Annotated in this window: 43 protein-coding genes and 1 pseudogene (1 of these 44 running past the window's edge); 43 read left to right on the plus strand and 1 reads right to left on the minus strand. The window is 45.5% G+C overall.

From position 1 onward, the window contains the following. Positions 1 to 405: 405 nt before the first annotated feature. From ASG93_RS10140 to ASG93_RS10190, 10 genes are all read left to right on the plus strand, one after another. Entirely contained in the window at positions 406 to 1,758 is a 1,353-nt protein-coding gene (locus tag ASG93_RS10140; protein ID WP_056831484.1) for an ABC transporter substrate-binding protein, read from the plus strand. A gap of 109 nt (positions 1,759 to 1,867) precedes the next feature. After that, positions 1,868 to 2,821: a carbohydrate ABC transporter permease gene (locus ASG93_RS10145; protein ID WP_235550808.1), complete on the plus strand. Its 954-nt coding sequence runs from the start codon at positions 1,868 to 1,870 to the stop codon at positions 2,819 to 2,821. Further along, positions 2,818 to 3,699: a carbohydrate ABC transporter permease gene (locus ASG93_RS10150; RefSeq protein ID WP_056831486.1), complete on the plus strand. Its 882-nt coding sequence runs from the start codon at positions 2,818 to 2,820 to the stop codon at positions 3,697 to 3,699. The genes ASG93_RS10145 and ASG93_RS10150 overlap by 4 nt, the downstream gene beginning before the upstream one ends. Before the next feature lie 12 nt (positions 3,700 to 3,711). Continuing rightward, positions 3,712 to 6,423, plus strand: coding sequence for an alpha-mannosidase (locus tag ASG93_RS10155; RefSeq protein WP_056831488.1), 2,712 nt, complete (start codon positions 3,712 to 3,714; stop codon positions 6,421 to 6,423). 28 nt (positions 6,424 to 6,451) lie between these two features. Beyond that, the gene (locus ASG93_RS10160) at positions 6,452 to 7,369 is read left to right on the plus strand and encodes a class II fructose-bisphosphate aldolase (RefSeq protein ID WP_056831490.1); all 918 of its coding nucleotides are present in this window, start codon (positions 6,452 to 6,454) and stop codon (positions 7,367 to 7,369) included. 39 nt (positions 7,370 to 7,408) lie between these two features. Continuing rightward, a complete protein-coding gene (locus ASG93_RS10165) occupies positions 7,409 to 10,900 on the plus strand; it encodes a glycosyl hydrolase-related protein (protein ID WP_056831491.1) in 3,492 nt (1,163 codons plus the stop codon). Positions 10,901 to 11,138: 238 nt separating this feature from the next. Further along, a complete protein-coding gene (locus tag ASG93_RS10170) occupies positions 11,139 to 11,444 on the plus strand; it encodes a hypothetical protein (protein WP_056831494.1) in 306 nt (101 codons plus the stop codon). Between the two features lie 786 nt (positions 11,445 to 12,230). Then, entirely contained in the window at positions 12,231 to 14,666 is a 2,436-nt protein-coding gene (locus ASG93_RS10180; RefSeq protein ID WP_056831498.1) for an alpha-mannosidase, read from the plus strand. 12 nt (positions 14,667 to 14,678) lie between these two features. Beyond that, positions 14,679 to 17,270 carry a glycoside hydrolase family 2 protein gene (locus ASG93_RS10185; protein ID WP_056831501.1) on the plus strand — a complete coding sequence of 864 codons (2,592 nt, stop codon included), beginning with the start codon at positions 14,679 to 14,681 and terminating at the stop codon, positions 17,268 to 17,270. Positions 17,271 to 17,455: 185 nt separating this feature from the next. Then, positions 17,456 to 18,262 carry a DeoR/GlpR family DNA-binding transcription regulator gene (locus ASG93_RS10190; RefSeq protein ID WP_056831502.1) on the plus strand — a complete coding sequence of 269 codons (807 nt, stop codon included), beginning with the start codon at positions 17,456 to 17,458 and terminating at the stop codon, positions 18,260 to 18,262. A 142-nt stretch (positions 18,263 to 18,404) separates the two neighbouring features. Here the strand turns inward: ASG93_RS10190 and ASG93_RS10195 are convergent, their stop codons facing one another. After that, positions 18,405 to 18,836, minus strand: a complete 432-nt coding sequence (locus ASG93_RS10195; protein WP_056831504.1) for an Lrp/AsnC family transcriptional regulator — start codon at positions 18,834 to 18,836, stop codon at positions 18,405 to 18,407. 125 nt (positions 18,837 to 18,961) lie between these two features. Between ASG93_RS10195 and ASG93_RS10200 the strand changes: the two genes are divergently transcribed. The 33 genes and pseudogenes from ASG93_RS10200 to ASG93_RS10360 form a co-directional block, all read left to right on the plus strand. After that, complete coding sequence (locus ASG93_RS10200; RefSeq protein ID WP_056831506.1) at positions 18,962 to 19,708, plus strand: MBL fold metallo-hydrolase; 747 nt, start codon at positions 18,962 to 18,964, stop codon at positions 19,706 to 19,708. A 75-nt stretch (positions 19,709 to 19,783) separates the two neighbouring features. Continuing rightward, positions 19,784 to 20,151 (plus strand): annotated as a pseudogene (locus ASG93_RS10205) (4-hydroxythreonine-4-phosphate dehydrogenase PdxA); the annotation flags it as partial. A 673-nt stretch (positions 20,152 to 20,824) separates the two neighbouring features. After that, on the plus strand, positions 20,825 to 21,823 hold the full coding sequence (locus ASG93_RS10210; RefSeq protein WP_056831508.1) for a LacI family DNA-binding transcriptional regulator: 999 nt from the start codon (positions 20,825 to 20,827) through the stop codon (positions 21,821 to 21,823). Positions 21,824 to 21,839: 16 nt separating this feature from the next. Further along, positions 21,840 to 22,712, plus strand: coding sequence for a carbohydrate ABC transporter permease (locus ASG93_RS10215; protein WP_056831511.1), 873 nt, complete (start codon positions 21,840 to 21,842; stop codon positions 22,710 to 22,712). Positions 22,713 to 22,725: 13 nt separating this feature from the next. After that, on the plus strand, positions 22,726 to 23,568 hold the full coding sequence (locus tag ASG93_RS10220) for a carbohydrate ABC transporter permease (protein ID WP_063891840.1): 843 nt from the start codon (positions 22,726 to 22,728) through the stop codon (positions 23,566 to 23,568). Between the two features lie 103 nt (positions 23,569 to 23,671). After that, positions 23,672 to 24,976 (plus strand): ABC transporter substrate-binding protein, encoded by a 1,305-nt coding sequence (locus tag ASG93_RS10225; protein ID WP_056831513.1) that lies wholly within the window; start codon positions 23,672 to 23,674, stop codon positions 24,974 to 24,976. A 68-nt stretch (positions 24,977 to 25,044) separates the two neighbouring features. After that, positions 25,045 to 26,310, plus strand: a complete 1,266-nt coding sequence (locus tag ASG93_RS10230) for an amidohydrolase family protein (RefSeq protein WP_056831514.1) — start codon at positions 25,045 to 25,047, stop codon at positions 26,308 to 26,310. A gap of 2 nt (positions 26,311 to 26,312) precedes the next feature. Then, positions 26,313 to 28,352 carry a hypothetical protein gene (locus ASG93_RS10235; RefSeq protein ID WP_056831516.1) on the plus strand — a complete coding sequence of 680 codons (2,040 nt, stop codon included), beginning with the start codon at positions 26,313 to 26,315 and terminating at the stop codon, positions 28,350 to 28,352. 109 nt (positions 28,353 to 28,461) lie between these two features. Then, complete coding sequence (locus tag ASG93_RS10240; protein WP_056831519.1) at positions 28,462 to 29,124, plus strand: aspartate/glutamate racemase family protein; 663 nt, start codon at positions 28,462 to 28,464, stop codon at positions 29,122 to 29,124. A 46-nt stretch (positions 29,125 to 29,170) separates the two neighbouring features. Continuing rightward, on the plus strand, positions 29,171 to 30,091 hold the full coding sequence (locus tag ASG93_RS10245) for a class II fructose-bisphosphate aldolase (RefSeq protein WP_056831521.1): 921 nt from the start codon (positions 29,171 to 29,173) through the stop codon (positions 30,089 to 30,091). 17 nt (positions 30,092 to 30,108) lie between these two features. After that, entirely contained in the window at positions 30,109 to 32,541 is a 2,433-nt protein-coding gene (locus tag ASG93_RS10250; protein WP_056831523.1) for an alpha-mannosidase, read from the plus strand. Beyond that, positions 32,542 to 33,204, plus strand: a complete 663-nt coding sequence (locus ASG93_RS10255; protein WP_056831525.1) for a class II aldolase/adducin family protein — start codon at positions 32,542 to 32,544, stop codon at positions 33,202 to 33,204. It abuts the gene before it with no gap. Further along, positions 33,201 to 34,493, plus strand: a complete 1,293-nt coding sequence (locus ASG93_RS10260; RefSeq protein ID WP_056831527.1) for a four-carbon acid sugar kinase family protein — start codon at positions 33,201 to 33,203, stop codon at positions 34,491 to 34,493. The genes ASG93_RS10255 and ASG93_RS10260 overlap by 4 nt, the downstream gene beginning before the upstream one ends. Positions 34,494 to 34,516: 23 nt before the next feature. Beyond that, positions 34,517 to 35,149, plus strand: coding sequence for an SIS domain-containing protein (locus ASG93_RS10265; protein ID WP_056831529.1), 633 nt, complete (start codon positions 34,517 to 34,519; stop codon positions 35,147 to 35,149). After that, positions 35,146 to 36,126: an ROK family protein gene (locus ASG93_RS10270; protein ID WP_056831531.1), complete on the plus strand. Its 981-nt coding sequence runs from the start codon at positions 35,146 to 35,148 to the stop codon at positions 36,124 to 36,126. The genes ASG93_RS10265 and ASG93_RS10270 overlap by 4 nt, the downstream gene beginning before the upstream one ends. A 13-nt stretch (positions 36,127 to 36,139) precedes the next feature. Then, entirely contained in the window at positions 36,140 to 38,287 is a 2,148-nt protein-coding gene (locus ASG93_RS10275) for a Sip1-related alpha-galactosidase (RefSeq protein WP_056831533.1), read from the plus strand. Positions 38,288 to 38,312: 25 nt separating this feature from the next. Next, positions 38,313 to 40,193 (plus strand): FAD-dependent oxidoreductase, encoded by a 1,881-nt coding sequence (locus tag ASG93_RS10280; protein ID WP_056831535.1) that lies wholly within the window; start codon positions 38,313 to 38,315, stop codon positions 40,191 to 40,193. A gap of 39 nt (positions 40,194 to 40,232) precedes the next feature. Next, on the plus strand, positions 40,233 to 41,408 hold the full coding sequence (locus ASG93_RS10285) for an FAD-dependent oxidoreductase (protein WP_268796005.1): 1,176 nt from the start codon (positions 40,233 to 40,235) through the stop codon (positions 41,406 to 41,408). Further along, complete coding sequence (locus tag ASG93_RS36785) at positions 41,405 to 41,536, plus strand: hypothetical protein (protein WP_268796004.1); 132 nt, start codon at positions 41,405 to 41,407, stop codon at positions 41,534 to 41,536. The genes ASG93_RS10285 and ASG93_RS36785 overlap by 4 nt, the downstream gene beginning before the upstream one ends. A 10-nt stretch (positions 41,537 to 41,546) precedes the next feature. Continuing rightward, the gene (locus ASG93_RS10290) at positions 41,547 to 43,049 is read left to right on the plus strand and encodes an FGGY-family carbohydrate kinase (RefSeq protein WP_056831539.1); all 1,503 of its coding nucleotides are present in this window, start codon (positions 41,547 to 41,549) and stop codon (positions 43,047 to 43,049) included. An 80-nt stretch (positions 43,050 to 43,129) separates the two neighbouring features. Then, complete coding sequence (locus tag ASG93_RS10295; RefSeq protein WP_056831541.1) at positions 43,130 to 44,926, plus strand: MBL fold metallo-hydrolase; 1,797 nt, start codon at positions 43,130 to 43,132, stop codon at positions 44,924 to 44,926. A gap of 127 nt (positions 44,927 to 45,053) precedes the next feature. Continuing rightward, entirely contained in the window at positions 45,054 to 45,656 is a 603-nt protein-coding gene (locus ASG93_RS10300) for a hypothetical protein (RefSeq protein ID WP_056831543.1), read from the plus strand. Positions 45,657 to 45,844: 188 nt separating this feature from the next. After that, entirely contained in the window at positions 45,845 to 47,356 is a 1,512-nt protein-coding gene (locus ASG93_RS10305; RefSeq protein WP_056831689.1) for a spore germination protein, read from the plus strand. 24 nt (positions 47,357 to 47,380) lie between these two features. Next, the gene (locus ASG93_RS10310; RefSeq protein WP_056831545.1) at positions 47,381 to 48,466 is read left to right on the plus strand and encodes a Ger(x)C family spore germination protein; all 1,086 of its coding nucleotides are present in this window, start codon (positions 47,381 to 47,383) and stop codon (positions 48,464 to 48,466) included. Position 48,467: 1 nt separating this feature from the next. Next, positions 48,468 to 49,589, plus strand: coding sequence for a GerAB/ArcD/ProY family transporter (locus tag ASG93_RS10315; RefSeq protein WP_056831547.1), 1,122 nt, complete (start codon positions 48,468 to 48,470; stop codon positions 49,587 to 49,589). A 182-nt stretch (positions 49,590 to 49,771) separates the two neighbouring features. Then, positions 49,772 to 50,218, plus strand: a complete 447-nt coding sequence (locus ASG93_RS10320) for a GNAT family N-acetyltransferase (protein WP_056831549.1) — start codon at positions 49,772 to 49,774, stop codon at positions 50,216 to 50,218. A gap of 789 nt (positions 50,219 to 51,007) precedes the next feature. Beyond that, entirely contained in the window at positions 51,008 to 51,700 is a 693-nt protein-coding gene (locus tag ASG93_RS10330) for a hypothetical protein (protein WP_056831554.1), read from the plus strand. Positions 51,701 to 51,895: 195 nt separating this feature from the next. Next, the gene (locus ASG93_RS10335; protein WP_056831556.1) at positions 51,896 to 52,678 is read left to right on the plus strand and encodes an amino acid ABC transporter substrate-binding protein; all 783 of its coding nucleotides are present in this window, start codon (positions 51,896 to 51,898) and stop codon (positions 52,676 to 52,678) included. A gap of 12 nt (positions 52,679 to 52,690) precedes the next feature. Continuing rightward, complete coding sequence (locus ASG93_RS10340; protein WP_056831558.1) at positions 52,691 to 53,371, plus strand: amino acid ABC transporter permease; 681 nt, start codon at positions 52,691 to 52,693, stop codon at positions 53,369 to 53,371. 12 nt (positions 53,372 to 53,383) lie between these two features. After that, entirely contained in the window at positions 53,384 to 54,136 is a 753-nt protein-coding gene (locus ASG93_RS10345) for an amino acid ABC transporter ATP-binding protein (protein ID WP_056831560.1), read from the plus strand. A 197-nt stretch (positions 54,137 to 54,333) separates the two neighbouring features. Then, positions 54,334 to 55,974, plus strand: a complete 1,641-nt coding sequence (locus tag ASG93_RS10350; RefSeq protein ID WP_056831562.1) for a GGDEF domain-containing phosphodiesterase — start codon at positions 54,334 to 54,336, stop codon at positions 55,972 to 55,974. Between the two features lie 107 nt (positions 55,975 to 56,081). Then, complete coding sequence (locus ASG93_RS10355) at positions 56,082 to 57,050, plus strand: quinone oxidoreductase family protein (protein WP_056831565.1); 969 nt, start codon at positions 56,082 to 56,084, stop codon at positions 57,048 to 57,050. A gap of 323 nt (positions 57,051 to 57,373) precedes the next feature. After that, positions 57,374 to 57,671: the start of a Gfo/Idh/MocA family protein gene (locus ASG93_RS10360; protein ID WP_056831566.1), read on the plus strand. Its footprint extends 767 nt past the window's final position; only the first 298 of its 1,065 coding nucleotides appear in the window; the start codon lies at positions 57,374 to 57,376; the stop codon falls past the right edge of the window.

The raw sequence follows: 57,671 nt of genomic DNA on the forward strand, positions 1-57,671 counted from the left end.
CCTGTCTAACTGAATATGTCATCTTTTGATCAAGAGGTTGAAATCTTACGAATGAGCGAGTATATGAGAGAAAAACGTTGGCCCCAGAGGGAGTCTCCAGAGACTCTTATTTGGTGCCGAAGACATCCCGCGGATCAAACTTTGCTCTGCGAGTGAACTTGATAAACAAAAAATAGCAATCATAGGAGTAAGTGGGCATTAATGTGGGTTCTCGAGGGTTTAGATTAACTATATACACAAACACTCTTGAAAGCGCTTAAAAAATGGTTGACATTGCAGCTTTTGTTGGTATTATAAATGTATAGGCTTCAAAAAGCCACATTGCAAGCGCTTTAAATTGTGGAATTGTCGATATGCAATGTGGCATTGGTTGTCTAACCATTTAACTAGGGGGAATGAAACCGTATGAAGAGAGCAAATAAATCCATGTTGGTTCTACTCAGCACAGCGCTCAGCACCGGATTAGTGTTGACTGCATGCAGCACGGATAAAACAGCAAGTCCAAGTGCAACTGCTGGAACTGGTGCAAGCCCAGCTGCAAGTGCGGCAGTAGAGAAGCCAAAGGGGAAAGTTACACTGGATTTTTGGACCCATTGGGGTTCTACAACACGCCGTCCGATTATTGAGAAAATTATTAGTGATTTTAATGCTTCTCAGGACCGCATTACCGTGAAACATACGTTCTTGCCTTATGGAGATGGTTGGACGAAGGAACTGGCAGCTATTGCTGCAGGCAATCCGCCCGATGTCATCATTCACGATATTAGCCAAGTTGCTCAACGTGCCAGCAAGAAGCAAGTAACGAATCTTACGCCTTACTTAGCGAAGGATAACATCAAAGATCGTTTCTTCCCGAACTTATACAATGCGATGCAATATAAAAACGAAGTTTATGCTTTACCATTTGTAACAGACACTCGCGTATTGTTCTATAACAAAGCCATTTTTAAAGAAGCAGGACTCGATCCAGAGAAACCGCCAAAAACATGGGCTGAGTTGGAAGAGTATTCCAAGAAAATCGATAAAATCAACAACGGTAAAATTGAGCGCTTAGGCTTTCATCCTCGCTTAGCAGGAGGGCAAGATGTGTTCTTGAACAACGCGGATGGCGGAAGACCTTGGCTGGACGACAAAGGTATTTACATCAATTCACCTAACCGGATTGCTGCACTCGAATGGTATAACAGCTGGGATGCTCGTCTAGGCAAAAAGGAAGTTGACGCATTCAAAGCTAGTTTTGGCAGTAAAACGAACGATCCGTTAATTGCTGGGAAATTAGCTATGAAAATTGATGCGGGTACATTCTGGACTCAAATCCGTGACTTTGCCGCTAAGAAAGAAGACTTTGGTATTGCTGCAATACCTGAATACAAAGCAGGAAGCGGAAACTGGAGCGTCGGTGGAGGCTTTACCATTGAAATTCCGTTTGGTGCTAAGCATCCAGATGAAAGCTGGGAGTTCTTGAAATATATGACGGATGTTGATGCACAGAAATATTGGGCGCAATTCAACTTCGATAACGTATCCAATATTAAAGCATCCAATGATCCAGATTTGATCAAGGATCCAATTTACAAGTTTACTGTTGAAAACTTGAAAAATACTGTGCTTGCGCCAGTACCAGTAACAGCACCTGATTTTGCTAACTTGATGAATCCGCAAATTGATGAGGCGATTCTAGGGAAGCAAAGCCCGAAAGATGCCTTGGATAAAGCTCAGAAAGCGGTTGAGGACTTAGTTAAGCAAAATACAAAGTAAGCTTTAGATCATAAGGGTGGAGTCGTAGTGTATTACTGCTCCACCCTTTTCCCATAAGCGGAAGCTTTTAATGGCCAGTCTTCGAAAGAAATGTTAAGGAGGAACACATGTGAATCCCCAAGTGAATAAGGTTATCCATCTGAAAAAGAGAAGAAAGTGGTCTTTGGACAAGAAAGAAGCGCTAGAAGGCTATGGTTTCGTTGCTCCGTGGTTTATTGGTTTTCTGATTTTTACAGCCGGTCCTCTTTTGTTCTCTTTATACGCTAGCTTTACGAACTATGACATCACTTCACGCATGGACTTTATTGGTTTCGACAACTATAAACGCATGTTTACGGAAGATCCTTTGTTCTGGAAATCACTCCGAAATACTCTTTACTATGTTGCACTTGCCGTTCCGTTAACCACGATGGGCTCTGTGATTCTTGCCGTTTTATTGAATGTGAAAATTCCCGGCATGCGATGGTTTCGGACGATTTATTACCTGCCAACCGTCTTGTCCGGTGTAGCTGTTTATATGCTTTGGATGATGCTTCTTAACCCAGATTCAGGTCTCATTAATACGGTGCTCGGCTGGATTGGCATTGAAGGACCTGCATGGCTGACGGATCCGGCTTGGACGAAAAATGCGATTGTCATGATGAAAATGTGGGCAGTCGGCGGAGGGATGCTGCTTTTTCTAGCAGCGCTGCAAGGAGTATCCGATCATTTGTATGAAGCAGCGGAGATTGATGGCGCATCCAGCATTCGCAAGCTTTGGCACATCACTGTACCGATGATTACGCCTGTTATTTTCTTTGATGTCGTCACAAGCTTAATTGGTGGCTTCCAAATTTTCCAGGAGGGCTATGTCATGGCCGATGACCCTGGTGCTCCGGGATCTCCAGCGAACTCCCTCTTATTTTTCAATCTTCATATGTTCCTGAAAGCTTTCAAAATATTCGATATGGGATACGCCATGGCAATGGCTTGGTTCCTATTCATCATCGCAATTATCGTTACCATCATTAATATGGTGATGTCGAAATACTGGGTTCACTATGAAGGAGGAGATTCGCGATGACCGTCGCTGCAGCTGTAAATAAGAAATCATACTATCAAAGCCGCAAGACCAAGCAAAGTATCTCCAAATGGGTCGTAACCTTGATTCTCATTGTCGGCAGTTTGTCTTTTCTCATGCCGTTCTGGTGGATGATTCAAACATCCTTGAAATCGTTGACAGAAGTGGTGACCTATCCGCCGACTTGGTTTCCTAAAAAAATCGTTTTCTCCAACTATAAAGAGGCATGGGAAGCGGGTAATTTTGCGAGATATTCGGCCAATTCGTTGTTAATCGCTATAACTGCGGTGCTTGCACATGTGATCTCAAACTCTTTCATTGCTTATGGATTTGCGAAGATTCGCTTTCCCGGAAAAGGGCTGCTGTTTTCCATTATTCTTGGAACGATGATTATTCCGGGATTTGTCACATTGATTCCTCAGTATATTTTATTCTCTAAATTACATTGGGTTGGTACTTACTTGCCCTTGGTCATTCCAGGTTTTTTCGGAAGTGCCTTCCATATTTTTCTCATACGTCAATTCTATTTGGGTATCCCCAATGATTTAGTTGAAGCAGCGAAAATTGACGGCGCAAGCCACTTGTACATTTGGCGTTCGATTATGCTTCCGCTTGCAAAACCGGCACTCGCTACGGTGGCAATCGGTACATTTACAGGAGCTTGGAACGATTTCCTCGGACCGTTGTTATATGTGAATGATGAATCTAAGTATACGTTGCAGCTTGGTTTGCAAGCCTTCAAGGTTAGCTCAGGCGTTAGCCAGTGGCACTTACTTATGGCGGGTTCAGTAATGGTAATGATTCCGGTCATCGCAATTTTCTTCATTTTCCAAAGATACTTTATCGAGGGTATGAACATCAGTGCTGGTACAAAAGGGTAGGAGGATAACAATTTGGATCGCAAATATCGTTTGTTTATTTACCATCATACCCATTGGGATCGGGAGTGGTGGGCGACGATGCAGGATTTCCGCATCCGCTTGGTAGAGCTTATCGACGAACTGCTTGATACGATGGATAACGATCCGGAGTTCCGTTGCTTTTTGCTCGATGGTCAAACAATTGTCTTGAAGGACTATCTGGAGATCCGGCCGGAAAATCAAGAACGTCTTCTGCGATATATCCATGAAAACCGTATTCAATGCGGTCCATGGTACATCTTACCGGATGAGTTTCTCGTCAGCGGTGAAGCGCATGTACGTAATTTAATGCTAGGTGCACGCATGGCTGAGAAGCTTGGCTATACGAACTTGGATGTCGGTTATATCCCGGATACATTTGGTCATATCTCGCAGATGCCGCAGATTCTCCAAGGCTTCGGGATTGATAATGCGATGGTCTGGCGAGGACTCGGCGGAGCTTCACCCGACTTTAAACAAGAGTTTCTATGGGAAGCTCCTGATGGCACGCAAGTGTTCACGTACTGGTTCCCAGATGGCTATTATATGGTGGATTTTCTCCACTTTGACAATCCGCTCAAGACTTATGACGAAACCTACGGTAGAGTTCGTAAATCCTTGGAATGTTGGGCACCACGGGCAACGACGGATTGCTTGTTAATGCCCTATGGCGGTGATCACAGGCTTATTGATGCGCGATTGCCCCGATTAGTGAAACAGGTGGGCGAAGATTTGAATGAAATCGCGGAGCTGCATTGGGGGACGACGAAGGATTTCATTGAAGCCGTTCGCAGTCAGAATCCTTCATTAGAAGTTATACAAGGAGAGCTTCGTCATTTTGGCGCAGATTTGCCCCATGTATTGGCCGGTGTATTGTCTGCACGTCTATATTTGAAACGGCATAATTTCATCGGACAGCTGGCATTGGAACGCTATGCAGAACCTTTCTCAGCGCTTGCCTGGCTAAGCGGCCGTAAGTACGAATCAACCCTGCTGTGGACCGCATGGGAACTGCTTGTCCAGAATCACCCGCACGACAGTATTTGCGGATGCAGTATTGACGAAGTGCATCGTGAGATGCTGCCAAGGTTTGCGCAATCCAAGCAAATAGCTGACATTTTGACGGAGAAAAGCATCCAACACATCAACAATCAAATTGATACAAGCGATTTGGAAGATGGTGGTTTGGCGATTGTTGTTCATAATTCACTGAGCTGGACGCGTGACGACACGGCTGCTGTCTGGGCGGATCGAAAGTTAATGGTTCATCCAAGAACCTATAGGCTGGAGGATTCGGAAGGAAATGAGGTTCCGTTTCAGGTGAAGGAAGTCAGCGGCATGAAGCCGATGACGGATAAACATTTTTATACAGAATTAAGTTTTCCGGCTGTAGAACTTCCCGGCTTTGGCTATAAGACCTATTCTTTGCGTAAAAGGGAAGCCGTTTGCGATCCCAAACAGGTGTTTTTCAACGCACTGCTGCCATCCGCTAAATTGAAGGGCAGTGAAGCCGTAACGGATTTGCACATCGGACCCAATATCTTGGAGAATGCTTTACTACGCGTTGAAGTTAATCAGCAAAACGGCACGCTGCGCATTACCGACAAACAAAGCGGCCTTATCTATGAAGGTTTGGGCGCCCTTGAAAGCGGAGGGGATGCTGGAGATACCTATAATTATGCAGCCCCATTAGTTGATCAAGTGCTCCGCACGACGGAAACTCCAGTTGGCGTACACGTTTCCGCAGCCGAGGTTGGTTATGCGAAAGGAACGCTTCAAGTGGATATCGATTGGTCCTTGCCGAAGAGACTTAGCGGGGACCGATTAAGCAGAGAGGCTGCCTACACCGAATATCGAATTACGAATTATGTGACGCTTGCTGCAGGATCCGCAAGAGTGGATGTGCGCACGGTGTGGAACAATCAAGCGGAAGACCATCGATTACGAGTGTTGCTTCCACTTGGTGAGAAGTTCAAGGTCTCACATGCCGAGGGGCATTTCGATGTTGTGGAAAGAGAAGCATCTATGAAGGAGCACGGTAATGGATGGCCAGAAACGTATGTACAGCAGCAGCCTCAGCAAGGCTTTGTGAGTGTGAATGGTAGTGATAAAGGAATGACAGTAGCCAATAAAGGGCTGACTGAGTTTGACATGCTGGGTGATGAGCAGGGGACACTAGCAATCACTTTGTTAAGGGCTGTAGGTTGGTTATCTCGGGAAGATACGTTGATTCGGGTCGGCGGCGCTGGTCCTGAAACACCTGTACCCGATGCGCAGAGTCTTGGGTTCAATGAAGCGGAGTATGCGATCTTTGTCCACCAAGGAGATTGGCTAGAATCTAATATGTTTACAAGGGTTCATGAGTATTTAACAGCCAGCTATGGATCAATAACTGGGAAACATACAGGTGTTTTGGCAAAGAAAGATGGTTGGCTGGAAATAGAGGGAAATCATACCCTCATGCTCAGCGCCTGCAAAAAAGCGGAGAAGTCAGATAGCCTTATATTACGTTTCTGGAATACAGCTAAAAAAGCGACCTCAGCAAAAGTAAGAATGAAAATAAAGCCCGATCAGGTACGCTACGTGAAATTGAATGAGCAGAGGGTGGATACGAAAGACCTCGTCATGGATGCCGATGGAGCATTCACGGTTCACGCAAAAGGTGCCGAAATCATTACGCTCGAATTCAGCTTTCCATCTGTATAAACCAAATAGATAAAAAGGAGAGATTATCATGAATACTGAATTAAGACCCAAAAACGTCATTACACTCAAACAAGCCTTAGAGGTAGCTGAAAAATACGGGTTCGCTATAGGCTCGTTTTCCCCTCGATATACACCGATGATTACGCCCGTTTTGAGGGCAGCCGAGAAGATGAAATCTCCGGCCATTGTTCAGATATCTCATAAAGAACTAATCCGATATGGGATTACACCAAAGGAATTCGCCGATGAATTTTATGAAAAAGTGGTGTCGGAAGGAATAACCGTGCCCCTAGTCCTGCATCTTGACCATACCAAGGAATTGGAAACCATCGCTCTTGCGATTGACGCCGGCTTCACCTCGGTCATGATTGATGCTTCGGAGAAAAATTTAGATGACAATATTAGCCAATCCAAAGAGGTCGCAGATTATGCTCATGCGAAGGGCGTTTCCGTTGAAGCGGAGCTTGGCATGATCGGAACGACGGATTTCGTGGAAACGGATAAAGACGAGGAGCTATACACCGATCCTCAGGAAGCAAAACGATTCGTTAATGAAACGAATATAGATGCATTGGCGGTTTCCTGCGGGACAGCCCATGGCGTTTATATGGTTAGACAGCCTAAAATCGATGTTGCTCGATTGCAAGAAATCCGTTCCCTTACGCCCGTACATCTTGTGCTGCATGGCGGTTCCGGCGTACCTGCGGAAATGATGGAAGGAGCCATTCGCCTTCCAAGCGGCGGTGTGAGTAAAGTGAACATCGCAACAGACTTGGAGCTTTCTTTCTTAGGTGCATTAGGACGCGAAGAGAGACTGACGAATGAAGAATGCAAAGCATTGGAACCTTCTCTTTTGGAAAAGGGGAGAGCCGCTGTTGAAAACACGGTCATCGATAAAATGATTCATTTCTTAGGAAGCAAAGCGCAGGCAGTTCATTTTGCTTAAATGGATAAAGCCATAAATGACTGAGGAATGGGAGCTTATATGGATAAAAAGGTGATTTGGAGCATCGGGTCGACTGAAAGTGGTGCAGAAGATCTTCTTGATAATTATAAAGATCCTAATCGACTCGGGGATATTGTATGGGATGCAGATGCCAAATGCAGTTCAACACTTGGAACGAAATGGCCCATGTTTCATCCTAGTGAAGCAGACCCTGATGGGGGTTATAGGCTGCATCCCTACACGATTCATTTTAGTTTGGAGGAGCAGCTTGTCCAGGACTATATTCTAGCCATTGACTATTTAGTGATTGCCCCAAGAGTATCCTATCTGGAAATAAAGGTGAATGGCGTTTCCGGCTTTGCATACGTCCGTCCGACCCCTTCTCAATCAGGAGAAATTGCTTTACAGTCCGGTCTTCATACGACGATTTATGCGGACGGCCGAGCAGAGGTTATCGTACCTGGTCATTTGCTGCAACGAGGGAAGAACACCATCGAGCTAACTTGTCATGATGGTGGGGAGACGTTGGTTATCGATCGGATCGAAGCGATTAAACGCTTAGACCGCATGGCGAATGGAGCAGGGTTGCTCTATCAAAAGCTTTCTTTTTCTCCAGATAACAGACGGAAAGATGCCGTGTTGAATCACGTAGAGGTTCAATCCACGGTGCTTTATAGGCAGTCAGCCTCAGAGGAACTAGTGAATGTTTGCCATTTATATCTGGAGCTTGCCACCAGCGTAACAAACGGTGATCTTACTTTACAAATTAGTGGATCGAACGGTAAGAGAGAGTATGGATTCGGGATGTCCGCAGTCGCTTTGGGCCACGTTCATTTCACGTTTGAATGTTTGGATGGGGAAGGTCCGGTTACTTACCTATTACAAGGCGAAATGGATGAGAAGCCCGTAAAATGGGAAGGCAGTTTTACTCGCAGAAGAAAGTGGAAAGTGTACATTGCACCTCATGCGCACACGGACATTGGCTACACTCACCGTCAATGGGAGGTCGCTGAACGGCTGTGCCGTAATGTGGACACCGCTTTGGATCTCATTGAGAAGGAAGCTGAATCCGCAGAACCAGCTTTTACCTATCATTTGGATGCCGGCTGGGTGCTGGAAACGTACTTAGCCACTCGGGATGACCGAAGAAACAAACAGTTAATTCAGGCCTTACAAGCAGGGAAAATTAGCCTAGCAGGCAATTATGTCGACTTGTTGACGCAATTTGCAGGGCTTGAGGATTTAATTCGCAATCATGAATTTGTCAATGATTTGCTTCAGCCGACAGGGATGAGGCCGAAAGTTAACGCTGTTGTGGATGTTGCTTCTTTAACGAGCTCCCTCCCGGCAATCATGGAAGGCAGCGGGATCAAGTATTTGATTCATGCGAATAATCAGGATCGCGGGCCGTTTCGATTGAATGGCGGGCTGCACAAGCTGTCCCCCTTTTATTGGGAAGGACCGCAAGGAGGCCGGGTTCTTTGCTGGCTGGCCAAAATGTACTGTGAGCTGCGCAAAGTATGCGGAAGTCCGCCAATGGTGACATCCGCTGAACGCGGTCTTGATATGTGGCTGCAAGAATATGAAAGAGAAGATTACGCGCCTGACGCTGTTTTATTATACGGGCAGGAAGCGGACAATACAGATCTGGATCCACAGCCGGTTGACTTTGTTAAGGAGTGGAATCGAGATTACGCTTTTCCGAAATTAGTTGCATCTGATGTCAGTGAATTTTTCGAATATGTGGAAAATGGATACTCGTCAAAGCTGCATACCGTCAAAGGCGACGGTGGCGCTTATTGGGAGGATGGTGCTGGATCATCGATTACGCCCACTATCCAAACAAGGAAAGCACAAGCGATGCTGCCCGCTGCTGAAAAACTGGAAACTCTCGCGGTTATTCACAATAAGGGATGGTCTTATCCGCTTAAGCAATATGATGAGGCATGGCGGGAGCTGCTGCTATATGTCGAGCATACCTGGGGCGCATTCTTAAGCGCAACGGAGCCGGAAGCACTGCTGCAGCAGGATCAATGGGCCGTTAAACAGCACATGGCCGATAGCGCTTATCAATGGGCTAATCGTTTACTGCATACTTCGGCGACAAGACACAGTTTGAATTGGAACAACGACGGAAGAGAGGTTGTCGTGTATAACCCGCACAGCTGGTCCTTCAGTGGGAAGGTGCAGGTAGAAATCGCTCCTCAGGAAATCATCTTGCATCCGGAGACGCTGGAACAGATTCCGATGCGTTACATCAAGGTTCTTCCCTCACAAGCCGTTGTCGAGTTGTGGGTCGATGATCTTCCGGGGCTCAGTTATCAGCGGTTTCTTTTGCAGGCTGAGGGACCTGGCAGCGTTATTGATAAGTCCGCAGACCCTGAAACCGTTGTGGCATCCACGCTCTGCGTGTATACGATGGAAAATGATGCTTATCGGATAACAATCGATTTGAATCGCGGGTGTGTATCGAGCTGGATCGACAAGGCCCTTGATCAGGAGCTTGCAGATGCGACCAGCCCGTGGGGCTTCGGACAACTGCTGTATGCGGAGGGCGGGGAGGGCACACGGCTGATGAGTAACCAAGCCGACTTGCCGGATGGCAATCCTCAGGTGTTGACTGATTTCACTTTAATCGAAATGACATCGGACGTTTTTTCGTATGGGCAATCCGTCAAGCTGCGAGGCAAAGTGCCTTACGGTGAACTAGAGCTGGAATGGACGCTGCTTGACCGCGCTAAGCAAGTGGAAGTGAGCTACAGCTATTCGAAAGAAGAGAGGCTGGAGAAGGAAGCTGTTTATATCGCATTTCCTTGCCGCTTGCCAGATGCGCAAGTCCTTTCGGATTCTCAGCTGGGTTGGATGGATTGGGACAAGGACCAGCTTCCAGGAGGCTGCAAAGAATGGCTTCCTTTGCAAACCGGTATTATTGTGCAGAAGGAACATGCCGCCGTTCACATCGCTTCTCCAGATATTCCTTTGTTCTGCGTAGGGAATATTGTGCAAGGGAAATGGCCTAAGGAGATGAGACTGAGCGGAGGAACTGTATTCTCTTATGTTTTGAATAATTATTGGCATACCAATTATAAAGGCTCGCAGGGTGGAACGATCCGCTTCCGCTATGCCTTATCCAGCGGTAAGACGCAGCCTTTGGATCAGGCCTACCGCAGGGGATGGCAAACGAGACAAAGCATGTATGCGCAGCGGATGAGCTTTCAAGATTTCCGTGATGTGGCGGAACCCTATTCAAGAGAGTCTGGAGGCACATTGGCGGAGCTGAATACCGATCAATCGGTTATTACCGCTTGGAAAAAGGCTAGGCGCGCTAATGGTTTTATTGTAAGGCTGCAGGAAATTGCAGGCTGTGTGCAGTCGCCGAACTTGCTCATTCCGGGGAAACGGATTGCAGCAGCTTGGCTCTCGGACCTGCTCGAGAATGAACATAGTGAGTTGCCGATAGAGTCCGACGGTTCGATCCGTATTCCTATTCAACCTTGGGGATTATCTACTGTGCGGATTGAAATGGTGTAATACTTCCACCAGTCGGACTGGGCGGAATGTGATTTGTATAGCTCCGAAATTCGATATTGAGTAGCTTCGCGTGGGTAGATTGGGCTATCGTGATTACCAGTGTTGTAGTTTCTACAACAATTTACACGCCAAAAGGCTATTTTGCATGTAGATGTTGCATTTTGTACAACAATTTGAACGCATTTCATGCGAAATGGCCTGTATAGGGCACAATTGTTGTACTTGTGCAACAATGAGGGTGAGAAGTGAGATCTATGCAGCAATTGTTGCAATTTCTACAACATCATTCGATCGAGAATGTGGTGTTTTATTCATCCGGGAAGCTCAAGTGTGCTATAAGATGATGGATACCTTCCTCCGCGAAGCTCAAGTGTGCTATAAGATGATGGATACCTTCCTCCGGCATGCTCAAGTGAGCCTATCTGACGAAGTATTCCAATTTAAGCCACCTCCATTGCCAGATTTATATGATTTGGGTTCTGTTAAAGTGAAGTTTAGCCCCATTGGGATTGTCGAACTAGAACGGTGGGAGCGCCTCATTTAGGTGAAGTCCATGGGCTCGGACAAGAGCAAAGGGAACGACGGAGGGCTCGGACATGAGCAAAGGGAACGACGATGCGTTATTTTGTAAAATAACTGCTTTTTCGAGTGTTTAGGGAACATGGATGCGTTAATTCGCCATTTTGGGCTGGATGACGGCTTTCAAAGCGGAAATAAGTGATCTACGTTCCGTTTCGCTAGTCGAATAGCGACTTTCTAGGTAATTAGCGCATCGACGTTCCCTTTCGCGATGGTTTTGGGTGGCATGATCCCTTTTCTTGAGGGTTTTGACGGAATGTTTCCTTTTCTCAAGGGTTTTGGATGGTATGTTCCTTTCTTGAGGTTTCTGGATGGTAAGTCCCTTTTCTCGAGGGTTTTGCATCGTAAGTTCCCTTTCATGAGGATGTACCGCTAAAGAAGTTGAACAACACGATACCTATGGCCAAGACTCGGTTGCTAAAGTCGGATCTGATATTGATGCTTGGTGCCATTCATTGGATAAACTGTTGACCTATGATTTTGACTTGATGACCTTCGGTCATTTGCCTCCGACGTTGGTCTACGATGCCAAAACGAAAGTAGTTGAGGCACGGAAACAGCTAGGAGTTTATTTTAGTAGATAGCAGAAAGTATAAGTATTATACTTTTGCTTCGCATCTACCTTGACAAACGCGCTCGTCCCTGAAGGATGACGGAGTCGTTTATCCTTGAACCATGATTCAAGCCCATGTATGAGACTTTCCAGTATTAAATTCACTTAGCTATTTATCAAATAAAGGTAGGGGAAATTATGAAACAGAAGAAACTTTACATGATCGGGAATGCTCATCTGGATCCAGTTTGGCTTTGGCAATGGCAGGAAGGCTTTCAAGAAACGAAAGCAACCTTCCGGTCAGCTCTCGACCGCATGAAGGAATATGATGATTTTATTTTCACTTCGAGCTCAGCTGCAAACTACGAATGGGTTGAAAATAACGACAAAAAAATGTTTGAAGAAATTAAGGAACGCGTACGTGAAGGCCGCTGGCAAATCGTTGGCGGGTGGTGGATACAACCGGATTGCAACATTCCAAGCGGGGAATCGTTTGTCCGTCAAGGCTTATATGGCCAACGTTATTTCAAGGAGAAATTAGGCGTCACTGCGAAAGTGGGTTATAACGTCGATAGCTTTGGACATCACGGCATGCTGCCGCAAATATTGCTCAAAAGCGGTATGCCTTATTATATTTTTATGCGTCCTATGCCGAATGAGAAAGGCTTGCCGGGACGTCTATTTCACTGGGAATCGGATGATGGCAGCCGCGTACTGACCTACCGGATTCCATTTGAATACTGCACATGGGGCAAGGATCTCGAGAAGCATGTTCGCCGATGTATGGAAGAGCTGAAGGATCCCTTTGGCAACTTGATGGTTTTCTACGGGGTTGGTAACCATGGGGGAGGCCCAACGAAAGAAAATATCGACAGCATCAAGCGGATGAATGGGCTGCCTGAATTTCCGAAGATGGAGATGGCTGCACCGAATGAATTTTTCGCCGATATGGAAGCCATGCAGCTGCCAATTCCAGTCGTCCATGACGATCTTCAGCACCATGCGAGTGGTTGTTATGCGGTCCATTCGGGGATCAAGCATTGGAATCGTCAAGCTGAGAATAAACTCATTGCTGCTGAAAAATGGTCATCATGGGCTGAATTAAGGACAGGGCAAGACTATCCAACAGATTTTCATCGTGCATGGAAAAACGTGTTGTTCAACCAATTCCATGATATCCTTGCCGGAACTAGTCTTGAATCGGCTTATGAGGATGCGCGCAATATGCACGGTGAAGCGATGACAATTGCAGAGCGAGGCCTGAACTATGCGATACAATCCATTTCTTGGCATATCGGCATTGAACAGGAAGATGGCATGAAGCCAATCGTTGTATTTAATCCTCATTCTTGGGAAAGCACCGTTAACATCGAGTTGGAGATTGGCGGCATCAAAGATACGACGATACTGGTAGATGAGAACGGTAAGCAGGTTCCCTTCCAATTGGTGCAATCTCAGGCAACGGCTGGCGGCAGATACCGTCTTAGCTTTATTGCACAGCTGCCGTCCATGGGGTACCGGGTGTATAAGGTGCTAACAGCTTCACAGGAACCCAAATTGGCATCACAACCGATTAAAGCGAATGAGTATGCGTTGGAAAATGATAGATTCCGCCTGGAATTTGATCCGAAGACAGGCTTCATCTCCAGCTTATTTGATAAAAAAGTAAATGTTGACGTATTCCGCGGACCCGCGGCGAGACCCGTCGTTATTGAAGATAAGTCAGATACTTGGAGTCATAATGTTTTTCATTTCAACAATAAGGTTGGCGAATTTATAGCGACAAGCGTTCAGCGCGTCGAGCATGGCCCGGTTAAATCAGTCATCAGAGTCACAAGTGAATATGGCAGCTCCAAGATCGTGCAGGATTTTACCTTGTATAAACAATTGGACTATATCGATGTCAAAGTGACAGTGGACTGGCGTGAACAGTTTAAAATGTTGAAATTGGTATTCCCAATTAATTTGGTATTTACGAAACAGACGTATGAGATCCCATACGGCTTCAAAGAGCGGGAGCATAATGGGGAAGAAGAGCCAGGTCAAAGCTGGGTAGATTATGGCGGCATTTTACGTGACATTGGAGAGCACGGAGGTACTTCCTATGGTGTTTCCCTGATGAATGATGCGAAATACAGCTACAGCATTATGAATAAAGAGCTGGCCATGACGGTGATACGCAGCCCGATTTATGCCCATCATGATCCTGTAGTTCCCGAGCCTCAGGGGTACTATTCCTTCATCGATCAAGGCATTCAGACATTTAATTATAGACTGCTGCCGCATCAAGGCAGCTGGGAGCAGGCTGGAACGGTTAAGCATGCACTGGAGTTAAATCAGCGTTCGATCACGATTATCGAATCCTACCATGAGGGAGAGCTTCCACAGAAGGATTCCTTTTTGACGGTAGATAAGGACAACATCATCGTCAGTGTAGTGAAAAAAGCCGAAGAAGGCAGCGATCTGATTATTCGCGCTTATGAGACAACGCGAGAAACGACCGAAGCGACCATTCGATTGCCGCACTTGAATCGTGAAATTACAGTGAAATTCGGTCCTTGTGAAATTAAAACCTTCCGTGTTCCTGCCGATCCAAGCCTTTCGGTTTCAGAGACGGATTTAATCGAGTGGTAAGGGGTGTCTAAGATGGCAGTAAAGCAGATTAGTTTGAACGGAAGCGATTGGCTCTTCAAAGACTTCTTGGGCGAGGATTGGATATGGCGAAATGCTGAAAAACCCGACTCCAAAGATAGTCGCTGGTGGAGGAAAGGGGCGGTTCCTGGAACCGTTCTCTATGACCTTTGGCAAAATGGCGAGGTTTCGGACCCCTATTTTGAGCGTAATAGTCTTTTGGCGGAATGGGTACCTGAACGAACGTGGATTTATAAAAAGTCGTTCGACATCGATGCTTCCATGTTGGGTCAACGCGTCCAGCTTCATTTTAAGGGTGTTGATTTTGAGGCGCAGTTTTTTCTGAATGGTGTCAAAATTGGTCATCACAAAGGCATGTTTACGGCGGCCGTATTTGATATCACAGATACCCTTCATTATGGCGGGTCTAACCTATTGTCAGTTGTGATTGAAAAAGCACCGGACGAACAGCCGCAGGTTAGCAAAACAAGCTACGTTCGCGAACATAAAAGCCGGATGACGTATTGGTGGGATTTCTGCCCGCGGATGATTCATCAAGGGATATGGGACGATGTGTATTTGGATGTTACGGGTCCGATTCGTATCGAGGATATTTATGTGAGATCAACGATTTCCAATGATTTTGGGCTAGCTAATCTTACGATAGATTCGACGATTTCCTCTGGGAAACAAGCGGAAGTACGTGTGGAGACCTGCATTTTTTCAGGTGATGAGCAAGTAAGTTCTGTCGAATCTGATCACCTTGTTAATGAAGGGGAAACTAAGCTCAGCTCTATTGTAGAGATTAAGCATCCTCGTCTATGGGAGCCGAACGGTTCGGGCGAAGCCCATTTATATCAAGTCCGGATTAACGTGTTTGAAAAGATAAATGAGCCAGAGCGGCGTGCCGACAGCCAGCTTAGTTCAGTTAAAGAAACAACGTTCGGCATTCGATCAGTGGCTTGGCATCGGAATGAAACACCTGATCAAACGGCGAGGCCTTATGTGCTAGTGGTCAATGGGCATAAAATGTACATCAAAGGCTGGAACTGGGTACCTATGGATGTCATGTATGGTAGAGAGCAGCCGGCTAAGCTAGAAAGACTGTTAACGTTAGCCAAACATGCAGGAGTTAATATGCTGCGAGTATGGGGTGGCGGGCTGATTGAGAAGGATGCCTTCTATGAGCTGTGCAATCGTTACGGCATTATGGTTTGGCAGGAATTCATTCAATCCAGTTCTGGGATTGCGAACAAACCGAGTGAAGATGAGGCTTTTATCACGATGATGGTGCGGGAAGCTGAGCAAATCATTCCGAGAAAGAGAAATCATCCTTCTCTCGTTCTATGGTGTGGAGGTAACGAGCTGCAGGATAGCGATGATCGGCCGCTTGACGATACGGAGCCCGTATTGGGAGCCCTTAGACAAGTGGTTGAAGCATTACATCCAGATGCACTTTGGCTGCCGACGTCGCCTACCGGTCGATGCTTCTCAAATACGCTGGACAACATCGAGCAGGATCCTACTGGACAGCATGACGTGCATGGCCCTTGGGAGTTCCAGGGTTTGTCGCAACAGTATGAGCTCTATAACAAAGGGACCTCGCTGCTTCATAGCGAGTTCGGCGTAGAGGGGATGACGCATTTAAAGACGCTGAACCATACGATTTCTGAGTCCAACCAGTGGCCAGCGACCCGGGATAATCCTATTTATTTTCACCGAGGCTCTTGGTGGATTAATGAACCCATGATTCAGTCCTCCTTCGGAAATGAGCTTCATCATCCTGAGGCGCTGATACGCGCAAGTCAGTTTCTACAAGCAGAGGGACTCAGGTATGCGGTAGAATCTAATCTTCGACGGATGTGGCAAAATAGCGGAACACTCCCATGGCAGTTTAATGAGCCATTCCCGAATGCTTATTGTACTTCCGCGCTTGATTACTTTACGAACCCTAAGCCGGTTTACTATGCGATGGTTAAAGCCTATCAAACGATACAAGTTTCAGCCAGCTTTGCTACGATTGCATGGGAAGGTCAGGAAACTTTTAAAGCGGATGTATGGGGAGTTCAGACAGATAGGATCGAATTGGGAGATTTAACCTCGCAATGGTGTTTAGTTGGAGCAAGCGGACACCTATATGCCGAAGCCGAGTGGCAAGGTAAAGTGGTGCCCAATGCGGCAACTCGACTTGGAACGTTTGAACTGCCTCTCCAGCAGGTGCAAGAGGATGTATTCTTCTTCCGCATCAATCTAGTAAACGCCGCGAAGGAAGTCATTAGCAGTAATTGCTATCCTTTTAGCGTTACAGCTAATTTGGTGCCGATGTTAGTACTACCCCAAACCAGCCTACAAGTGGAGAATACTCTTACGGAAAAAGGGGGAGTCTGGCAGCTTCAAGTTACGAATGTTGGCACACAGGCTGCTTTGCTTGTTCATCTGGAGGAAGCTCGTATGGTAACAGCAGAAGGCTATGTTTATTATTCGGATAATGATTTCTTCTTATTCCCAAGCGAAAGTAAATTAATTAACGTCAAGTGGAGCTCCATTCCTGAAGCTGACAGGAAACTGAACATATCTGCTTGGAACAGCCCGGTTCAGCACATTTGATGACCGTTAGGACTTAATAGCCTCTTTACAGGGGGATTTTACGGGGAACTCTCTTGACAACCGTACTAAGAAAAGAGATATTAGAATTTGCATATCTTCATTGAGAAATCCCCAATCAGAAATCCCTTTCTGATTCGGAAACTAATAGTGTAAAGGTATTCGAGGATTAAAGGGGGATAAAAATTATGATTGCCATACATCGCAGAACCAAAATAAAAGAAATTCTCTTCCAAGAACGCAGTGTTAAAGTAGCTGATTTGGTGAAGGAATTCAATGTCTCCGAAGAAACTATCCGTCGCGATCTGAACCAATTAGAGCAGGAAGGCATCATTCAAAAAAATTACGGCGGCGCCATTTTGGTAGAAGAATTGCAAAATAATTCACAAATCATTCCTCCAGTCGAGCAACGGAGATTCCAATTTTATGAGGAGAAAGATGCCATCGGCAAAATGGCCGCTTCGCTTGTGGAAGGCAATCAAATCGTCATATTAGACGCTGGTTCAACAACCTGGTGTGTGGCTCGTCACCTACGAAATGTGCCAGAGCTAATGGTGGTTACCAACGGAACAGATGTAGCGGAGGAAAGCAGTCAAAATGAAGATGCTTCAGTCTTTGTCATTGGCGGCAAGCTAATTAAGAAATCGATGAGCCTTGTTGGTCCCCAAGCGGAACTAGAGCTGCAAAAATATAATGCCGATTTCTCCTTTTTAGGAGCTTCTGGTATAACTATGCGTAAAGGATTCACAAGCTCTGATCTCTATGAAGCGGAAGTAAAGCGGGCCATGATATCAGCAGGACAAAAGATTGTCATTGTTGCGGATCACAGTAAATTCGAGCGGCAGGGTCTGATCTCTTTTTCCAGCTTTCAAGATGTTGATATTTTGGTTACAAGCGACTTAGTAGAACCGAGTATTCTTGATGAAATCCGCCAGTGCGGTGTGCAGGTGATTGTTTGTCCTGTGAAGGAATTGATTCTAAATGAAGACGAATGAGAGTTAAAAGAATAGTGGGTGGTCCGAAAAAAGCCTTAATGGCATCTAGGACCCCTGCTTTTTTAATTGAATTTTACCTTTTGGATAAGGAAATTTAGTTTGGGGTTCCAGCTGTCTAGCGGAATAATATCTCATTTGTTTCTTATTTGACTTGGCCAATCGATAGGCTTACTTTGTAGTTGCCATACTTCAAGAGTTCATCGAGAAAATCATTCAGTTCTATTGGCGTGCCGACGCGCACCCGCATCCAGTAGCACCCTTCGCCACTTACGCGATGCGTTTCAGCGACCTTATCATTTTGTTGAACAAACGTTTGAAATAAATGATGGGCGGTGTTCGATTTCATGAAAACGGTAACAAAGGCGTGCACGACTTGCCCTATTTTGTCCGGATTCCAGCGTAGCGTATACCCCTCAATGACACCAAGATCCTGCAGCTTTCGCACGCGAGCTCCAACCGCTTGCCCAGTCAAGTGAACAAGCTGACCAACTGCCTTGTGGGACTGGGTAGCGTCCTTTAGCAAGTAATTCAATATGCGAAGATCTACTTCATCGATCGTATGGTTGCTTAACATTAGGAAATTCCTTTCAATGTGAAAATGAAAGCCGATTTTTCGTTTCACCATGTCGTATTCGCTTTTTCCGGCTTATCCTATAATTGTATCAGAACCATAAACAAAAAGATAAGAGGTATATGACAATGAAACTTCAATTGATTCGCCACGCAACGCTATGGCTGCAATATGCAGGCGTGAATTTCTTAATTGACCCGATGTTCTCTGACGCAAAGGTGAACCCGCCGATCCCCAATTCAACAGACGATAGACGGAATCCGCTTGTTCCGCTGCCTTTTGCAATTCATGATGGATTTCACCCGGACGCTGTACTCGTGACCCATTTGCACCGGGATCACTGGGACGATGCGGCTGCAGCAGCGCTGTCGAAAACAACGCCGATCCTATGCCAGCCTGACGATGATGCAACGATCGCTTCCTTTGGTTTTACTTCGGTGACTACAATTAATGAGATCTTAACGTTCAAAGACGTGACGATCATTCGAACACGCGGGCAGCACGGTACAGGTGATATCGGGAAAAAAATGGGGCATGTATCAGGCTTTGTTCTCAAAGCGGACGGCCAGCCGACGCTGTATATCGCGGGGGACACGGTTTGGTGTGACGATGTGAAGCAGGCACTAGATGCTAATCGGCCTAATATGATTGTCGTTAATGCTGGCGGCGCGAGATTCGCGGCGGGCGACCCCATTACGATGGATGCGGACGATGTGGTAAGCTTATGCCGGTACGCACCGTATACAAAGGTAGTTGCCGTACACATGGATACGATAAATCATTGTCTCGTCACGAGAGTGGATTTGCACAGTCGGCTGACGGCCGAAGGACTGCTTGACCAAGTCGCGATCCCAGGGGACGGTGATTGGGTATAACTTAAACAAGGTACTTAAAAAGAGGGGAAGGTTCAACTGCTTACATGAGCAGTGGGCTTTCCTTTTTTTTGTAATAATCCACTCGCGGGAGAGAACAGTCTCTTCGGCTAGGGGAAGAAGATGAAAAAGTTGTACCTAGTGTCAAGAAAGCACAGGATGAAGGCATTCAAGTAGTCGGGCCTCTACCGGCGGATACGTTATTCTTCCGAGCTACGCGCGGAGACTTTGACTTCGTAGTTGCCATGTATCATGATCAAGGACACGACCCGATCAAAGTACTGGGGTTGGAAGTCGGTGTTAATATTACCGTCGGACTTCCGATTATTAGAACCAGCGCAGACCATGATACGGCTTTTGATATCGCCGGCAAAGGCATTGCCGATGAGCAAAGCTTAAAGGAAGCTTTGAAGCAATCAATTGAATTAGCTCCTAAGCGTGAATAATAATCCACAAAAAACTCCTTTCCGGTGACCGGATTGGAGTTTTTTGTGTGCTTATGGCTTCAATTTAAAAGCAATAGAGGGCGCTCCCCCTGATGATGTAAATAGTGCAGCTATTTCTAGCCAATCTCAGCCATTTTGAGAGTAATGCTGCAAAAAGTGCATCAAATTCAAGGCATTCTCTTCTTTTTGGGCTGAAATGCTGATATTTGATGTAGCAAATACAGCTTCTCATCTGAAAATAGGCAGTAATGCCACAAATTGATGCACTTTTTGCATGTAGTTGTCTTTGACGCAGAACCATTTTTTGTCAGTTCTCTCGCCTGTGTGCTAGGGTTGTTCACTTGTTAAATTAAGAGTTGACAATCTCATGTGCAAGCGATAACATGTAAACATACGAATTGCCATAATTGAAAGTGGGAACGATCCCAAACATGCGTTGAAGACTTAATAAGCAAGTCCCTTTTTTTTTGAAAACAAAATGGGAACGTTCTCAAAAAGTGAGACTAACCATCGAAGTAAGTAAAAACAATCCTTTATCCTGAAAATGGGAACGTTCTCAAAAGTGAGATCAACCATCGAAGTAAGCAAAAAACAATCCTTTATCCTGAAAATGGGAACGTTCCCGAAAATGAAAATTCAAGTGCTATTATTCGAATATAGAGGGGGGCAGCCGATGAATCCAACAATTCATGACGTCGCAAGAGTAGCGAACACATCAAAAAGTACAGTATCACGTTATTTAAATGGTCAAAAGGTAAAGAAAGCAACAGAAGAGGCCCTTGAGAGGGCGATTATAACTCTTAATTACCATCGGAATGAAAATGCACGAAGATTAGTCATGAGTCGGACGAATACGATCGGTATCGTGGTCGACAACATTTCGAACATATTCTACTCGGGCATTATTAGAGGAATTGAAGCCGTGGCCAATAAGAAAGGCTATAACTGTATATTCTATAGTGGAACGTCAAATGCCAAACAAGAGGCGTCCTTCCTCCATCTACTGTTTGAAGGACAGGTTGACGGTATTATCCTTCTTAGCTTCCAGAAACGCGATCCACTTGAACTGGAGCGAATGATGGATGTTCCTTATCCGCTTGCATTAATTGGCGATCATGGGGAAATGGACGGCTTATTCTCAGTTGATATCGACAACGCATCTGGTGTTGCTGATCTGGTTACCTACCTGCATGAATTAGGGCATCGTCGAGTAGCCTATATTTCGGGTCCTAGTCATATGGGACCTATCAAGTACCGACTGAAAGGCTTGCAGCAGAAGATGCACGAATTGCAAATGGAATTCCGGCCTGAGTGGGTCGTGGCGTCGGATTGGACAAATCAAGGCGGATATGAGGCTATGAAAGAACTGCTTAAAGAAGAAGGCTATACGGCAGTCATTGCCTCTAGTGATGAAACGGCGATCGGTGCGCTTCGGGCCTTACAAGAGCAAGGGATTCAAGTACCTAACCAAATATCGATCGTCGGATTTGACGATATCACTTTGTCGAGTTGGGTGTCCCCGCCATTGACAACAGTTCGCCAGCCTCTACAGGATGTAGGGATGAAGGCAGCGGAAGGCTTGTTTGCCCAAATAGAGGGAGAAGAAGTAGAGAGAACGTCTCATTTATTTAAACCGACACTTGTGATTCGTCAATCTTGTACCAAACTTTAGAAAAGAGTTGAGACCGATGATTTCAAAAATCAATAAGTCGAATTACGGATATCTATTTGTAGCTCCATTTTTTATAGGATTTGGCATTTTTGGTTTGATTCCGATTTTATACACGTTTTATTTAAGCTTTACCAAATGGGATGGATTTACGGATCCTGTTTATGTCGGCTTGGCCAATTATTCACGTCTTTTGCACGATACGTACTTCTATCAAACGATAGGGAACACCTTAATTATTTGGGTCATGTCCATTGTTCCACAGCTGATAATAGCCCTCGTTCTTGCAATTATTTTGAATGAGAGATTCATCCGCGGCAAGCATTTTTTCAGGGCTGTTTACTACTTTCCTCATATCATTACACCGATTACACTTGGCGTCATGTTCAGCTTAATGTTCGACTGGCAAACGGGTTCGGTCAATAAAGTGCTGATGGATTTAGGGATCGTTAGCGAGCCAGTGAACTGGTTCAGCAGTCCTTGGTGGTCGCGCACGATTGTATCGGGTGTCATTTGCTGGCAATATTTCGGGTTTAATCTGATCGTGTTTATCGCGGGACTGCAATCCATTTCTGATGAAGTGTATGAAGCGGCCAAGATGGATGGGGCGAATAAATGGAAAAGCACCCTATATATTACGCTCCCGATGCTGCGTCCTGTCTTTCTGTTCACCTTCATTACCTCAGTAATTGGCGGTCTGCAATTGTTTGATGCGCCACTGATGCTCGGAGATGGTCCTAATAATACGACCCGAACAATGGTCATGTACCTTTATCAAACGGCATTCAAAAATTTCGATTACAGCTACGGAGCAACAGTCGCGTATGGTATTTTCGTTGTTGTCATGATTTTGACGGCCATCACAGCGAAAGCTTCAAAGCTCAATGAGTAGGAGGTGACGACCCTTGGTTAAGAAAGCGTTTCAATTCGATTGGTTTATTTTGAAAATCATCATCTATGTGGCGTTAATTGCGATAGCTTTGACTTGCTTGCTGCCTTTTTACAGCATGATCATTACTTCCACGCACACGAACTCAGACATTGCCCGGAAGCTGCTCATCGTGCCTGGGGATCAGTTCTTCGTGAACTATCATAGGCTCATTGAAACCGTTAACATCTGGCGTGGTTTAGGAAATACGCTATTCATCACTATAACGGCGACGCTCATTAATGTGTATTTTGCTGCGTTAGCTGGGTATGGATTCTCGAAATACAACTTTCGTTATAAAGGTGTATTATTCATGATCACCTTAGGGACAATGATGATTCCTGGGCAATTGGGGATTATTGGATTTTACAAATTAATGGATGTTTTCCATATGTTGAACACTTATTATCCGCTCTTGCTTACGTCAGTCTATAACGCATTTGGTATTTTTCTGGTCAAACAGTTCGCGGACACATCGGTACCAACCGAAATTATCGAATCCGGAAGAATCGACGGGTATGGTGAAATGCAGCTTTTCCATCGCATCATTTTACCGTTAATGAGTCCTGCACTTGCTACGCTAGCGATCTTTGCTTTCATTGGGAAATGGAATGACTTTTTAGTTCCGATGATTATTTTGTTTGATGCCGACATGCAAACCTTGCCAGTCATGATTGCGAGTGTCAAATCGCAGTTTTCATCCGACTTTGGCGCTCAATACGTAGGAATTGTGATATCGGTCGTTCCGATTCTGGTGTTCTTTTCTTTTATGTCCAAGCGAATTATTAACGGAGTTGCGGCCGGAGCCGTGAAGGGCTGATGCGTAGACATTGAGAGGAGTGATGCGTGCCAATATTTTATCGTCATTTTAACCAGTAAATCATCACTTATACTTGTAAATTAACTCTAAGGGGCGAAATATCTTGAAAGCACAAAAATGGGCTTCTATTTTAATGACAACGGTACTTGCGACAGGTGTTCTAACGGCTTGCGGTTCTAAACCAAATAACAATAATATAGCAACGAATAGTCCTGCGGCATCGGTCGCACCGGTAGATCCGGCTAAGCTGTCCGGAACTCTCTCGCTATGGACTTTCTTTGATGGAACAAAAGGCATTGCGACCGCATTTGAGAAGAAATATCCGAATGTCAAAGTTGACGTTAAGGTGTTCCCTGGCGATCAATACCAAATTAAATTATTGTCAGCACTGCAATCCGGCAAAGATGTGCCTGACGTACTTGACCTTGAAAGAAGTTATGTTGGTAAATTCATTGAATCTCCGTTCTTGATGGATTTAGCACCAATTGGCGCTGCTGATTTAGTCAAAAATTACATTCCATATGTCTCTGAGCTTGGTAAATCGTCGGACGGCAAAATCAAAGCGATTTCTGACCAATCCTCTCCAGGCGGCTTCTGGTATTTGAAAGAAAATGCGAAAAAGTTCCTCGGTACGGATGATTCGGCCCAAATCAGCGAAATGGTCAACAGCTACGATAAAATCGTTGAGCTTGGTAAAAAAGTTGCAAAGCAAAGCGATGGCAAGGTTCATTTAATTGCTAATACAGGGGACTTGAATGACATTGCCAGCTATAATACACAGCCTTTCTATGTGAATGGCAAATTAAATGTCGATCCGAAATGGGAAAAAGTATATAACAGTCAAAAAGAAATTCGTTCGAATAACGTAGATGCGAAATTACCATTCATGTCAGCGGGCTGGGGTAATGCACTTAACGACGGAAGTGTTGTATTGGTAGCGATGCCTGCTTGGGCAACATTCATGATCGGTAACAAAGATAACAAAGCTGTTGGTAAGTTTGGCGTTGCCAAAACACCAGAAGGTTTCTACAACGGTGGAACATTCCGTGCGATTTATAATAAAACGGCTAATAAAGACATCGCAGCTGAGTTTATCAAATTCTCTGCAAGCGCTGAATGGCAGAACGCAGATCTGATTGCAAGAGGGAACATGCCAGCACTTCAAAGTGTTTATGATGCAAATGTAGATAAGTATACAGCTCCTTTAACTGGCGATCAAAAAGTACTGCAGCCTTACTACGCAATGATGAAGTCAATGCCAGTGATTAAGTCAGATAAATACAGTGATTCGATTCTAGGTCTCTGGAGAAAAGTAGCAAGTCAAGGACTTACAGACAATAAAAGCTATGCGGATGTTGTAGCAGCCTTCCAAAAAGAAGTGAAAGCAGCGTTCCCCGAGCTTCAATAATTGCAAAAAAGAAAAGCGGCTGTTTCGTAAAGAAACAGCCGCATATTTAGAAGGAGAGAGACCAGCTAATGAGCATCCTTCATGATTATGTTAACCGAATCCGCATCATTGACGGTCATGAACACCTCGCAACACCGCAAATTCGAAAAAAAGAAAATCATGATTTGTTTTCCCTGCTGCATTACTTGGACTCTGATTTTTATAGCGCTGGCATGAAAATGGGTGCGTTAGGAAGACAAAGCTCACTAGATGTGGAACAAAAGGCTTCCTTGTTTATGGATTATTGGCATCAAACGAAAAATACAACGTATGCTCGGATGTTTCGTACAGCAATGGAAGATTTATATGAGCTCAACGAGTGGAACGTAAATGGCCTACTAGAGGCAAATGAAAAAGTGTCCCAAGCAACGCACAATCCTAATTGGTATGAGCATGTGATGGTCCAAAAGTCCGGAATTGATCTTGCCTTTACACTAATCCAAACAACGAAATTGGAATATGAGCGGTTTCGACCCATCATGTTTATGGATTTTACTTTCAAACTACGAACATTAAAGGATATCACTACTGTCGAGAGAATGTCTGGCGTTACGGTCTATCAGCTGCGCCAATATTTGGAGGCAGTAGATACCTTATTGCATAAATATGTTCAGGAAGGCATGGTCGCAACAAAGTTAGGGCATGCCTACTGGCGCTCTCTATCCTGCGGTAAACCGACCTTCCATGAAGCGGAGCTGGCATTCAATCGTCTGCTCGGCTGTACACTGGAGGAGTCGCTCTCCCAAGCAGAAACACAAGCGCTGCAGGATTATTTGATCCATTTTATCATCCAGCGTTCGATTGCCTATGATCTACCGATTCAAATTCATACAGGTCATCATGAAGTAAGTGTTTCTTCCAACGGTAACACATTAACGAATTCGAATGTGGAATTGCTGATTCCTCTGCTGCTGGAATACACAGAAGCAAGGTTTGTTCTGCTCCACAGCGGCTACCCGTATTATTTGCCTTATTTAAGTATTATAAAAAATTTCCCGAACGTCTACGCAGATTTTACATGGGTGTATATCATTTCTCCGACGGCGGCTAAACAAATTATGCATCAGGTAATTGAAATGGTGCCAATGACGAAAATTCAAGGATTTGGCGGCGACTATAACTTTATCGAGGGGACATATGCCCACCAGAAGCTGGCCCGCAAAGTGGTGGCAGATGTATTGACGGAAAAGGTGGCCGATGGCGCACTTGACGAATCAGAAGCTATGACCTTTGCTGATCGGATTTTCCGAACAAATTTAATCGAATTATATAAGCTAAAGGGTTTGGAGGAATAGCAATGCAGTGGAAGTTATCGGATAACGGCTTAGAGCATGCAGTGAAGGCATTTGAGATTACTACGACTAAATCCAAGCAGCAAGCAAGTCTTCGGTTTTCCAATTTGTTATCGGCAAGCGGCAGGAACGGGGAGCAGGAAATCGTACCCGTCGATGAGATAACGTCAACATCTGAGGGGCTGCAGGCTTCTGGGGAATCAGAAAGCTTTGAAGTACGATCAAGCTGGAAACAGATGACCGATATTTGCGATTATTTCGAAGTATCCATGGATGTGGAGTACAAGGGCAAACAAGCTTCTGCTTACAATTTGCAGTTTGGCTGCAGTCTTGAAGGAACGGGCAAACCGGATTGGATGATTCCCGGCGCTTTTTACAAAGAGAATCGATTCGAGAAAAATCTGCGCCCTTACCCTCGCTATGACTTTAAAGGCGGCGACCCTCAACAAATGGTATCCGATTATTGGTCATTTCGTGCTGATCGTGCAGCTCTTCCCGCGGTATTCGCTTGGAATGACGGGATGTGCGGAGCTCTTTGTACGGATGAAATGTCTCCGCTTGGACTTAGTGGTCTAGGCTTTCGAGGCAATGAAGCAGGGACGGAAATTTGGCTTAACTTTCCCTACAAGGAGGAGCCCGTTACGTTCATTGGGAACGCTGTGCCAGCACCAGCGGATTTGCATATGCATACGTTCCTACCGGGAGAGAAAGTAGTGCTTCACTTCTATGTTTACGCAGGTACTTCTGACGCGCACAGTTACAATCCTTTCGTTCGTCAAATGTATGCTATACATCGTCAAGCACATGGGCTGAATCCTTGGATGGGCTTGGAGCAAGCAGCAGAACTAACGGCTCATGGCTTGTACGAATGGCACTATGATAAAGAGAACGACATTCTTAGAGAAACGGCTGCTTTCGACCGTGAGTTTAACAACAATGTCAAAGGAATGGGCGATCGTCCGCACATGCACGTCAGTTGGGTAAGCGGTGTGCCTTATGCCTATGCTTTGTTGACTTATGGCAGGAAAAAAGAGGCTTCATCCTATATGGAAGCAGGCATCCGAGTCTTAGATAAAATCGCAACAGGGCTTGCGCCGTGCGGAACGTTCTGGGCTTCATGGGAACTCGGGAGAGGCTGGACGGCGGGCTGGAATCCGAAAAAGACGTGGCTGCAGGCCCGAACGGTATCTGAAGCAACGTTGTTCCTAGTCAGGGCGCTTGCTTTTGAGAGAGAAGCAGGTGTCATGCATCCTGAATGGGAGCATGCTGTTCTTTCCAATCTTCGTTTCGCTGCGGAACATCAACGCTCTGATGGGAACTTCGGCTCCTACTATGATTGCGAGACTGGCGAAGTACAGGAGTGGGATGGCGCAGGCGGTATGCTGTGGATTGCAGCTCTTTTGGAGGGAGCCTCGTACTTTGAAGACGAAGGTTTCGCAGCTTCTGCAGTTCGGGGAGGAAGCTATTACGAACGATTCATTCGTGACGAATATATGTATGGCGCTCCCGAGGACGTCCACTTAACACCAACTTCGGAAGATGCTTACAACGCTGTCGTGTCTTACGTTCTGTTGTATGAGTTCAATAATCAGCCGCTTTGGTTGGAGCTTGCTTCTAGTGCCGCGGATTGGATGATGACTTTCCGTTGGACGTACAACTTGCAATTTCCTAAACATTCTCTTCTGGCCCAGTATGACTACTGTTCGCGCGGAGCGGATCAGGCCTCAACATCCAATCAACATTTACACAATTATGGACTTTTTGCAGTACCGGAAATGCTCCGGCTATGGACTTATACAGGAGACCGATATTATCTAGATCGTACGCGAGATCATATTTCTTGTTTTCTGCAGTTTATCGCACGCGAAGATGGCGACTTCAATGCTTACAAAGGAATGGTAACGGAACGTTTCTACAATACGAATTGCTTCCAGCCGAAGGGAATGATGCTGACGCTATCGCATTCATGGTGCATTGGACTTATTTTATACGCGGCTCAGGCTTCCTTACCTTATGAAAATGAATTAGATTTATACGAACGATAATTGAAGTGAACTAAGGTCAAATAGGCTGCTGCTACGCAGCCTATGGAACTTTTGGGAACGTGCCCAAAATACCAAAAAATGTGCTGCAACATGCAAAGGAGCGATTTTGATGACAAAAAAACTAGCCATTATCCATACAACTCCTGTAACGGTGGAAAGTTTAAAAGCATTAGCCGCAGAGCTTCTGCCTGGGGTTGAAGTGATGAATTGGGTGGATGATTCCATTTTGCCTCAGCTCGCAGCGAATGGCGGGCAAGTCAATGAGATTGAAGAGCGGTTCCTTCAGTACGCTCAGATTGCCGAGAAAGCAGGTGCTTCTTGCATTTTGAGCGCTTGCTCGTCTATTGGTGAACTGGTTGCCTGCGTACAGCCTAAGCTCCGTATTCCCATCATTCGTATCGACGACCCGATGGCAGAGTTGGCGGTGAATTCAGCACGCAAGATTGGTGTTGCGGCAACGCTCGAAACGACATTGGAGCCGACCAAACGAATGCTTATCAGCAAAGCAGAGCAAGCTGGCAAAGCGGTGCAAATTGATACAGTCGTCGCAAAATCTGCTTATCAGAAGCTCCTCGCTGGAGATAAAGATGGGCATGATGAAGAACTCGCATCTGCACTCCGCAATCTTGCAGCCAACACAGATGTCGTTGTGCTTGCGCAGGCTTCTATGGCCCGCGTGATTTCACAATTTGCTCCAGAGGAACAAACCCGTTTTCTGAGCAGCCCGCGTTTAGGTATGCTGCGGGTTAAACAAGTCATGGATCAACTATAACGTTATCTTATTATTTAGAAGCTTTATATAAAAGGAGACATACTCGATGACAAACACAACACCAACTGCACCGGTAATCACATTAAAACAAGCACTTGAGATTTCTGAAGCGAACCATTTTGCGATTGGCTCTTTCTCGCCGCGTTATACCCCAATGATTGCTGCCGTTCTGAAGGCGGGACAAATCGCAAACTCACCGTTAATTGTTCAAATTTCACATAAAGAATTGATTCGTTATGGGATTACAGCGGCTGAATTTGGAGAAGAATTTTACCGTCAAGTAAAAGAGCAGCAAATCACAGTGCCTGTCGTACTGCATTTGGATCACACAAAGGAATTAGAAACCATTAAGGAAGCAATTGCAGCAGGCTTTACGTCGGTCATGATTGATGCATCGGAGAAACCATTTGCCGAAAATGCGGAGATTAGCAAGGAAGTTGTGGAGTATGCCCACACGAAAGGCGTTTCCGTAGAAGCTGAGCTTGGAATGATTGGTACAACAGACTTCGTTGAAACGGATAAAGACGAAGAATTATATACGAATCCACAGGAAGCGGCTGAGTTTGTCGCAATTACCGGTGTTGATGCGCTAGCTGTGTCTTGCGGTACCGCGCATGGCGTGTATGTCGTGAAGCAGCCGAAAATCGACTATGACCGCCTGATGGAAATTCGCAGATTGACTCCGGTTCATCTTGTCCTGCATGGCGGTTCGGGTGTACCTCCTGAAATGATGCGCAGAGCCTACCAATTGCCAGGCGGCGGTGTTAGTAAAGTGAATATCGCAACAGATTTGGAGCTTTCGCTGCTCCAAGCACTTGGACGTGAAGAGCGGATGACTAATGAAGAATGCAAGAACTTAGCGCCAGATAGGCTGCAAGTTGGTCGTGATGCCGTCACTCAAACCGTGATGGAAAAAATGAAGCATTTTTTGAACAGCGCTGGTAAAGCGGACGTTTTTAATAAATAGATCGGGGGATTCTCTCAATGAAAGATAACAAAATGTATATGATTGGTAACGCACATCTGGATCCGGTTTGGTTATGGCAATGGCAGGAAGGATTCCAAGAGGCAAAAGCTACATTCCGTTCTGCTCTAGACCGAATGACAGAGTCCGAAGATTTTATTTTCACTTCCAGCTCTGCTGCGATGTACGAGTGGATTGAAAATAACGAGCCTAAGATGTTCGCGGAAATCAAAAAGCGCGTGCAGGAAGGACGCTGGAATATTGTCGGCGGTTGGTGGATTCAACCTGACTGCAACATTCCGAATGGGGAATCCTTCGTCCGTCAAGGGCTGTACGGTCAGCATTATTTCAAAGAGAAGTTCGGGGTAACAGCTAAAGTTGGCTATAACGTAGACAGCTTCGGGCATAACGGTATGCTGCCGCAAATTCTGAAGAAGAGCGGGATGGATTATTATGTGATGATGCGTCCGATGCCGAATGAAAAAGGGCTGCCAAGCCGTCTGTTCATGTGGGAATCGGATGATGGCTCACAAGTGATGACATTCCGCATCATGTATGAATATTTGTCTTGGGGCAAGGATTTGGAAAACCATGTACGCCGCTGCCTGGGCGAATTCAAAGAGCCGCTCAATGAGTTGATGCTGTTCTATGGCGTTGGCAATCATGGGGGCGGTCCAACGAAAGAAAATATCGAGAGCATTCGCCGCATGAACGAGGATCCATCGCTGCCTAAGCTGGAATTTGCAACGCCGGATGCATATTTCAAAGAGATGGAGAGCAAGAACTTAAAGCTGCCGGTCGTTCATGATGATTTGCAGCACCATGCTAGCGGCTGCTACGCGGCGCATTCAGGCATCAAGCATTGGAATCGCAAAGCAGAGAATCGATTAATGGCCGCAGAGAAGTACTCTGCGCTTGCTTCATGGATCACGGGTCAACCTTATCCTGCGGAGTTCAAGCAAGCTTGGAAAAATGTGCTCTTTAATCAGTTCCATGACATATTAGCAGGAACCAGCTTGGAGTCTGCATATGAAGACGCGATGTATTTGTATGGGGAAGCCATGGCTATCGCGGATCGTTCCCTTAATTATGCGGTTCAATCTTTATCATGGAACATCAACATTGAGCAGGATGTAACCATGAAGCCGATTGTTGTTTTTAATCCTCATGCATGGGAAAGCCGTGTAAACGTTGAGCTGGAAGTAGGGGGCATTAAACCCACTACTGTTTTGCTTGATGACAAGGGGAATCCGGTGCCATTCCAGACGGTGCAATCGCAAGCTTCTGCAAATGGCCGTTTCCGTCTTAGCTTTATGGCTGAGCTGCCTTCCATGGGATATCGGGTGTACAAATTGGTGGCTGAGTCAACCTCGCTTAAACCGGTTGGTGAACCGATCCAAGCTAGCGATTTAGTCATGGAGAATAAGCGTTTCCGCTTGGAATTCGATAAAGAAACAGGCTACATCAAAAGTTTGCACGATAAAGCGGTCGATCATGAAGTGTTTAAAGGAGATGGAGCCAAGCCCATCGTCTTGGAAGACAAATCGGATACTTGGAGCCATGATGTGCTGCATTTTAACCAAAAGGCTGGCACATTCAAGGCGAAAAAGGTGTTCCGTGTCGAGCATGGCCCCGTTAAATCGGTTATCCGTGTTGTCAGTGAGTATGGCAGCTCAAAGCTAGTTCAAGATTTCGCCATGTATCCGGACCGCGATCAAATCGATGTACAGGTGATGGTGGATTGGCGCGAATCCTTCAAAATGTTGAAGCTGGTTTTCCCAGTGAATGTCATCTTTAGCAAGCAAACCTACGAAATCCCTTACGGTACGATTGAACGTGAACATAACGGCGAAGAAGAACCAGGATTAACTTGGATTGATTACTCCGGTGTGACTCGTAAAGGCAACATCATGTATGGCCTCAGCCTGATGAATGATGCCAAATACAGCTACAGCATTCATAACCAAGATATGGCATTGACTGTATTGAGAAGTCCAATTTATGCACACCATGTGCCTTATGAGCCAGATCCGAACGGCGAGTACTCCTTTATTGATCAGGGCATTCAGCGTTTCTCTTACTCCTTGCTGCCGCATGAAGGCACATGGGAGCAGGCCGGTACAGTGAAGCGTGCTGCGGAACTTAACTGTAAGGCAATCGCGGTTATCGAATCGTTCCATGAAGGTGAACTCGCTCAAACTGATTCCTATGTGAAAGTAAACCGCGACAATATCGTTGTTAGTGCGATCAAGAAAGCCGAAGACAATGAGGACCTCATTATTCGTGTTTATGAGACGAATAAATCCGCTACCTCAGCCGAGATTGAGCTGCCTAGATGGAAGCGTGTTATTAAGGCGGATTTTAACCCATGCGAGATCAAAACCTTCCGCGTGCCGAAGAATCCGGAATTACCGATTAAAGAAACCAATATGCTGGAATGGGATGTGGAGTAGATGGAGGCATCGGTTTGGCAGCAGCTGCAGGAAGCCGGGCGTTATATGCTGAATAACGGCTTGGCTTGGGGAAACGCAGGCAATATCAGTGCGCGGACCAAAGCTGACCACTATTTAATTACAGCAAGCGGTACAGACCTAGGGGAGCTCAGCGAAGGCGACTTCGTTGAGTGCTCTTTCTCTGAGGGAGGTTCATCGTCCTCAGCAGCAGGGAAGAAGCCATCCAAAGAAGTGCCCATGCACCAAGCGATTTATGAATCTCGTCCTGATGTAGGGGCCGTGCTTCATGCTTCACCCTTTTACAGCACGATGCTAGCCTGCTCGACAGAACATTTGCCATCCGAATGGTTTGTTGAAACGATGTATTATCTGGAACGCATAGAACGCGTTCCTTATTTTCATCCAGGCTCACGTGAGCTTGGTGATGCTGTGCGGGAAAAGGCATGTAAAGCGAATGTGCTTTTCCTCGAAAATCACGGTGTGCTTGTTTATGACAAGAATGTGAAGGAAGCACGCATGGCCATGCAGACACTTGAAATGGCTTGCCAGATGTATGTGATGGCGAAGAGTTCGGGGATTTCCCTGCGTAAGCTGCCAGAAGACGTGGTTCAAAGCTTCTTGAACGAGTCGGGCTATAGGCCAAGAAGGAGGTTCTCCGATTGATTGGTATTATAGCAGACGATATTACAGGGGCTAATGACATCGGCATCATGTACGCTAAAGCAAACATCAGCACGCATGTCTACCCGATGGAAGCGTGGACTGGGAGAGAACAGAGCAGTGGTGCCTATCCGGAAGTGCTTGTTCTCGACACGCACTCCCGATTAGATACGCCGGATGATGCTTACACGAAGGTGTACCAGATGACGAAGCGGCTGCAGGAAGCTGGGTGCGCACGTTTTATTAATAAAACGTGCTCCGTTTTCCGCGGCAATATCGGGACAGAATTCGATGCTATGCTTGATGCACTAGACGCATCCTTTGGCATAGTAGTGCTTGGTTTTCCGAAAAACGGACGTACTACGTTAAATGGCATTCATTATGTATATGGTAAAAAACTGGAAGAATCCGAGTTTAGAAATGATCCTGTGCATCCGATGCGCAGCTCCAATTTGGTCGATATTTTACAATCACAAACGGACCGCCGTGTAGGACTTATTCCCATTCATATTGTAGAACAAGGTGTTTCAGTGTTAGAGGAGCAAATTGCAGTGATGAAGCAATCAGGCTTAACCTATGTCATCCTCGATGTGCGTGATCAGCAGTCTCTGAAGACCATTGCGCAAGCCGTTAAGGAGGAACCGATTATTTGCGGAAGCTCAGCATTGGCCGAGGAATTGGCGTTGTTAGAAAAGCCGAATGCCCTGCAAAAGGGTGTTCTGAATAAGCTGCCGGCGCTTGGACGCTCAGCTGTTTTGTGCGCCGCAGGCAGCTTAATGCCGCAAACGGCTGTGCAAATTGCCTATGCAAAAAAGCAGGGCCTGACAGCGTTGGAGCTCGATTCCTTGCTCTTGTTTGACCCAATTGAGAAGCACACACTCTGCAAGCAATTGGTCGAACAGGCGTCGAGACTTCTAAAGGACGGTCAGGACGTACTCATTCACGCCTCGAATAGTCCGCTTAAGGTGGCGGCGACGAAACTAAAAGGTATTGAACTCGGCTACGGCAATACGGAAGTGTCCGTTATCGTTTCGAATGCGCTGTCCGACGTCATACAAGCGGTCGTCAATGAAACAGGGCAGCAACGTCTGCTCAGCGCAGGAGGGGAAACGTCCGCTGCTGTCTGCGATAAGCTGGGTATTGGCGGACTGAGCATCTGGCAAGAAATTGAGCCGGGTCTGCCATCCTGCTTAACACTGCAAACGCCGCAGCGCTTCTTGGTGCTGAAATCAGGCAGCTTTGGCAGCGAACCCTTTTTCATAGAAGCGATTGAACACTTGAAACAAACATAACCTTTGTTAGGAGGAGATCGACGATGAGTCAAACGTTGGAGCAGCTTTTCGTGAAATACCCTGACTTGGAACCGTGTCGTTCATCGATCCAAGAGGCATTTGAAGCTATGAAGGTGTCATTTGAAAAGGGAGGCAAAATGCTGCTTGCCGGCAACGGAGGAAGTGCAGCTGATTGTGAACACGTTGTGGGCGAGTTGATGAAAGGATTTATGTCGCCTCGCAAGCTGCCCAAGGAGCAAAGAGACAAAATGATGCTTCATGGCGAAGATCAGGGGACATATTTGGCTGATCATTTGCAAGGTGCGCTGCCGGCCATTTCGCTTGTCAGCCATACAGCGTTTGCAACAGCTTTCAATAACGATGTGGCGGCAGATATGGTATTCGCTCAGCAGGTATACGGCTACGGAAAGCCGGAGGACACACTCGTTGTATTTAGTACATCGGGTAATTCGGCTAATATTGTACACGCGGTGCAAGTTGCCAAAGCACTTGGTGTCTATACGATTGGTTTGACCGGGGAAGGCGGAGGCCGCTTAAAAGAACTTTGCGATGTGACGATTCGTGTGCCTTATCGTTCAACACCAAACATTCAGGAACGCCATCTTCCTATCTACCATGTGCTGTGCATGATGCTGGAGGAGGCATTCTTCGTATGAGTCTTCTGTTAGGCGGCATTGATATCGGAGGTACGAAGTGCGCTGCGGTACTTGGTATCACGGCTGGAGAGACCGTTAACATCTTAGATAAAATAAGCTTTCCGACGCCGGCAACGCCGAAAGAAGCAATTGTGCAGCTTGGTGACGCGCTAGAGCAGTTGCTGAAGCGCAATCCTGAAGGTAAGCTGCATGCCATCGGTATTAGCTGTGGCGGTCCTTTGAGCAGTAAGGATGGCCTCGTGCTATCGCCGCCTAATTTACCTGGCTGGGACCGTATTGATGTGCTAGCCCCTTTTCGAGAACGTTTCGATGTACCTGTCGGATTGCAAAATGATGCTAACGCCTGTGCGTTGGCCGAATGGAAATGGGGAGCCGGACGAGGTTCCCAGAATATGATCTTCTTGACCTTTGGTACCGGAATGGGTGCGGGTCTTATTCTAAATGGCCGCTTATATGCAGGTGCGAACGATATGGCCGGCGAGGTTGGGCATATCCGCTTAGCTGAGGATGGACCACTAGGCTATGGTAAACAAGGCTCGTTCGAAGGGTTTTGCAGCGGCGGCGGTATTGCCCGGCTGGCGTTTGCGATGGCTGAAGACTGGTTCGCTGCAGGAAAATCAACGATACTTTCTACTTCTAAGGTTCAGCTCCAAGAGCTCACAGCGAAAGATGTATTTGAAGCCGCGCACGCTGGCGATGAGCTGGCGATGCTGGTCATCCGTAAGGTAAGTGAGCAGCTAGGCAGAGGACTTGCGATCCTAATTGACATCCTCAATCCGGATACCATCGTTATCGGCAGTATTTATGAACGGCAGGAGTCCATGCTTGCCCCTCTTGTTATGGAGGAGCTGAAACGCGAGGCGCTGCCGATTTCACTTGGTGTTTGCGGAATTGTGCCTTCAGGTTTAAAGGATAATGTCGGAGATGCCGCCAGCTTATCCGTAGCGCTTCATGAATTAGAACAACAACGGTTATAAGGAGGGCCTTCCTATGTTTCAACTAAATGAAATCGAACTTCAAAATCTAAGTTCAAGCGGCTTGCAGGATGTTCTGGGCCGTATTGGTGTTACCGTTACGCCAGATTCGGGTCCGGCATTGCCGCTTCTGCGCGGAGCAAGCGAAAAGACTGCGGGAACTGATCATCTCGGTGATTACACAGAAACGAAAGTAACCTATTCGAATGAAGCAGACACAGCTGTTGTTCATTTACAGTTCCGCTGTTATGAATCCTTTGTACTGACATCGGTGCAGGGAGAAATGAAAAATGCCAACGATTTTGGCAAACAACACTGCTTTGCCGCTCAGAATGGCATCATCATTCATGCACAAGGCATGACGAATATAGATGGCTTAATGGCCAATTATCAGCATAAAGATTGGTGGACACGACCACATTTTGACCCAAACTGGTCGACATTACCTGAACGGACACAATCTTTGCTGTGGCGTAAGGAATCATCATTCTACCATTTGCTTCCTGTATGCGGACCTGTGTTCCGAACGGATGTGTGCGGTATAGAGGAAGGCTTGCAAATTCGTGTTTCTTCGCATCAAGGAGGACGAACGCGCTGTGAGTCGTTATCGTTTGTATTAGGCGCGGGGACTGATCCTTACCAGCTTGTAGAGCGAAATTTGGAAGCTGCGCTGCATACCCTGGATTACCCGACGCTGCCTCGCGCACGTAAACCCTATCCTGAAATTCTGGACTCCCTCGGCTGGTGCAGCTGGGACGCCTTTTACCATCAGGTTAATGAAGAAGGTCTGTTGGTAAAAGCCGAAGAGATGCAGGCTGCCGGCTTGCCGGTGCAATGGGTGATGATTGACGATGGATGGTCACAGACGCTGGACAAAAAATTATCCTCATTTGAGGCGGATGTAGAGAAATTTCCCCAAGGCCTTGCGGGAACGGTCCGTCAACTTAAAGAAAAGTATGACATTCGTTGGGTTGGAGTCTGGCATACCATTGCTGGGTATTGGGGAGGCATACATCCGGAAAGTCAACTCGCGAAACAATACAGTGACTATCTATACAGCAATGCCAAAGGGAGCTTAATTCCATATCCGGATGCGGGCCGCGGCTTTGGATTCTGGCATGCGTGGCATTCCTTCTTGGAGCGTCAAGGAATTGATTTCGTGAAAGTAGACAGCCAAAGTGCCGTATTGAACTTCACGAAGCATGAGTGGTCGATCGGTGAGGCTGCAGCAGCTGCACATGAGGGGCTGGAAGCATCTGCGGCATTGCATTTTAACAATACGATTATTAACTGCATGGGGATGGCAGCGGAAAATATGTGGCACCGTCCTAAGTCATCTGTGTCTCGCAACAGCGATGATTTCGTTCCCCAAGATCAATTTGGGTTCGCCGAACATGCCTTGCAAAATGCTTATAATTCCTACTATCACGGTGCTTTTTATTATGGTGACTGGGATATGTACTGGACCAAGAATCATGATGATATCCAAAATGCCGTACTCCGCTCGGTCAGCGGTGGTCCGATTTATTTCAGTGATGCCCCGGGCAACACCGATGCTTCAAAAATATGGCCATTAATTTATCGCGATGGAAAAATCATTCGCTGTGAACAAACGCCAAGCCCAACGGCTGATTGCTTGTTCCTTGACCCTACGAAGGAAACCGTACCGCTCAAGCTATGGAATATCGCCAAGTCATCCGGTGTCGTTACCGCTTTCCATATTGGTAAGTATATAGATTCAGTCAAAGGTACGGTCGGCCCGTCCGATGTTTCAGGATTGGAAGGCGATGAGTTTGTTCTCTATGAACACTTCTCTGGTGAGATGAAGATCATGCGTCAGGGCGAACTGCATGCTTTCGAGCTGCAGCCAGGTCAGTGTGCGATTTACTTGATTATTCCTTTAGAGGGTGCTGTGACACCAATTGGTTTGACAAACAAGTATGTAGCAACGGATGCGGTTAGTGAAGTGAAATCGGAAGGTTCTACGCTATCGCTGCAGCTCAAAGAAGGCGGTACGTTCCGGTTCGTATCGGAGAGCAGTCGTGTTTCCGCACAACTGAATGGCAAACAGCTTTCAGTCTTAAATATCAGCGGGCATTTGTATGAAGTAGACGTTCCGGTGTTGGATGACAAGTTGAACATTGTTATTTCAGCATCGGAATAACACGTGCATGTAGAGGAGAGATGACATGGACAAGACGACCCAATGGGAAGCGGGAATTCCCGTATTAGCTAACAAAGACGTTGTTATCATCGGGGGTTCTTTTGCTGGTATTGCATGCGCGGTCGAATTGGCCAAGGCCGGACAACAGGTCATGGTCATTGAGCCACGGACTTATTTGGGGCGGGAATTAACCGCCTCTCTTCGTCCGTGGCTTGACCTTTCTTCGCATGTTGATCGGAATTGGCCTGAGCTGATTCAATTTGTCATGGAGCAGTCTGGTACACAAGCAGGTGCTGCTGACATGTCTCATATTCCGCTGCATCCAGATCGCCTTAAGCGGGCACTGGAAGATAAACTAATGTCGCATAGTATTGATCTCATTTATGCTTCACTTCCAGTTGCCATTGTAGGTAACAACCAGGAAATAGGTCTGGAAGGCATCATGATCGCTAATAAAACGGGCAGTCAATTCATCCGCTGCAGCAAGCTGATTGATACTACGGAAACCGCGATAGTCTCACGTCTTTGCGGTGAAACGGTGGTTGATTTGGCATCCGATGAAAAGGCAGCGTTTGCAAGAACATTGGAATTTACTGGAGTTGAGTGGCCGGATGAAGCTGCTGGAGAGCTTGCGTATGCGGTTCCTGAGCATTTGGGACTATTGGGCGGCCAAATTCGATTGATCGAGGGTTATCGTGGGAAGCAGCATCGCTATGTCGAGTACTGGTTGCATTTAGCGAGTGCCAACGAAATTGAAACCGTGGGTGAACGTGAACTGGAAGCGCGTAGGCGAGGCATGGCGTTAACGGCCTATTTGGTTAAGCACGTTCCAGCATTCCGGAAAGCGGTGCTTTGCGGATCGTCCTTCGAGCTTCACGGTCCGTTACCGCTCAGCGGTACGGAGACGCAGCAAGGCAATCGCGGCCCGATGGCGGTCGATATGCAGCAGATAACGAATGGGATGCCTGGCATTTATAGCTTGTGTAAACAGCTGCCGGTATGTCTAGATCCGATTCTAGCGGTTGAAGCGGGTATGCAGCTGGCAGTTGAGTTACTTGGAGGGCCATCTGCTAAACAAGTAATTACACCAAGTACATGGAAAAAGATAGACGCTTCAATTCCTACGCTCAAGAAGATAGATGTGCTCGTCATTGGAGGCGGCTCTAGCGGTGCCTGTGCATCCATCACAGCTGCAGGGGAAGACGTGAACACGCTTCTCGTGGATATGAATCCAGGGCTTGGCGGAACCGGGACACTGGGCGGGGTAGACAGCTATTGGTTCGGTAGAAGGGAAGGCTTCGCCGCTCGGATTCATGATGCAGTGTTAGCCGTGCAGCAGGAAAACGGCTATAAGGGGCATAAATGGAACATCGAAGCCAAAATGTTCGCTTTGCAGCAGGAGGCGGTTCGTCAAGGCGTCGATTTGCTGTTTAATGCGTTCACATATGGCGCACTGATGAAAGATAACCGCGTATGCGGCGTTAAAGTAGCTACACGTTGGGGACCTGCTGCGATATATGCTGAGGTCGTTATTGATGCGACAGGGGATGGGGATGTAGCTGCTTTTGCAGGAGCGGAGTTTGTATATGGCTCTGCCAAGGACTATACCGTGATGTGGTACTCCCTTGCCCAATTCAAAACGCCGGATAAGATTCAAAACAATTTTACAAGCATGGTGGATGTATCGGATATCCTGGACTATACGCGGGCCATTATGGCTGGTCGCAGAAGAGGCGATCCGCAATTGCACGATCATGGCATTTATGTCGCAACGAGGGAAAGCCGGCACATTATAGGTGAAACCGTTATGCAGTTATCGGATCAGCTTTTACAGCGCAGTTGGCAGGATGTCGTTAATATCCATTTCAGCAATCATGACGTCAAAGGGGTTAGTGGGGCGGACTAGATAAACATCGGACTTATTCCCCCTAATCTAGAAATTGAAATCCCTTATCGCTTGCTGCTGCCCAAAGCCATTGAAGGTTTGTTAGTTGCCGGAAAAGCCATATCAGCTACACATGATGCGCTTCCCGCTATTCGCATGCAGTCTGATTTAGAGAATCTGGGTGGAGTAGCTGCACTTGCAGCCGCACTGGCCGTACGTTCAGGTGTCACACCAAGGGATATTGAGATTGAGGAGCTGCAGGATCGATTGATTCATGAGGGGATCTTACCTGCTTCGGTTCGAACTAGATGTCTAGCACCTGTTCATTATTCGGAAGAGGCATTAAGAGACTTGGTGGATCAGATTGAATCGGAACAACCGCTCTATGAATATGCCAATATGAGAATGAATGAAATTTACAAGGGACCCATTCCCTTTGTGGAAATATGCTCGCTCGGCCAGAAAATCGTACCGTTTCTGGTAGCAGCGCTTGAAAAGGCAACGGGTACAAGGCAAATCAGACTGGCGCAAGCGTTAGCGATGCTTGGAAGTCAAGCGGCCGTTCCCATACTGATCGAAAGGATTATGGAACAGCTGCAGGGTGCTGAGCTTCCTCGCCGGACTGCGGATATGATGTATGTCCAGCTGCCGCCTGATCATGGCGCGATGCCAGATGTCGTGTACTTGTTATATTCCCTCGCGCAGACGAGAGATTCACGCAGCATTGCTGTATGGCAGCGGGTAGTTGATCTTATGCAGCCAAGTGAAGAAGACTTTATAGATACGTGGCTGGGGCTCTATTACTATGTGGATGCTATCAGCCAAGGAGCAGAGCGATTAGGAGACAGAGGCGCTATTCCTGTTCTCGAACAACTGCATCGTATCCCCTATTTAAATTCGCAAATGAGCACATCCACGCCGCAATCCGATTACTTTCTGGAACGTAGAGCCATGCTTGAGTTGGTTATTGCCAGAGCGCTTGCCAGGTGCGGCAGCAGACTAGGTTATGAAGTGTTGATCCAGTATGTGAGCGACGGCCGATCTCTTCTTGCAAAGCAAGCTTTGCAGCAGCTGCGGATATATAGTGGGCAATTACTCGATAAGGATGCAGAACGCTTGCGTATTTGGCTTGAAACGGAGCGGCCCTATCGCCAAACACACCCACTCCGGCTGGAGCTTGATATTGAAATGAATAGTGAATCCATATTACGCACTTGTGAGGAGAAGAAGATATGAAGCTTCATTTGGAAGGCGATTTGCAAGAGCAGCGGCTCTTTTTCGATGCTCCGTGGGTCATGAGGGAAGGTACGCTGGGACGCGGCTCCTACCACCGTATTGTGACTGCGGGAACTTTCTCAGGATGAGGTGGCTACTTTGTTTTTAGCTTTGGATATAGGTACAACGAACATTAAAGCAGGGGTAGCTGACGAAAATGGAATACTGTTGGCTACGGCAATTAGGGCTAACCGTAAGCACCAGCATGCACAAGGTTATGTTTATTATGATCCGCAGCATCTCTGGAGCACGTTAGTTAAGTTAATCAACGAAGTGGTAACCGGAGCAGGCGCCTCATCCATTCGTTCAGTGGGCATAACCAGTATGGCTGAAAGCGGGCTGCTGGTTGATCGCCAAACCGGTGCAGTCAAGACGATGATTATTCCTTGGTTTGAGACGTGTGCATTACCGTACGAGGCACGGATAAAAAGTGAAATTGATGCTTATGAGCAGTTTTGCCAAAGCGGACTTCATCCATCTTTTAAGCAAGGGTTATCGAAGCTGCTTTGGATACAGGAAACACAGCCTGAGGCGCTTGAAGGCGGTGTTTGGCTATCCGTTTCTTCCTTTGTTGCTTATTTACTTACAGGAAGGTTTGCAGAAGAGGAAACACTTGCTGCCCGAACATTCGTGTATCGGATGGATAAGCGGGCGTGGAATCTACCGTTAATCCAGCATTTTGGATTTAGTGAAAGTCATTTTCCAACTGTTGTTGCAACGGGAACTTCCATAGGAACCGTACTGCCTGAAGTTAGTCGGGGGCTTGGTTTAAGACCTGAAACATCTGTTTGTCTTGCCGGGCATGATCATGTATGTGCTTCCCTGACGATTGGTGAACCAGAGGTTGGACATGTCTATAATTCCATGGGCACTGCGGAGACGCTAGTGGGGCACTTCGGCATAAGGGCGCTCGGGGAAGCCGATTATCGTTCCGGACTTGCCTTTGGACGCCATCCTTTACCGGATCACATGTTTTGGATGGGCGGTCACTCGGCTTCCGGTGGCTCCATCGAATGGCTGCGGGATCTTTTGGATAAAGGAGATTTATCATATTCCGAAATACTGGGCATGTTGGATCAGGTTGCCCCTGCTCCAACGGGTATTCTGTACTACCCATATCTGTCTGGTTGCGGCGCGCCTTCTCCGAATGCATTGGCAAAGGCTGGCTGGATAGGACTTACTACGCGTCATAGTCGAGGCGATATGTTCAAGGCGATATTGGAAGGAAACGCTTACCAAATGGAATGGTTGCGGCAGGAAGCCGAAAAAGTAGGGGGAGAGCCCATCAACAAATTAATTGTTGTAGGTGGGGGCGCCAAGAATACACACTGGCTGCAAATAAAAGCAGACGTTTCCGGCATTGAGCTGCAGCATCCGAATTTGCCTGAAGCAACACTGCTTGGCGCTGCTTTAATAGCGGGTGTCGGTTCTGGTGTGTACGCTTCTTTCGAGGAAGCTATACATGCTTTACCAGCACAAGAGTCACAAGATTACGCGCCTGATCCTTTGAGACACGCCCAATACCGGTCCTTGTTCGAGAATGGCTTCTCGCGCTTTCGTTCGATGCTCCTAGAATACGATATGTGGCTAAGTCTGCAATAAAAATAAAACTTGATTTATCCAGAAACACAAAAGAGAAAAGAAATAGCTTTAATGAATTAGGAGACGGGGTAAACATATCCATGATCGAACTTTCAAAGAATTTATTTCTATATCAGGACACATGTCATGTGTACGTAGTGAAAAATGGAACAAAGGCTGTCCTAATCGATTTCGGCAGTGGTGATGTGCTTGATCGACTCACAGAGATCGGGGTTGATCAAGTCTGCGCGGTTTTGATGACGCACCATCACCGCGATCAAGGACAAGGACTTGCACGCGCGGCAGAAGCAGGTATCCCCATTTGGGTGCCGCACACCGAACAAGACCTGTTTACGAACATGGATGCACACTGGCAGGCGAGGGAAGTATTTAATAACTACAATGTCCGTCAAGATCGCTATTCCTTACTCGAGCAAGTAGCTATCGCCGGGACGCTGAAAGATTACGGATCGTGCGAGTTTGCCGGATATGAATTCAAAGTTGTTCCGACGCCGGGACATACAATCGGTTCCGTTAGCTTTCTTGCCTGGATTGACGGAAGGCAGGTCGCTTTCACCGGCGATTTGATCGCCGGTCCCGGTAAGATGTGGTCGCTCGCGGCGACGCAGTGGTCTTACAACGGTGGGGAAGGGCTCCCAGCCACCGTTGCTTCCTTGCTCGATCTGCAGGATCGTGCAGCGGATTGGCTGCTGCCGTCGCATGGTGAACGAATGGAGCAGCCATCCGAGGCGATCGGCAAGCTCATCACTCGGCTGCAGGAGTTGATGCAATACCGTCAGCAAAACCCGCGGCTGCTTCAATTGCGCGAACAGCCTTTCGAGGAAGTAACGCCCCATCTGCTGCGCAGCCGAATGAGTATGTCGCATTATTATGTGCTGCTATCGAAAAGCGGCAAAGCGCTCTTCTTCGATTTTGGCTACGATTTCCTGACGGGTATTCCGGTCGGATCGGACCGGGCTTCTCGCAGACCATGGCTGTATACACTGGGGACATTAAAGAAGCAGTACGGAATTACGCAGGTGGATGCCGTCGTGCCGACCCATTACCATGACGATCATGTGGCCGGCATTAACCTGCTGCGGGACAACGAAGGGACGAAAGTTTGGGCTTCTGAAACGTTCGCAGACGTTCTCCGCCATCCTTCTCATTATGATTTGCCTTGTCTTTGGTTCGATCCAATCCCCGTTGACCATGAGCTGCCAATCGGTGCCTCGATCCAATGGGAGGAGTACGAATTCACGCTCCATCCGCTGCCCGGGCATACTTTATATGCGGTAGCTATCTCGCTTATGGTCGATGGTAAGCACGTGCTTGTCTCTGGGGATCAATATCAGGGAGGAGAAGGACTGCTCTGGAATTACGTGTATCAAAACCGCTTTCGCATACAAGATTATGCGGACAGTGCAGCTTTGTACGAAGCTTTGAATCCCGACGTTATCCTGACCGGCCACTGGGACCCGTTATGGGTGCAGCCTGGTTACTTCGCCGAACTGGCAGCACGTGGTAACGCTTTGGAAAGACTTCACAGGGAGCTGCTGCCGTTAGATGAAGTTGACTTTGGTGCAGAAGGGATCGGAGTGCGACTTTCGCCTTACCAGACGCAAACTCATGTTGATGAGAAATTTACGATGCAGGTTGATGTGAAGAATCCATTCGCACGAGAAGCGCTGGTTGAAGTGCGGTTGGTTGTGCCACCAGGCTGGCAGGCTTACCCGGAGAAAGCATCACTTCAGTTAGCAGCAAAAGCAATGGAGAGTATTGAATTCAGTGTCACACCATCCGGGCCTCCTGTCCGTCGCGCAAGGGTAGCTGCAGAATATATTGTGGAAGGAAGACGCTTCGGCCAGCAAGCGGAAGCGCTCGTCACTGTGAAATAAAATGGACAAGATAAGTCAGCAGTCAAAAAGCTAACCTTAACAGGCTAGCTTTTTTTTGTGTAATAATGATATTCTATATCAAATGGAATTTAAAGGGAGAATGGAATGAGAAAGCGGAGGTTATGTATTGAAAAGATATTTCAAAATTAGCATGCTAGTTGTTGTACTCATTTTGAGTTATATGGTTGTCGCGCCCTATCAATATAGCATGACAGCCCTGCAGTTTTACGTGGTAACTATAGCTTATATACTGCTATCATGCCTGCATATCTTCCTCTTTGCCAAAAGACTAACACTTGAAAAAGGTATAGGTATTGTATTTTTCCTATCAACTATCATCTTCGCATTGGTAGAAATTAATCACCAAATCCCCAATATAAGAATCAAGCTAATGATAGAGCCTTACGTGCAAAATGCGCCAATAAAGATTATAGGAGTTGGTGCATCGCAGTCCGCGTCTCTGCCTGGTGATCCTAGCAAAAATGAATTAAGTGATATACAAGGTTCTAGAACCATATTCCTAGAAAAAGCGATACCACCTGGGAAAAGTGTGGAAAGGTATACGTTTTTGTTTAAACGCCCTCTCTTAATCAATAATGTCGATGTATCCCGAAAGTCATGTTTTGACGTAATCTTCTGTAATTATTACTTTGTTGGAACTGTTGTTATCGACCCAGATCATGGTGAATTGATCGCATTTTCAGTTATGAATAAAGGGGTAGGGAAGTAAGCAAATGCTAAAATCCTCATGCTCACGCACCCAGCGGGCATGGGGGTTTATTTTTTAAAAGCATAAAAAACAACAACTTTGCAAAACATAAAGTGAAATGAAGGTAAATAATGTTAGTTGTTTCTTATTTGAGGAGATTCTTATTCATGAATAGAACACTGAAGTTATTGTGGAAAGATCTCAAAAAGATGAACAAAGTGAATCCTGCACAAGAGCAAAAAGTAAAAACGGAATTTAACAGTTTTGAACAATTAATGCAAGTAGCAGTGCTTTCCAGTGATTTTATCAAAAGTTTTATTGAGCTCCCGCTTCAAAAGTTAAGTATTTCCTACTACAAGACGTTGATCGATGAACATGTCCTACAGCACAATTTGATTCATAGCTTGCAGCTTCGTGCATGTGAACATGTAATCACAGCCATAGAAGAGATTTCGGCATGGATTCCAATCGACCAAATCATGATCACCGAGGATATCAAAGTCATTCAAAGCAGTCTGTTAAAAGGGTATGCGATTGTTCAAATACATGAGAATGATCTCAAGTGTGCTTTAATCAGATTCTCATCCAGTGAGGGTTCAAGAGATCATAACACAACTGAAAATGAATTTAGTGTTGTAGGCCCTAAAGTTGGGTTTGTAGAGAACATGGATATTAATATTCATCTCTTACGAACACAAATCAATATCCCCAACTTAATTGTTAAGGAATTAACCTTAGGCACAGTGTCAAACACCAAAGTTGCGATTATTTATATAGATGGCGTAACGAATAAAGGGAATCTGCAGATTGTCGAACAGCGTTTACAAGATTTTGATTTCGATGTTATTTTTGATTCTTCGCAATTAGAGCAGATCATCTCGGATAATTCATGGACACCATTTCCACTTTTTGTAACAACAGAGCGGTTGGATCGTGTGGTATATGGTCTCATTTACGGCCAAGTGGCCATCGTTAGTGACGGCTCGCCTTATTTTATTACGGGTCCTTCGACGTTATTTGATTTCTTCATATCTCCGGAAGATTACTATCTGCCCTGGGTGTTGGGATCCTTTTTTCGGCTCTTCCGCATTTCGGGCGTTATTTTCTCGGTATTTGCTTCATCAATTTATGTCGCTCTAACGACGTATCATTATGAGATGATTCCAATAGGTTTATTAGGGCCGCTCATTTTTTCTAGGCAAAATGTTCCCTTTCCTCCTGTACTTGAAGTACTCTTTCTGGAGGCAACGATTGAGTTTCTCCGAGAAGCAGGCGCTAGGCTGCCAACTAAGATTGGTCAAACATTAGGTATAGTCGGAGGGATCGTTATCGGGCAAGCGGCAGTTGAAGCAGCATTAACAAGTAATATTTTGCTTATCATTGTAGCTTTATCCGCGTTAGCCTCGTTCACGACTCCCATCTATAAAATGTCAAATACGATACGGTTTTTAAGATTCCCTATTATCTTATTAGCTGCCTGTTGGGGCAATTTGGGGATTGTCATCGGGATTTGCCTCTTGCTCATTCACGTTACGCGGTTGAAGTCGCTTGGTACTCCTTACACAGTCCCTGTCTATCCCTTAAGAATGAAAGATCTCAAAGACAGCTTTATTCGACCTTCCTATGAGGTAACTACCTCAAGACCTGGTTATTTGAAACCCAAATCATCTATACGCTATAAACCTAAATCGAATAAGAAAAAAGATTTTGATGAAAATTGAGTAGACTATGTGCGGGGTAAATTGATGCATTTCCTAAAAGTCAGTCTAAGTTTTATATGTATGGCCTTGATATCCGCTTGCGCGAATCAGAAGCTAGTGGATGAAATTAAAATTGTCCAATCGATCGGTTACGATTTAACGGATCATGGTGTTAAAAGTGTTGTTTTATATCCTATTTTTGAAAAGAAAAATGAATCTCAATTACAGATTTTGGACACGAGCTCGAATTCCTATTACGACATCTTTCCGAGACTGAATACGAAAACAAATGAACCCATTGAATATGGTCAATTGAGGATGGTCTTATTTGGCAAAACGTACTCAGAAAAAGGAATTGATTCCGTCATACATAGTTTATGTCGAGATGCCAAAATAGGTTCTCGCATACATCTTGGGGTTGCAGAAAGAGATGCTTCTGAAATATTAACGGCTTCCCATAAATATAAGAATCCGTTCTATATCTCAGGTATGATTAGTCAGAACATCGCGCACGGAAATCTGCCTAGGGTGAATTTGCAAGAGTTTTTGTTTGATCATTATGGCGAAGGGCGGGATCCCTTTCTACCTTATCTTATCCTCGAGCGTGGAAACATTAAGATAGATGGTATAGCCCTGTTTTCTTACGACAAATTAATAACCACGATTAGCCTGAAAGAGGCATTTATTTTGAAAATGCTAGTTGATAATTCGAAGAACGGCAGCTACATGTATCCATTGAAAGGGGCTAAATCTACGCTTAATGAATTCATTTTATTGCATAGTATCGGCTCTAAAACGAAATTTACCGTTGATCATATTTTGCCAAATCCAACGATTTCAATCAAAGTAAAACTTTATTTACAAGTCAAAGATGTACCTGAACAAATTAATTTGACGAGAGGGGGGCAAATAAGAGGACTAGAATCAACAATTGGCAGCTACTTTGAGAAAGAAATTCATAGCTTTATTTCTTTATGTCAAAAAAACAAAGTAGATCCGATAGGATTTGGTGATTTGGTAAGAAGTAAATCTTTGGATTGGAAAGAGAAGGACTTTTATGCAGCGTATGAGCAATTAAAAACAAATGTAAAAGTGGACGTTCACATTATCCAGACGGGAGTTGGCGAGTAAATTGGAAAAGGAATCCCATACGATATCTCCCTATCTCGTTTTTTTCCTGATTCATAGCAGTATGATTGGGGTCGGCATCCTGAATTTTCAAAGGGAGCTTATTGATCACGGGGGCTATAGTTCGTGGATTTCTGTTCTTTTGGTTGGGATCTCCATTCATATCCTAGTATGGATCTTTTATCGATTACTGTCTACAGATCCGCTAAATTCAGATCTAATATCACTGAATAGAGCCTGTTTTGGTCGAATTATTGGAAATCTAATTAATGGCTGCGTTGTGTTTTATTTTTTCTTGGTAGCCTTTAGCGTTTTTAGAGTTTTTATTGAAATTGTCCAAGTGTGGCTATTTCCCTCTATGAGCATGTATCCGGTTAGCTTCGTTTTCATTGTCGTCATTTATTACACGATATCTGGCGGATTTCGTACGGTTGCCGGCATGAGTTTTTGGGGCATCGTACTTCCATACATCGTAGTTGTGCCCCTTTTATTTTTTGTTTTAAAGTACATACATCCTCGGAACTTGCTTCCCTTCCATATAAGTTCAGTCGAAGACATCTTTCTTTCCATCAAAATCATGGTGTTTCAATTTTCTGGTTTTGAAGCCATATTACTCATTTATCCGTTGGTTCAGACACCAAAAAAGTCTTACAAATGGGCACAACTTGCTGTTTTCTGTACGACTTTCATTTACTTAGTGATCACTCTCTTGGCTTTTATGTATTTCAGTCAAGGCCAAATGAAACATATCATTTGGCCAACGTTAACGATGCTCAAGATTATCGAAATCCCACTCATACAACGATTAGAGTACATTGTAATCTCTATCTGGTTTCTTAAAATACTAGCGACTGTCTGCATTTTTCTTTGGGTCGCCTCCAGAGGTTTGAAAACCGCAGTACATCTCAAACACCGGACAAGCTTACTTATTTTTCTAGCTGGATTTATCGTCATGCTGACGCTGTTCTTTAAAGATCGATCATCGATTAGTCAGTTATCCAGTTTTAGCTCCAACGTAGGCTTTTATTTTATTTATGTGTACATTCCTATTTTATTTATTATTGTTCTTATAAGGAGCAAAGTGATGTCGAAAAAACAGACAAAGACACCTCTTGGAAACGAATAACTCGGAATATGGAAACGAATGATGCCCTTCTAGCTGGTACATCTTGAATGGGATCAAAATAGTGGAGAACCGTGCTTTTGTGGCGGCTTCTCTTTTTTATTTTGAATAAAAGGAAATAATAATATTGAATATAAATTCGTATTTATGTATAATTATGCATTATCGAATGGAGGGAATTATGAATGCCACTTATCGTGAGAAACGCAGAACCTGATGATGAAAACAGCTTGACCGAATTAATGTATGAATACATAGTAGGTTTTTACCAGAAACCTTGGCCAGCCGATGGAAAAATACATCAATTGATTCAAACTCTTTTAGAGAAACAATTAGGTATACAGTTTGTCGCAGAACAAGATGGAAAGCTAGTTGGTTTTGCTACCTTATATTTCGCATTTAGTACGATGAAAGCAGACAAAATTACCATCATGAACGACCTTTATGTCATGGAGCCATTTAGAGGTACACAAGTGGAATCAGAACTGTTTTTGGAATGTCAGGGTTACTCAAAGGATCAAGGATATGCGTATATGTCATGGGTAACGGCTCCTGATAATAAACGAGCTCAACATTTTTTTGATAAAATGGGTGGGGTTCAAGGGGATTGGGTTAATTATTCGATCGTCTAAAAACTGTAGTGATTAATTTGGCCACTGATCCGTCTGAAATAATGATCAGCGGCGCTTATTCAGCAGAGCACGAGCAAATAAACGCGAAAACCGCGCTTCAGCGAGGGCCCCGCGAGCCGAGGCTCTTCGGTTGAGCTTGAGAAGTCGAAAATCGACTTCTCAGCAGCCCGTCCTGGCGCGTTAGTTCGAAATAAGCGCGGAAAACGCGCTTATTCTGGAGCGCCTNGCTTGAGAAGTCGAAAATCGACTTCTCAGCAGCCCGTCCTGGCGCGTTAGTTCGAAATAAGCGCGGAAAACGCGCTTATTCTGGAGCGCCTGAGCCAATAAGCGCGAAAACCGCGCTTTCAGCGAGAGCCCCGCGAGCTGAAGCTCGCCAAAAGAGCTTGAGAAGTCGAAAATCGACTTCTCAGCAGCCCGTCCTGGCGCGTTAGTTCGAAATAAGCGCGGAAAACGCGCTTATTCTGGAGCGCCTGAACCAATAAGCGCGAAAACCGCGCTTTCAGCGAGGGCCCCGCGAGCCGAAGCTCGCCAACAGAGCTTGAGAAGTCGGAAATCGACTTCTCAAGGTACCATCTCGCAAGTCCGTGCTGGCGCGTTCTCTCGATGAAATCGAGCTTTTTGCCGAGCGAAAAAAAGTACTCTTTTGCGTAATTGTTAAATTTTATGTGATGTGCTATCATTGAATAAAATTAATTTCAAACGGTTGTGAAGCACACACCGCTTTTCTAGATCAGCAACAGCTGTCTGGAGGAGCGGTTTATTTATTTTCTGGAGGGGGCCTATCCATTTATGAATGAATTTGAAAAAGCACATGAAGCTTTGTTAGCTAAACACATTTCGATAAGGGGCGGGGAACGTTTAAAGCGACTTAAAGAGGGGCATGGACATGCGGAGAAGTTATTTCTTGAGCAGATTTGGTGGAGTGCGTTTGGACATTTTCAAGACTTGCATCCAGAATATGAGATCAAAGATTTTCGCGATGATACGCACTTCTTGGATTTCGCCTTCCTTCGCCACTCACTCAAACTAGCCATTGAAATTGATGGCTTTGGTCCCCATTTCGCTGATATCAGTCGCACCCAATTCTCAGACCAATTAATCAGACAAAATTACCTTGTTTTAGATGGTTGGAAAATTTTTCGGTTCGCTTATGATGACGTAAAAAACCGGCCTCGCATGTGTGAGCAATTACTCCAGCAATGCATTGGCAGACACTTTGGAGACGTATTTAACCAAGAAATAGAGCTGAATTTTATAGAAAAAGAAATCATCCGTTTTGGCTTAACGTTGGGAAGACCAATTAAACCTACGGATGTTCAAAAACAGTTTCAGTTCAGACAAAGAAAAGCACAAGAAACGCTTAAGGGAATGTATCAGAAATCACTTCTTGAACCAGTTGGAGCAGGTCATGCTCGTGTGCGAGGCTATAGTGTAGCACAGCACGTACTTGCGAGTTGGGAAGGTTTGGCGGATTGGGGCTGAGAAGCAGATTTCTGGCCTTCATACTCTACTGATGAATTTCGTCACGTTCGGCTTGTTAGTCTAAATTTTTAGCCCCGGATCACACATTATTCCGGCGCACATCTCCCCCAAATACATTTTTTTTCTTAAAATTCCTTCACATGGGGAATAATACCTTTAATTCAAAAAGGGTTATTTCACAGGGGGTTATTTAGGATGAAAAAATTACTAGCAGCAACTTCAGTTACGGCATTACTCCTGACTTCGATAGGCTGTAGTTCAACTAAGCCAAACACAACACCGTCAGCATCCGCGCCGAGTAAGGCCGAAATTACGATCGGCACCGAAGGTACATATGCACCGTTTACTTTTCATGATAAGGCTGGCAAGCTTACGGGATATGATGTTGAGATGACAGAAGAGGTATGTAAAAGGATTGGCATGACGCCGCGTTTTGTTGAAACCAAGTGGGACGGCATGATTGCGGGACTCGATGCGAAGCGGTATGACATGGTGGCTAATGAAGTGGCTGTTCGGGCGGATCGTTTGGAGAAGTACGACATGTCGACGCCTTATATTGTTTCTCGCGCTGTTCTTGTTGTGCATGCGAATAATACGAATATCAAAACGTTAGATGACCTCAAAGGCAAGAAGGTTGGACAATCCCTTGATAGTAATTATCGGAAAATAGCGGAAGAGCACGGTGCGGTAAATACAGTTGTCGAAGGTTTTAATCAGGCGATTGATCTTCTGACTTCTGGCAGGATCGATGCGACGCTTAATGATAGTTTGTCCTATTTGGATTTGAAAAAGCAGCGTCCCGAACTCCCGATCAAAACGGTTTATGAGGAGCCGTCCGCAACGAGCAACGCTTTTTTATTCCGAAAAGGAAGTACGGATTTAGTTAGTAAAGTAAATAAAGCGATAGCAGACATGAAATCGGATGGTACGTTGGTTCAAATTTCGCAAAAATGGTTCAATGCCGACGTAACGAAGTAAGGACTCAGCCTAATGACAAATGATCGTCTTGAGCGAATTATAGGGATCCTGTCCGATTCCTTCTTTCCTATTATAAAGGCGGGGCTTACGTACACAGTTCCGCTTACTTTAATCACATTTACGCTGGGACTTAGTTTAGCTTTCATCACAGCGCTTGCTCGCTTATCGGATTTTGCCATACTACGAACGATAGCGAGATTCTATGTTTGGGTTTTCCGCGGCACGCCACTACTTGTCCAGTTGTTTATTCTCTTTTATGGTTTTCCGAGTTTGGGAATAACGCTGGATCCTTTTCCGACAGCCATTATCGGGTTTACGTTAAACAAAGGAGCGTATAGCTCTGAAATCATTCGCGCCGCGATATTGTCGATTCCCAAAGGCCAAAGCGAGGCAGCTTATTCGATCAATATGACGAAATGGCAGGCGATGAGGCGCATCATTTTACCCCAGGCTGTGCGAGTCTCTATTCCTCCATTAGGAAATTCCTTCATTAGTTTAATCAAAGATACTTCTTTGGCCGCGACGATTACGGTTACGGAAATGTTTCAGAAAGGGCAGCAAATTGCGTCGGTTACTTATGAGCCATTATGGCTTTATATCGAGGTAGCTTTCGTTTATTTAGTTTTCAGTACCGTTCTTTCCTATTTCCAATCCAAGCTTGAGATCCACTATGAACGAAACATCGCGAAGTAAGGGGGGGCCAGCATGATTCGAATGGAAGGCATACATAAACATTTTCATGACCTCCACGTCTTGAACGATATTAATTTGGATGTTGAAAAAGGGAGCACGACCGTTGTTATCGGACCTTCCGGTTCCGGCAAAACGACCCTGCTAAGATGTCTGAATTTATTGGACTTCCCAGATCAGGGGACCCTCTCAATAGCGAAAGCGACGATGACATTCTCAGGTGAAGTCAAATTGAATAAGACGGACATTCGGTCCATCCGGAAACACACGGGTATGGTATTCCAGAACTACAACCTATTTCCCCATTTAACCGTTTTGCAAAATATTATGGAAGGCCCTGTTATTGTCCTTAAACAATCCTCGAAAACCGCTAAGGATAAGGCTTTATCTATCTTAGCAAAGGTTGGACTTCATGATCGTGCCGATTATTATCCTCATCAGCTGTCTGGTGGACAACAGCAACGGGTAGGAATTGCTAGGGCAATGGCGATGAATCCCGAGGTGTTTTTATTCGATGAACCGACGTCTGCGCTTGACCCGGAACTGGTAGGCGAAGTGCTTAAGGTGATGAAGGATCTAGCTTTCGAAGGCATGACGATGGTCATTGTGACACATGAGATGGGCTTCGCCAAAGAAGTAGCGGATCAAGTTGTCTTTATGGATCAAGGCGCGATTGTCGAGAGAGGAACGCCAGCCGACATTTTTGATGCTTCAACGAATGAGCGGACCTTGCAATTTTTGAGAAAAGTGAATCGGAAAGCAGATTAAGATTAACTATGCATTTTTAATATTTAAGGCTTCACGCTGACAGCGAGAAGTCCCTTTAGACTGAAAATCCCCGAATGGGTGAAAGGCATGCTTTAATAGAAAGGATGGAAGGAAAATGAAATTTTTTGTCGAATGCTATATCCAGCCTATTAAGTTGCCAGTTAACAGATTGTTGTAAGTATAGAGGGGTCGTTTATATGATAAATCCTACGAATAGATTACTTGATATTAAGACACTCCTAAGCATGATGGATAATATGGAAGACTCGATTTATATCATGAGTGTTGATGGATCGGATATCAAATACTATTATGTAAATCGCGCTGCTACGAAATTTAGTGGAATTACAATGGATGCTGTCGGTCTAACATTTTTTGATACAAACACGAGTCAAATGGCGAACTACTTACATAAGAAATATACGAGGGTGGTTACCGAACGACGAACCATTAAGTATGAGGATGGCGTTATGCTGCCCAACGGTAAGTTAAACGGAGAAAGTGTACTTACGCCTATTTTTAATGAAAGCGGTGACATGGAGTTCATCGTCACAGTAACTCGTGATATTACCGAGCGAAAACAACATGAAAATTTGCTTTATCATTACGCCTATCATGACGATCTTAGCAAGCTATATAATCGAAGATTCTTGCTTGAGCATGTACACAATCCAGCGATCATATATCTGCTTGATCTGGACTATTTCAAAAACATTAATGATATTTTCGGACATGCTGTAGGTGATACCGTCCTCGTGGAGGTCGCTAACCGTCTTGTTGAGAAATTTGGTGCGGCGTATATACTTGTACGTTTAGGCGGAGATGAGTTTGTCGTCGTAGCAATGGGCGAACCTGGCTCAGCTGAGGCGACTGCTGACCAAATTAATCAACTTTTCGTGGCTCCCTTTACGGTAAACGATCATCCAATGAAGTTAAGCGTAAGTATTGGTGTGGCCCAAATTGTGAATAATGAAACCATCCAAACTCTTTTAAAACAAGCAGATATTGCTTTGTATAAGGCCAAAGGGGCGGGAAGAAAAAGATTTCACATTTATGAAGCTTCATCTAAATACGACCATGTTGAGAATTTCATACATGAGCTTGCTCTCTCAAGTGCGATTGAGAAAGAAGAACTACATTTGCATTATCAGCTTATTTATAATCCGGTTCGGGAAGAAGTCATTGGAGCCGAGGCTCTACTAAGATGGAACTCAGCCAACATGGGAATGATCCAGCCCAATGATTTTATTCCGGTCGCTGAGGATACTGGATTGATAATTCCGATTGGATACTGGGTCATCAGGCAAGCTTGTAAGGATTGGCATCTTTTAAAAGCGGAATATGGTCCTCAATTTAAAATTTCGGTTAACATTTCGAGGATTCAATTAAATGAACCCCTTTTCGTAGATCAAATGCTTCAAATATTGGAAGAGGAGCATGTGGACCCACGTGTGATGGAGTTAGAAATAACAGAAAGCACGACGATGCACTCGATGGAAGATGTCCAACAAACGCTGCGTAGATTGCGCGCGGAAGGATTTACGATTGCCTTAGATGATTTTGGAACCGGCTATTCCTCGTTAAGCATGTTAACCTTGCTGCCTATAGACAAGTTGAAGATTGACAGATCTTTCATTTGGGATATGAATGTCTCTCTCATTTCAGCCATTTTAGCCATGGCCCATGCACTGAACCTGCAAGTAATCGCAGAAGGCATCGAGACCTATGAACAATATAAGATGTTAAAAGAAATGAATTGTTGGGGAATACAAGGTTATTATATCAACAAGCCAGCCCAATATGAATGGTTACCCAAACAGTTGGTTGTTAAAAAGTAGATGAGAGGTCAACGTCCAGTGTGCACGCTGATGATGTTGATCTTTTTTGCATAGCATGAGGAATATGATACAATTTTTAAGCAAAATTAGCTTGTTGGAGGTAGTCAATGAAAGCACTAATTTTTGAGCAATTTGGTGGGCCAGAGGTCCTGCAGTATGTGGACATTCCTGATCCTAGCTTAGAACTAGGCCATATCCTAGTGAGAACGGAAGCCATCGGCTTGAATTTCGCCGACATATATAGGAGACGAGGCAACTATCATCTGGCTGGGAAGCCACCCTTCATTCTAGGGTATGAGGGAGCTGGGATTGTTGAGCAAGTAGCTTCGAATGTGGACCAGATCGAGGTCGGAGACCGAATTGCCTTCGTTGATGTTCCTTTTGCCAATGCGGAATTGGTTGCTGTGCCTATAGATAGAGCTATTCCCTTGCCAATGGATATCAAGTTCGAACACGCCGCGGGTATTTTGCTTCAAGGAATGACGGCGCATTATCTGGTAAATGACAGCTACCGCGTTCAATCTGGGGACGAAATTGTCGTACATGCCGCAGCAGGGGGCGTTGGACAGATTTTGACGCAGCTATGTAAAGGTAAAGGCGCAAGAGTCATCGGTTTGACCTCTTCGGAAGCCAAAAGGGAAATCGCCTTAAAGGCTGGTGCTGATGAAGTTCTAAGTTACGAAAGCGATTGGGTAAATGGAGTCAAACATTGGTCCAGCGACCATCAGGGCGTAGATGCCGTTTACGATTCAGTTGGGTCCACCTTAATGGATAGTTTCGCTGCAGCCAAAACGAAGGGGACGGTCATTTTCTATGGCATGGCTGGAGGAGATCCGCCTCCTATTGACCCAAGAATGCTCATGAACACCTCAAAAACGCTGACAGGAGGCGACTTGTGGAACCATGTGATATCCTTGCAGAATCGAATCGAGCGTTCAAACGAACTATTTGATGCACTGCGGCGAGGGGTTATTCAAATAGAGAGCTTTACATGCTTTCCCTTGAAGGAGGGGGCGGAAGCCCATAGACTCTTAGAGAGCAGGAAAAGCACAGGGAAAATCTTATTAATCCCTTAACAGGGGAAAAGGCGGCAGAATACGGTATTTAACGTATTGTGCCGCTTTTTTAGGTATAAGAATTTTAATAGTTGGAGACCGCTACTAACCACGAAAGTCCAATTTACCCTCACGAGGTACAATTTTCGCTTATTAATTACAATCTAATTAAAAGAAACGGGCTAGTCAATATTTGGTTTATATTCAAAGAACAAAGGTCACCTGGAAAATGAAATCCTTTTTTTGACCATATAATCCATGGAAATGCTCATCCTATGCATTCTACCTCAGCAAAAATCATGCTATCCTGATTGCATATGACTCGAAGGAGGCAAGTATTAGTAATGAGCATAAACAAATTGAGAATTGGTGTAATCGGTGCAGGATCGATTTCTGATATGCACTTTGAGTCCTATGTGAAGCAAGCAGACACAGAATTGGTAGCCGTGTGTGATTTGAATCGTCAAAGAGCGGGGGATAAAGCCGCCAAGTATAATGTTGAGCATATTTACACCGATTATCGGGAGCTTCTGGCCAATCCAGAGGTCGATGCTGTAAGTATTTGTACATGGAATAATACACATGCTGAGATTAGTATTGCAGCTTTGCGTGCTGGCAAGCATGTTCTTGTAGAGAAACCAC

The sequence above is a fragment of the Paenibacillus sp. Soil787 genome (genome assembly GCF_001429545.1).
Taxonomy (GTDB): domain Bacteria; phylum Bacillota; class Bacilli; order Paenibacillales; family NBRC-103111; genus Paenibacillus_E.

Coding starts and splice junctions, on each gene's coding strand:
- ASG93_RS10140 (WP_056831484.1), top strand. CDS start 406: ATGAAGAGAGCAAATAAATCCATGTTGGTTCTACTCAGCACAGCGCTC.
- ASG93_RS10150 (WP_056831486.1), top strand. CDS start 2,818: ATGACCGTCGCTGCAGCTGTAAATAAGAAATCATACTATCAAAGCCGC.
- ASG93_RS10160 (WP_056831490.1), top strand. CDS start 6,452: ATGAATACTGAATTAAGACCCAAAAACGTCATTACACTCAAACAAGCC.
- ASG93_RS10165 (WP_056831491.1), top strand. CDS start 7,409: ATGGATAAAAAGGTGATTTGGAGCATCGGGTCGACTGAAAGTGGTGCA.
- ASG93_RS10180 (WP_056831498.1), top strand. CDS start 12,231: ATGAAACAGAAGAAACTTTACATGATCGGGAATGCTCATCTGGATCCA.
- ASG93_RS10185 (WP_056831501.1), top strand. CDS start 14,679: ATGGCAGTAAAGCAGATTAGTTTGAACGGAAGCGATTGGCTCTTCAAA.
- ASG93_RS10190 (WP_056831502.1), top strand. CDS start 17,456: ATGATTGCCATACATCGCAGAACCAAAATAAAAGAAATTCTCTTCCAA.
- ASG93_RS10195 (WP_056831504.1), bottom strand. CDS start 18,836: ATGTTAAGCAACCATACGATCGATGAAGTAGATCTTCGCATATTGAAT.
- ASG93_RS10200 (WP_056831506.1), top strand. CDS start 18,962: ATGAAACTTCAATTGATTCGCCACGCAACGCTATGGCTGCAATATGCA.
- ASG93_RS10210 (WP_056831508.1), top strand. CDS start 20,825: ATGAATCCAACAATTCATGACGTCGCAAGAGTAGCGAACACATCAAAA.
- ASG93_RS10215 (WP_056831511.1), top strand. CDS start 21,840: ATGATTTCAAAAATCAATAAGTCGAATTACGGATATCTATTTGTAGCT.
- ASG93_RS10230 (WP_056831514.1), top strand. CDS start 25,045: ATGAGCATCCTTCATGATTATGTTAACCGAATCCGCATCATTGACGGT.
- ASG93_RS10235 (WP_056831516.1), top strand. CDS start 26,313: ATGCAGTGGAAGTTATCGGATAACGGCTTAGAGCATGCAGTGAAGGCA.
- ASG93_RS10240 (WP_056831519.1), top strand. CDS start 28,462: ATGACAAAAAAACTAGCCATTATCCATACAACTCCTGTAACGGTGGAA.
- ASG93_RS10245 (WP_056831521.1), top strand. CDS start 29,171: ATGACAAACACAACACCAACTGCACCGGTAATCACATTAAAACAAGCA.
- ASG93_RS10250 (WP_056831523.1), top strand. CDS start 30,109: ATGAAAGATAACAAAATGTATATGATTGGTAACGCACATCTGGATCCG.
- ASG93_RS10255 (WP_056831525.1), top strand. CDS start 32,542: ATGGAGGCATCGGTTTGGCAGCAGCTGCAGGAAGCCGGGCGTTATATG.
- ASG93_RS10265 (WP_056831529.1), top strand. CDS start 34,517: ATGAGTCAAACGTTGGAGCAGCTTTTCGTGAAATACCCTGACTTGGAA.
- ASG93_RS10270 (WP_056831531.1), top strand. CDS start 35,146: ATGAGTCTTCTGTTAGGCGGCATTGATATCGGAGGTACGAAGTGCGCT.
- ASG93_RS10275 (WP_056831533.1), top strand. CDS start 36,140: ATGTTTCAACTAAATGAAATCGAACTTCAAAATCTAAGTTCAAGCGGC.
- ASG93_RS10280 (WP_056831535.1), top strand. CDS start 38,313: ATGGACAAGACGACCCAATGGGAAGCGGGAATTCCCGTATTAGCTAAC.
- ASG93_RS36785 (WP_268796004.1), top strand. CDS start 41,405: ATGAAGCTTCATTTGGAAGGCGATTTGCAAGAGCAGCGGCTCTTTTTC.
- ASG93_RS10295 (WP_056831541.1), top strand. CDS start 43,130: ATGATCGAACTTTCAAAGAATTTATTTCTATATCAGGACACATGTCAT.
- ASG93_RS10305 (WP_056831689.1), top strand. CDS start 45,845: ATGAACAAAGTGAATCCTGCACAAGAGCAAAAAGTAAAAACGGAATTT.
- ASG93_RS10310 (WP_056831545.1), top strand. CDS start 47,381: ATGCATTTCCTAAAAGTCAGTCTAAGTTTTATATGTATGGCCTTGATA.
- ASG93_RS10320 (WP_056831549.1), top strand. CDS start 49,772: ATGCCACTTATCGTGAGAAACGCAGAACCTGATGATGAAAACAGCTTG.
- ASG93_RS10330 (WP_056831554.1), top strand. CDS start 51,008: ATGAATGAATTTGAAAAAGCACATGAAGCTTTGTTAGCTAAACACATT.
- ASG93_RS10335 (WP_056831556.1), top strand. CDS start 51,896: ATGAAAAAATTACTAGCAGCAACTTCAGTTACGGCATTACTCCTGACT.
- ASG93_RS10340 (WP_056831558.1), top strand. CDS start 52,691: ATGACAAATGATCGTCTTGAGCGAATTATAGGGATCCTGTCCGATTCC.
- ASG93_RS10345 (WP_056831560.1), top strand. CDS start 53,384: ATGATTCGAATGGAAGGCATACATAAACATTTTCATGACCTCCACGTC.
- ASG93_RS10350 (WP_056831562.1), top strand. CDS start 54,334: ATGATAAATCCTACGAATAGATTACTTGATATTAAGACACTCCTAAGC.
- ASG93_RS10355 (WP_056831565.1), top strand. CDS start 56,082: ATGAAAGCACTAATTTTTGAGCAATTTGGTGGGCCAGAGGTCCTGCAG.